Annotated in this window: 50 protein-coding genes, 1 riboswitch and 1 other annotated feature (2 of these 52 only partly in view); of the genes, 30 read left to right on the top strand and 20 right to left on the bottom strand. The window is 46.8% G+C overall.

Annotated features, from left to right (window positions below):
• From htpX to HGP28_RS00945, 9 genes are all read left to right on the top strand, one after another.
• Positions 1–439, top strand: the 3' portion of a protein-coding gene (gene htpX / locus HGP28_RS00985) for a protease HtpX (RefSeq protein WP_168834563.1). Its footprint begins 425 nt before the window's first position; 439 of the gene's 864 nt are visible here — the last part of the coding sequence; its start codon lies beyond the left edge, outside the window; its stop codon occupies positions 437–439.
• A 399-nt stretch (positions 440–838) separates the two neighbouring features.
• Positions 839–1258, top strand: a complete 420-nt coding sequence (locus HGP28_RS00980; RefSeq protein WP_168834562.1) for a nuclear transport factor 2 family protein — start codon at positions 839–841, stop codon at positions 1256–1258.
• Positions 1255–1977 (top strand): SDR family NAD(P)-dependent oxidoreductase, encoded by a 723-nt coding sequence (locus HGP28_RS00975; RefSeq protein WP_168834561.1) that lies wholly within the window; start codon positions 1255–1257, stop codon positions 1975–1977. The genes HGP28_RS00980 and HGP28_RS00975 overlap by 4 nt, the downstream gene beginning before the upstream one ends.
• A gap of 57 nt (positions 1978–2034) precedes the next feature.
• A complete protein-coding gene (locus HGP28_RS00970; RefSeq protein ID WP_168834560.1) occupies positions 2035–3330 on the top strand; it encodes an NAD(P)/FAD-dependent oxidoreductase in 1296 nt (431 codons plus the stop codon).
• The gene (locus HGP28_RS00965) at positions 3327–4196 is read left to right on the top strand and encodes a DUF1365 domain-containing protein (protein WP_168834559.1); all 870 of its coding nucleotides are present in this window, start codon (positions 3327–3329) and stop codon (positions 4194–4196) included. Before HGP28_RS00970 ends, HGP28_RS00965 begins: the two co-directional genes overlap by 4 nt.
• Complete coding sequence (locus HGP28_RS00960) at positions 4190–5434, top strand: SAM-dependent methyltransferase (protein WP_168834558.1); 1245 nt, start codon at positions 4190–4192, stop codon at positions 5432–5434. Before HGP28_RS00965 ends, HGP28_RS00960 begins: the two co-directional genes overlap by 7 nt.
• A gap of 3 nt (positions 5435–5437) precedes the next feature.
• Complete coding sequence (locus HGP28_RS00955) at positions 5438–5950, top strand: DUF2878 domain-containing protein (protein ID WP_168834557.1); 513 nt, start codon at positions 5438–5440, stop codon at positions 5948–5950.
• Complete coding sequence (locus tag HGP28_RS00950; RefSeq protein WP_168834556.1) at positions 5934–6569, top strand: chalcone isomerase family protein; 636 nt, start codon at positions 5934–5936, stop codon at positions 6567–6569. Before HGP28_RS00955 ends, HGP28_RS00950 begins: the two co-directional genes overlap by 17 nt.
• A gap of 1 nt (position 6570) precedes the next feature.
• Entirely contained in the window at positions 6571–7119 is a 549-nt protein-coding gene (locus HGP28_RS00945) for a DUF3833 domain-containing protein (RefSeq protein ID WP_168834555.1), read from the top strand.
• An 84-nt stretch (positions 7120–7203) separates the two neighbouring features.
• Here the strand turns inward: HGP28_RS00945 and purB are convergent, their stop codons facing one another.
• The 3 genes from purB to mnmA form a co-directional block, all read right to left on the bottom strand.
• Positions 7204–8574 carry an adenylosuccinate lyase gene (purB, locus tag HGP28_RS00940; protein ID WP_168834554.1) on the bottom strand — a complete coding sequence of 457 codons (1371 nt, stop codon included), beginning with the start codon at positions 8572–8574 and terminating at the stop codon, positions 7204–7206.
• Positions 8575–8700: 126 nt separating this feature from the next.
• Positions 8701–9318, bottom strand: coding sequence for a high frequency lysogenization protein HflD (gene hflD / locus HGP28_RS00935; RefSeq protein WP_168834553.1), 618 nt, complete (start codon positions 9316–9318; stop codon positions 8701–8703).
• A gap of 12 nt (positions 9319–9330) precedes the next feature.
• Positions 9331–10467 (bottom strand): tRNA 2-thiouridine(34) synthase MnmA, encoded by a 1137-nt coding sequence (gene mnmA, locus HGP28_RS00930; RefSeq protein WP_168834552.1) that lies wholly within the window; start codon positions 10465–10467, stop codon positions 9331–9333.
• A 558-nt stretch (positions 10468–11025) separates the two neighbouring features.
• Between mnmA and HGP28_RS00925 the strand changes: the two genes are divergently transcribed.
• Entirely contained in the window at positions 11026–12330 is a 1305-nt protein-coding gene (locus HGP28_RS00925) for an inosine/guanosine kinase (RefSeq protein WP_168834551.1), read from the top strand.
• 187 nt (positions 12331–12517) lie between these two features.
• Here the strand turns inward: HGP28_RS00925 and HGP28_RS00920 are convergent, their stop codons facing one another.
• The gene (locus HGP28_RS00920; RefSeq protein WP_168834550.1) at positions 12518–12922 is read right to left on the bottom strand and encodes an H-NS family histone-like protein; all 405 of its coding nucleotides are present in this window, start codon (positions 12920–12922) and stop codon (positions 12518–12520) included.
• Between the two features lie 587 nt (positions 12923–13509).
• Positions 13510–13635, bottom strand: a complete 126-nt coding sequence (locus tag HGP28_RS19320) for a hypothetical protein (protein ID WP_281355481.1) — start codon at positions 13633–13635, stop codon at positions 13510–13512.
• Between the two features lie 48 nt (positions 13636–13683).
• Positions 13684–13860: riboswitch (Lysine riboswitch) on the top strand.
• A 101-nt stretch (positions 13861–13961) separates the two neighbouring features.
• Between HGP28_RS19320 and HGP28_RS00915 the strand changes: the two genes are divergently transcribed.
• From HGP28_RS00915 to hisIE, 12 genes are all read left to right on the top strand, one after another.
• On the top strand, positions 13962–15557 hold the full coding sequence (locus HGP28_RS00915; protein ID WP_168834549.1) for a Na+/H+ antiporter NhaC family protein: 1596 nt from the start codon (positions 13962–13964) through the stop codon (positions 15555–15557).
• Between the two features lie 285 nt (positions 15558–15842).
• Positions 15843–20243, top strand: a complete 4401-nt coding sequence (locus tag HGP28_RS00910) for a beta strand repeat-containing protein (RefSeq protein WP_168834548.1) — start codon at positions 15843–15845, stop codon at positions 20241–20243.
• 143 nt (positions 20244–20386) lie between these two features.
• Positions 20387–22132 (top strand): type I secretion system permease/ATPase, encoded by a 1746-nt coding sequence (locus tag HGP28_RS00905; RefSeq protein WP_168834547.1) that lies wholly within the window; start codon positions 20387–20389, stop codon positions 22130–22132.
• The gene (locus HGP28_RS00900; RefSeq protein ID WP_246225495.1) at positions 22129–23451 is read left to right on the top strand and encodes an HlyD family type I secretion periplasmic adaptor subunit; all 1323 of its coding nucleotides are present in this window, start codon (positions 22129–22131) and stop codon (positions 23449–23451) included. The genes HGP28_RS00905 and HGP28_RS00900 overlap by 4 nt, the downstream gene beginning before the upstream one ends.
• Positions 23452–23588: 137 nt before the next feature.
• Positions 23589–23726, top strand: a sequence feature (His leader region).
• Positions 23727–23763: 37 nt separating this feature from the next.
• Positions 23764–24660 (top strand): ATP phosphoribosyltransferase, encoded by an 897-nt coding sequence (gene hisG, locus HGP28_RS00895; RefSeq protein WP_168834546.1) that lies wholly within the window; start codon positions 23764–23766, stop codon positions 24658–24660.
• A gap of 4 nt (positions 24661–24664) precedes the next feature.
• Complete coding sequence (gene hisD / locus HGP28_RS00890; protein ID WP_168834545.1) at positions 24665–25981, top strand: histidinol dehydrogenase; 1317 nt, start codon at positions 24665–24667, stop codon at positions 25979–25981.
• Positions 25982–26009: 28 nt separating this feature from the next.
• Entirely contained in the window at positions 26010–27065 is a 1056-nt protein-coding gene (gene hisC / locus HGP28_RS00885; RefSeq protein ID WP_168834544.1) for a histidinol-phosphate transaminase, read from the top strand.
• A 175-nt stretch (positions 27066–27240) separates the two neighbouring features.
• On the top strand, positions 27241–28314 hold the full coding sequence (hisB, locus tag HGP28_RS00880) for a bifunctional histidinol-phosphatase/imidazoleglycerol-phosphate dehydratase HisB (protein ID WP_168834543.1): 1074 nt from the start codon (positions 27241–27243) through the stop codon (positions 28312–28314).
• Between the two features lie 5 nt (positions 28315–28319).
• Positions 28320–28937 carry an imidazole glycerol phosphate synthase subunit HisH gene (gene hisH, locus HGP28_RS00875; protein WP_168834542.1) on the top strand — a complete coding sequence of 206 codons (618 nt, stop codon included), beginning with the start codon at positions 28320–28322 and terminating at the stop codon, positions 28935–28937.
• Positions 28938–28949: 12 nt separating this feature from the next.
• On the top strand, positions 28950–29687 hold the full coding sequence (gene hisA, locus HGP28_RS00870; RefSeq protein ID WP_168834541.1) for a 1-(5-phosphoribosyl)-5-[(5-phosphoribosylamino)methylideneamino]imidazole-4-carboxamide isomerase: 738 nt from the start codon (positions 28950–28952) through the stop codon (positions 29685–29687).
• The gene (gene hisF, locus HGP28_RS00865; protein ID WP_168834540.1) at positions 29669–30457 is read left to right on the top strand and encodes an imidazole glycerol phosphate synthase subunit HisF; all 789 of its coding nucleotides are present in this window, start codon (positions 29669–29671) and stop codon (positions 30455–30457) included. Before hisA ends, hisF begins: the two co-directional genes overlap by 19 nt.
• Positions 30454–31089 (top strand): bifunctional phosphoribosyl-AMP cyclohydrolase/phosphoribosyl-ATP diphosphatase HisIE, encoded by a 636-nt coding sequence (gene hisIE, locus HGP28_RS00860; RefSeq protein ID WP_168834539.1) that lies wholly within the window; start codon positions 30454–30456, stop codon positions 31087–31089. The genes hisF and hisIE overlap by 4 nt, the downstream gene beginning before the upstream one ends.
• Positions 31090–31178: 89 nt before the next feature.
• On the opposite strand, the gene HGP28_RS00855 is transcribed toward hisIE, so the two are convergent.
• The 4 genes from HGP28_RS00855 to HGP28_RS00840 form a co-directional block, all read right to left on the bottom strand.
• A complete protein-coding gene (locus tag HGP28_RS00855; protein ID WP_168834759.1) occupies positions 31179–31706 on the bottom strand; it encodes a YchJ family metal-binding protein in 528 nt (175 codons plus the stop codon).
• Between the two features lie 127 nt (positions 31707–31833).
• Positions 31834–33057 (bottom strand): EAL and HDOD domain-containing protein, encoded by a 1224-nt coding sequence (locus HGP28_RS00850; RefSeq protein ID WP_168834538.1) that lies wholly within the window; start codon positions 33055–33057, stop codon positions 31834–31836.
• 85 nt (positions 33058–33142) lie between these two features.
• On the bottom strand, positions 33143–33895 hold the full coding sequence (lpxH, locus tag HGP28_RS00845; protein WP_168834537.1) for a UDP-2,3-diacylglucosamine diphosphatase: 753 nt from the start codon (positions 33893–33895) through the stop codon (positions 33143–33145).
• 58 nt (positions 33896–33953) lie between these two features.
• A complete protein-coding gene (locus HGP28_RS00840) occupies positions 33954–34448 on the bottom strand; it encodes a peptidylprolyl isomerase (RefSeq protein WP_168834536.1) in 495 nt (164 codons plus the stop codon).
• A 279-nt stretch (positions 34449–34727) separates the two neighbouring features.
• Here HGP28_RS00840 and cysS point away from each other — a divergent pair, with 279 nt between their 5' ends.
• Positions 34728–36110: a cysteine--tRNA ligase gene (cysS, locus tag HGP28_RS00835; protein WP_168834535.1), complete on the top strand. Its 1383-nt coding sequence runs from the start codon at positions 34728–34730 to the stop codon at positions 36108–36110.
• A gap of 204 nt (positions 36111–36314) precedes the next feature.
• Positions 36315–36893, top strand: a complete 579-nt coding sequence (locus HGP28_RS00830; RefSeq protein ID WP_168834534.1) for a thymidine kinase — start codon at positions 36315–36317, stop codon at positions 36891–36893.
• Positions 36894–37207: 314 nt separating this feature from the next.
• On the opposite strand, the gene HGP28_RS00825 is transcribed toward HGP28_RS00830, so the two are convergent.
• The 4 genes from HGP28_RS00825 to HGP28_RS00810 form a co-directional block, all read right to left on the bottom strand.
• Positions 37208–40375, bottom strand: a complete 3168-nt coding sequence (locus HGP28_RS00825; RefSeq protein WP_168834533.1) for an efflux RND transporter permease subunit — start codon at positions 40373–40375, stop codon at positions 37208–37210.
• 11 nt (positions 40376–40386) lie between these two features.
• Positions 40387–41490 carry an efflux RND transporter periplasmic adaptor subunit gene (locus HGP28_RS00820; protein WP_168834532.1) on the bottom strand — a complete coding sequence of 368 codons (1104 nt, stop codon included), beginning with the start codon at positions 41488–41490 and terminating at the stop codon, positions 40387–40389.
• A gap of 545 nt (positions 41491–42035) precedes the next feature.
• Positions 42036–42899 carry an NAD-dependent epimerase/dehydratase family protein gene (locus HGP28_RS00815; RefSeq protein ID WP_168834531.1) on the bottom strand — a complete coding sequence of 288 codons (864 nt, stop codon included), beginning with the start codon at positions 42897–42899 and terminating at the stop codon, positions 42036–42038.
• Positions 42900–43193: 294 nt separating this feature from the next.
• Positions 43194–43430, bottom strand: a complete 237-nt coding sequence (locus HGP28_RS00810) for a TIGR02647 family protein (RefSeq protein WP_168834530.1) — start codon at positions 43428–43430, stop codon at positions 43194–43196.
• A gap of 377 nt (positions 43431–43807) precedes the next feature.
• Between HGP28_RS00810 and focA the strand changes: the two genes are divergently transcribed.
• Positions 43808–44650, top strand: coding sequence for a formate transporter FocA (gene focA, locus HGP28_RS00805; protein ID WP_168834529.1), 843 nt, complete (start codon positions 43808–43810; stop codon positions 44648–44650).
• A 117-nt stretch (positions 44651–44767) separates the two neighbouring features.
• Here the strand turns inward: focA and HGP28_RS00800 are convergent, their stop codons facing one another.
• Positions 44768–44923 (bottom strand): hypothetical protein, encoded by a 156-nt coding sequence (locus HGP28_RS00800; RefSeq protein ID WP_168834528.1) that lies wholly within the window; start codon positions 44921–44923, stop codon positions 44768–44770.
• A gap of 740 nt (positions 44924–45663) precedes the next feature.
• Between HGP28_RS00800 and torE the strand changes: the two genes are divergently transcribed.
• From torE to HGP28_RS00775, 5 genes are all read left to right on the top strand, one after another.
• Positions 45664–45837 (top strand): trimethylamine N-oxide reductase system protein TorE, encoded by a 174-nt coding sequence (torE, locus tag HGP28_RS00795; RefSeq protein ID WP_168834527.1) that lies wholly within the window; start codon positions 45664–45666, stop codon positions 45835–45837.
• A 53-nt stretch (positions 45838–45890) separates the two neighbouring features.
• Positions 45891–47075: a pentaheme c-type cytochrome TorC gene (gene torC / locus HGP28_RS00790; protein ID WP_168834526.1), complete on the top strand. Its 1185-nt coding sequence runs from the start codon at positions 45891–45893 to the stop codon at positions 47073–47075.
• A 22-nt stretch (positions 47076–47097) separates the two neighbouring features.
• A complete protein-coding gene (gene torA / locus HGP28_RS00785; RefSeq protein ID WP_168834525.1) occupies positions 47098–49563 on the top strand; it encodes a trimethylamine-N-oxide reductase TorA in 2466 nt (821 codons plus the stop codon).
• Between the two features lie 214 nt (positions 49564–49777).
• Positions 49778–50767, top strand: a complete 990-nt coding sequence (locus HGP28_RS00780) for a ChaN family lipoprotein (RefSeq protein WP_246225502.1) — start codon at positions 49778–49780, stop codon at positions 50765–50767.
• A 198-nt stretch (positions 50768–50965) separates the two neighbouring features.
• Entirely contained in the window at positions 50966–51871 is a 906-nt protein-coding gene (locus tag HGP28_RS00775) for a manganese-dependent inorganic pyrophosphatase (RefSeq protein WP_168834523.1), read from the top strand.
• A 61-nt stretch (positions 51872–51932) separates the two neighbouring features.
• Here the strand turns inward: HGP28_RS00775 and HGP28_RS00770 are convergent, their stop codons facing one another.
• The 6 genes from HGP28_RS00770 to pspF form a co-directional block, all read right to left on the bottom strand.
• Entirely contained in the window at positions 51933–52730 is a 798-nt protein-coding gene (locus tag HGP28_RS00770) for a peptide ABC transporter ATP-binding protein (RefSeq protein WP_168834522.1), read from the bottom strand.
• Positions 52727–53722 carry a peptide ABC transporter ATP-binding protein gene (locus HGP28_RS00765; RefSeq protein ID WP_168834521.1) on the bottom strand — a complete coding sequence of 332 codons (996 nt, stop codon included), beginning with the start codon at positions 53720–53722 and terminating at the stop codon, positions 52727–52729. Before HGP28_RS00765 ends, HGP28_RS00770 begins: the two co-directional genes overlap by 4 nt.
• Positions 53722–54609: a putrescine export ABC transporter permease SapC gene (sapC, locus tag HGP28_RS00760; protein WP_168834520.1), complete on the bottom strand. Its 888-nt coding sequence runs from the start codon at positions 54607–54609 to the stop codon at positions 53722–53724. Before sapC ends, HGP28_RS00765 begins: the two co-directional genes overlap by 1 nt.
• A complete protein-coding gene (locus HGP28_RS00755) occupies positions 54596–55558 on the bottom strand; it encodes an ABC transporter permease (RefSeq protein WP_168834519.1) in 963 nt (320 codons plus the stop codon). The genes sapC and HGP28_RS00755 overlap by 14 nt, the downstream gene beginning before the upstream one ends.
• Positions 55558–57177, bottom strand: a complete 1620-nt coding sequence (locus HGP28_RS00750) for an ABC transporter substrate-binding protein (RefSeq protein ID WP_168834518.1) — start codon at positions 57175–57177, stop codon at positions 55558–55560. Before HGP28_RS00750 ends, HGP28_RS00755 begins: the two co-directional genes overlap by 1 nt.
• 303 nt (positions 57178–57480) lie before the next feature.
• Positions 57481–57671 carry the final stretch of a phage shock protein operon transcriptional activator gene (gene pspF / locus HGP28_RS00745; protein WP_439333808.1) on the bottom strand. It continues 808 nt past the right edge of the window, so the window shows 191 of its 999 coding nt (coding positions 809–999); the start codon falls outside the window, past its right edge; the stop codon is at positions 57481–57483.

The raw sequence follows: 57671 nt of genomic DNA, 5'->3' as shown, positions 1-57671 counted from the left end.
GCATGAAGTGAGCCACATTGCCAATGGTGATATGGTCACCATGACCTTAATGCAAGGTGTGGTTAATACTTTCGTGATTTTCCTATCTCGTTTTATCGCAAATATTGTCGCATCAAACGATGATGAAGAAGGCGAGGGCAGCAATATGATGGTCTATTTTGCTGTCTCTATGGTGCTTGAGTTACTGTTTGGTTTCCTAGCAAGCTTCATTACGATGTGGTACAGCCGTCATCGTGAATATTATGCCGATGCGGGTGCTGCGGACTTGGTCGGTAAGCAAAAGATGATTGCAGCTCTCGAACGCCTGAAAATGAGCCAAGAACCTAAGTTGGATGGATCTCTGATGGCATTTGGTATTAATGGTAAGCAAACTCTGACAGAGCTGCTGATGAGCCATCCACCACTTGATAAGCGAATTGACGCATTACGTCATCGATGATTTGAATATGCTCTTAATGAGCCGAGTGTTTGAGCATAGTGTATTGAAAGGCCTGACAATAATGTCAGGCCTTTTTTGATCCTTTTTACGATTTGTTCGTAAATGTTATTGAAGTCTGTTCATTGTGGGCAATGGTTGGGTTTGATTCAAAGTGGCGCGACAGTCGGTGATTTAATTTTTCTGTTTGGTGACCAGCGTATCGAGTCTAATGATTTTTGCCTTTTGATAATTTAGGCGCTTTCAGGATAAAGCGATATTCGAAGGCCAAGGAAGGTCATTTCTTTCAAATAAATACTATGGTGGCGGTGAATGATTTCGTGCGAATGATCAGAATTTTCTTTTCGTCTGCTTGCCTTTTGCAACAACAAGATAAACGCTTATTAATGAAGGAGGTTGCATATGGATGTGGCAGGTGTTGCAACAATTTATAGCCAACTCAACAAGAGCAATTTGCATCTATTAGAGTCTGTGTATCACCCAGACGTAATATTTGAAGATGCCGCGCATCGCCTTGAAGGATGGTCTGCGCTCTCTGATTATTTTTCTACCCTCTATCAAAATGTAATTCGGTGTGATTTTGACATTCGAGAGCAGCAACAAGTCGATGATTCGGGCTTCTTAATTTGGTCGATGACACTTGAACACCCCAAGCTCAAACGTGGCGAGGCCGTCGTCGTCCAAGGGGTGTCCCATCTCCGTTTTGCCGATGGTTTGGTGTGTTATCACCGAGATTATTTTGATTTGGGTGAGATGCTCTACGAGCATCTTCCGGTACTTGGCGTTGTAGTGAGTGCGATTAAACGAAGGCTTGGCCAATGAAGGGTATCTTGATCACCGGAGCGACATCCGGAATCGGTCATCAACTTGCTTTAGATTATGCTAATTCTGGTTGGCGGGTTATCGCCTGTGGGCGTAATCAAACCGCCTTAAAGGAATTGAGTGCAAGTCACGAACACATAGACACTCGCGCATTTGATGTGACAGAACTAACACAAGTTCACCAAGCGTTGGAATCATTACCTTGGGTACCTGACGTTTGGTTACTCAATGCGGGAAATTGCGAATATATCGATGATGGCGTGATGGATGCGGCGTTATTTGAGCGAGTCATGAAAGTCAATGTGATTGGCCTTGTCTATTGCCTTGAAGCAATACAGCGCCATTTTTTACCCGGTCAACAATTGGTGCTAGTGGGCTCGATTGCGTCCGAGATGGCGTTACCTCGCGCAGAGGCTTATGGCGCATCTAAAGCCGCCGTGAGTTATCTGGCACGAACATTAGCGGTTGATTTAGCGCCTAAAGGCATCACGGTTTCGACTGTTTATCCCGGTTTTGTAGACACGCCGCTAACTCAGAAAAACGATTTTTCGATGCCAATGATGATTAGTGTCGAGCAAGCATCAGCCGCCATAAGACAAGGCATTGAGCAGCGTAAACTGGCGATTTATTGTCCGAAGCGTTTTACCGCTTTGCTACGTTTGCTCGCCCTGCTGCCTTATCGCTGGCAAAAAGCCCTAGCGGCAAAGTTATCATCCTAGAGATGAGAGAAAGAGTTGGAGTCATACGTTGGCTCCATGCAGTCAAGAGAGAGCAGTATGAAAATTGCGATTATTGGAACAGGAATTTCCGGTCTCACTTGTGGGTATTATTTGCATCACCAGCATGATATTACCCTGTATGAAGCCAATGATTATATCGGTGGGCACACCGCAACTCGGGATGTTGAGCACCAAGGTAAATCCTATCAAATTGATACCGGTTTTATTGTCTATAACGACCGAACTTATCCTCATTTTAATCAACTCATGGCGCAGATTGGTGTGACTGGCACCCCAACGCAAATGAGCTTTAGTGTGCGCAATGATAGTAGCGGTTTGGAGTACAACGGGCATACGCTATCAACGCTGTTTGCTCAGAAACGTAACCTATTAAATCCCCGTTTTTATCGCTTGCTTTTCGATATTTTGCGCTTTAATCGGTTAGCAAAAGCAGCGGCTCAGCAAGAACTGGAGCAGGAGATCACTCTGGGTGAATTTCTTCGCCAAAATCAATTCAATGACTATTTTTCAGAGCACTATATTTTGCCCATGGGCGCGGCAATTTGGTCTTCAACGTTGGCCGACATGCGCGCCTTTCCGTTGCATTTTTTCAGCCGCTTTTTTCTCAATCATGGGCTGCTTGATATTACTAATCGGCCACAGTGGTCAGTGATTAATGGCGGATCACGCGCCTATATCGCGCCGCTCACACGTGGGTTTGCCGATAAAATACGATTAAACAGTCCGGTAGAGTGTATCGAGCGTACTGATGATGGCGTGCTTATCACCGCGCTTAAACAGACTGAGCGATTTGATGCGGTTATTTTGGCGTGTCATAGCGACCAAGCGCTGAAACTCTTGTATGACCCCAGCGATGATGAAACGCGAGTGATGGGGCAGCTGCGGTATCAACCAAACGATGTGATTTTGCACACCGATACGAGTGTATTACCTAAGCGCTCTCAAGCTTGGGCGGCATGGAATTATTGGTTAGAGGGCGATAAGCAAGACGAGCACCGCTTACCGGCACTGACTTACAATATGAATATCTTGCAGCATATTCAAAGTGATACCACTTTCTGTGTGTCGTTAAATAGCCGTGAGAAGATTGATCCGGCAAAAATTATTGCCCAATTTACCTATGATCACCCTGTGTTTGATGCTGGCGCAATGGGCGCTCAGCAAGAGCGTTCTTTGATTCAAGGTCAACAACAGACTTGGTTTTGCGGCGCGTATTGGTACAACGGTTTTCATGAAGATGGTGTGCGCAGTGCTCTGGATGTCGTGCAGGGGATCAACGATGCAGCGCTTGCGGCGGTGACGAAGCCTGCTCGTCAGGAAACTCTCGCATGAATGAGTCATTAACCTTACGCAGCCGTTTGTATTGTGGACAAGTGCGCCACCGTCGATTTATTCCCGTCACGCATGAGTTAAATTATTCGTTGTTTATGCTTGGCATTGATCTTGATGAGTTGCCCCAATTAGAACAAACCCTCTGGGGCTTTGGTCAGCGCTGGTGGCATTGGGCTCGTTGGCGTCGGCAAGATTATCTTGGCACTGGCGATCTTAAAACCTGTGTTCAGCAAAAGGTCGCAGAGCTGACTGGGGAGCATGTTACTGGCCGTGTTGTGGCCGTGTGTCATTTGCGTTATTTGGGGCTCTATTTTAGCCCAGTCAACTTCTATTATTTGTACGATGAACAAGGCAGTTGGCGTTATTTGCTGGCCGAAGTCAGTAATACACCGTGGAACGAGCGCCATTATTACGCAATTAATGCCAGCGCTGGAGCGAATCATTGCCATTGGCAACACGCGAAAGCGTTTCATGTGTCGCCGTTTAATCCGATAGAGCAGCAATATCACTGGCGCTTAAAGCCGTTAGGTAAACATCTCTCAGTGTCACTGGCCTGCCATCAAGACGAAAAACATTTCGATGCGACGTTGGCGATGAGCGGCACCGAACTGACCAGTCGCCGTTTATTAAAGCAATTGGCAAAAGTTCCGGTTCAAACCCTTAAGGTGATGTTGGGTATTTACTGGCACGCACTCAAATTATGGATAAAAGGCGCACCTTTTTATCCCCACCCAAATACGGCCTCGCTCGCGCCGTCATCGCACGAGGCCGAAATAGAACCTAATCAATTAAAAACGAAGAATAAACAAAATCCGTCGTTGTTAGAAAAGGACGACGATAGCACACGGGGAAACAGCGGATGTTAGAGACCCATTCATTCACAATACCTACGACACAAAGCCCAGCGCAAAAAAGCGCAAGACAGGTGGTATTGCACTTACTTAGCGCGTTAGAAAATGGCCAACTGCGTGTCACGGAGCATTTTGACCCAGCGCAACCACCAGAAACCATCGAGTTTGGTCAAAGTCTGCCTAATCAAAGCAAGGCAGATATTCAGATCTATCACCCTAACTTCTATCAACGAGTGCTGCGAGGAGGCAGCATTGCAGCGGCAGAAGCTTATATTGATGGTTGGTGGGAAAGTCATGATCTAACCCAATTAATGTATTTGTTGGCGAAGAACATTGAAACGCTGGATAAACTTGATGCAAAAACCCGCTGGTTGACACAATGGATTGAAAAGCTCAGTCACTGGCGCAGACGCAATACGCAAAAGCAGGCAGAAGAGAACATTTCAGCGCATTATGATTTGGGGAACGAGTTATATCATGCCTTTTTAGATCAACGAATGCTTTATTCTGCGGCCATTTATCAAGCTGACGACGATTCTTTAGAGCAAGCGCAGATAAATAAAATGACGCGATTGTGTGAACAATTACAGCTGAAACCACAAGATCACGTCATAGAAATTGGCACTGGGTGGGGGGCAATGGCCATTTTTATGGCTCAGCAATTTGGTTGCAAAGTGACAACCACCACCATTTCAACCGAGCAGTATGATTACGCGCACGCCCAAATTGAGCGTTTGGGTTTGAGTGAGCAAATTACTTTGTTGAAAAAAGATTATCGCGAGCTAACAGGACAATTCGACAAATTGGTCTCGATTGAAATGATAGAAGCGGTCGGAAAGCAATATCTCCCTTCCTATATTGAGCAGTGCCACGCCCTGTTAAAACCGGGTGGCTTAATGGCGATTCAAGCGATTACGATTGCTGACCAACGCTATCACAGTTACGCCAATAGTGTTGATTTCATTCAAAAATACATTTTCCCTGGTGGTTTCTTACCTTCTGTTTCGGTGCTAACGCAAATGGCGACCGAGCGCAGTAGCTTAGTCCTTAGAGATTTGCATGATATTGGATTGGATTATGCCCAGACGTTAAGAGAGTGGCGAGCGCGCTTTGAAGCGGCGCAATCTCACGTACTTGAGCTGGGTTATGATGAACGTTTTATTCGTTTGTGGCGTTACTATTTCTGCTACTGCGAAGGCGGCTTTTTAGCGCGCACCATTAGTACGGTGCAACTGACTTTTGAGCGTCGTTGAGTCATGACAACCCGTACTCCGCTACGGTGGACTGCTTTGCTTGTGCTTTCGCTGTGGTTTCAGGCCGGTTGGTTTGTTGCGGTTTTGGGGCGAGATGCATTCGCGCCCCTATTATGGCTCATGGTTGTGATCTCTTTGGTGATTACTCGATGGCGATATCGCGCCCCTTTGCTGCCACAGCTTATTGTCGTGAGTTTTGGTCTGATCATTGACACATTGAATCAATGGCTAGGGGTGTTGGTTTTTTCGACGGAGTGGCTACCCAATTGGCTAGTAGGATTGTGGCTGTTATTTGCGTGGTATGGCTGGCAAATGTGGCCAACACTTGGCCGTTATTCACTTTATGTTTTGCTTCCTATTGGCGCTGTGGGAGGGGCTTTGAGTTATTGGGCCGGTGAAAAATTGGACGCAGTGGAGTTTGGTTTGCCCTTAATCCCCACTTTACTCGTATTAATGTCACAGTGGTTATTGGTGATGGCGTTAATGGTGAGGGTGTACCGTGAGCAAAAGAAATAGTGTTAGTGAGTACTTAATCGCAACGTGTTTGGCTTTGGCGCTCGCCGCGCCGCCTTTTGCTCGAGATGCCAAAGCCAATCAAGTGGCGTCATGGGATACACCTCAAGCCAACGCGCCACTGAATGCGTCATCAAGTGACGTAAAAGCGATCCCAATTATTGATTGGCTGGCATGGCCTACGGTGGGCCGAGCGCAATTGACTTGGTTTGTCTTTGATGTCTATCAGTCACGTCTGAAAACACCAAACGGCCGCTATATTATTAGCCGAGATATCACGCCACACCCGCTGGCACTGGAAATTAACTATCAACGAGAAATTTCGTCAGAGCAGCTGCTTGAGGCGACCGATGATCAGTGGCAAAAGCTTGGCTTGACTGCTCAGCAGCGGCAGCGAGGGTTGGCACGCTTTCGAGCGCTGTTTCCGACTGTTCAGCCGGGCGATCAACTGACGTATGTGACTGATGGCCAATTGGGCGCACTCTATTTTTCACAAGGCACAGACGTGGCGCTACTAGGGTATATCGAACAAGAGTGGCTCAATGATGCCTTCCTAGCGATTTGGTTATCACCGAAAACCGCGTACCCAAAACTGCGCCAACAACTCATTGCGGAGCGATAACATGTACACAGTAAAACGAGTCATTTTTGCCGTTGTGGCGCTAGTCAGTCTCAATTTTAGCCTTCTAGGTTGCAGTAGTGACTTGGACTCGTATCGGGATCAGATACCTGAATTTGATTTGTTTGGCTATTTTCAGGGCACAACGTATGCGTGGGGAATGGTCCAAGATTTTCAAGGCAACCAGACGCGACGCTTCGAGGTTGTTATTGAAGGGCAGGTTAACAATGGGCAACTGGTGCTCGTTGAGGATTTTGTGTTTGCTGATGGTGAAATGTCGCAACGTATTTGGACCATATCGCGAGTCGGCCCTGGAGAGTATCGTGGCCAGGCCGATGATGTGATTGGCGTGGCTGTTGGGCGTGAAGTGGGTAATGCGTTAAATTGGCGCTACGATATGTTTCTTGAGCGTGAGGGTGGCTCGACTGTTGAAGTGCATTTTAACGATTGGATGTATCGCCAAGACGAAAACCATGTGTTTAATCTCGCGGATATCAAAAAGTTTGGTATCACGGTAGGGACTGTCACTTTGTTCTTCCAAAAGCCTCAGTAAACCGGTTTGGGTATAAGAAAGGTCTATTGTAATAAAACAAAGCGCACTGAAAAGTGCGCTTTGTGGTTTATTGCGTTAACGCGATTACAGCTTATCGGTCAATTCGATGGCTTGGCCAATGTAATTGGCGGGCGTCATCTCTTTTAGACGCGCTTTTTCATGTTCAGGAAGCTCTAACCCGTCGATAAACTGACGCATTGCTTCACCATCAACACGCTTGCCACGAGTGAGTTCTTTTAGCTTCTCATATGGCTTTTCGATGCCATAACGACGCATGACAGTTTGTACTGGCTCTGCCAAGACTTCCCAGTTTTGGTCGAGCTCTTTTAGCAGAGCATCACGATTGACTTCGAGCTTACTAATGCCCTTAAGGGTTGAAGTGTATGCGATAATGGCATAACCCACACCCACACCTAAGTTGCGAAGCACAGTCGAGTCGGTTAGGTCACGCTGCCAACGGGAAATCGGTAATTTTTGCGCTAAGTGGCCAAACACAGCGTTTGCAAGACCAAGGTTGCCTTCTGAGTTTTCAAAGTCAATTGGGTTGACTTTGTGCGGCATGGTTGACGAACCGATTTCACCAGCAATGGTTTTTTGTTTAAAGTGACCTAATGCAATATAGCCCCATACATCACGGTCAAAATCAATCAAAATGGTGTTGAAACGCGCCACAGCATCAAACAGCTCTGCGATATAATCGTGTGGCTCGATTTGTGTTGTGTACGGGTTCCAAGTAACGCCTAATGATTGAGTAATGAACTCTTCGCTAAATTGGTGCCAATCCAATTCTGGGTAAGCTGACAGGTGAGCGTTGTAGTTGCCAACCGCGCCATTGATTTTGGCCAGAATTTCAACTTGTTCAATTTGCTTGTATTGGCGTTCCATGCGATACGCCACATTCGCCATCTCTTTACCCATAGTGGATGGTGATGCCGGTTGGCCGTGGGTGCGAGAAAGCAGTGGAATATCACGATATTCGACCGCCAGTGCCTTGATTGCATCAATGAGATTGCGAATTTCTGGCAGGATTACATTGGCGCGCGCGTCTTGAAGCATCAATGCGTGAGATGTGTTGTTAATGTCTTCAGAAGTACAAGCAAAATGGATAAACTCGTTCACCGCATGCAATTCTGGAAAATCAGCTACTTTCTCTTTAAGGAAGTATTCTACCGCTTTAACGTCATGGTTCGTGGTGCGTTCGATTTCTTTGATGCGCATGGCATCACTTTCAGAAAAGTTTGCGGCAATGGCATCAAGGAACTGGGACGCTTCTGCACTAAATGCTGGGACTTCAGCAATTTCAGCGGTCGCGGCTAATTTTTGGAGCCAGCGAATCTCAACGATAGTGCGGTATTTTAATAGGCCGTATTCACTAAAAATTTCGCGCAATGCAATCGTCTTGCTTCCGTAACGACCGTCGACGGGCGACACAGCCGTCAATGCTGACAGTTCCATGATGTTCTCCTGAAGTTGAGTTTCGAAAATTCGCGAGCTTTATACCAATAAAGGCGAGGTTTGTCACCAATTTACGCAAACGTTTGCGTTGTGATAAAACATATCTATTTGGTGAAAAACTGGCGCTTATGCACGCGCCAGTAGAATTTGAGCTTGTTCGACCATTTTTTTGCGGCCAAAGACCAAATGGCGACGTTTGCCACCGACTTGGCGCCAAAGAACGGCAGCGCGAATCCCAGAGAGAAGCAGCGCTCGTACTTTGTGTTGGTTGGCGGTTTGTTGCAATACCGAAGAGACTCCTGGCACTTGAATACGTGGTCCAATTGGGCTAACGACATCGAGATAGATGGCAGCAATATTGCTCAGCATCTGATCGTCAAAAAGTTCAAAGTGCTCCACTTGTCGCTGCACGGTTTGAATGCGATCGCCCAATTGTGCCATCGCGTCAGGACGGGCACTGAGCTTACGCTCTAGTGCCATCAGGCTGATAATGTAGCGTGTGATCTCATTGCCAGATTGACTACTATCGATGCCTTTTACAAGACATTCAAGACCAACCTTTAACGCCGCTTCATCACCAAAGACATCCAATGTATTACTGGGATTGGTTTTTAAAATAGCCTGAATAGACGCTTTGAAAGCAGCGTCATCACAATGGCCATGGCGGGCCACTTGTTGCACCAATGATACGGCTTGGCAGATCCCAGCAAATGCAATAGTGCGGTCATAAAGTGAATTGGCCACGTATCGGCTCCCTTAAGCTTCTTCGAATTTCAGACGTTGTTCGATAATACCGCCACCAAGACAAACATCACCTTGATAGAAGACCGCCGATTGACCCGGTGTTACCGCGATTTGCGGTTCATCAAAACGAACTTCAATGGTTTCATCATCTATCGGAATGATTGTACAAGGAATATCTTCTTGGCGGTAACGGGTTTTTACCGTGCAAGTCACTTCTTGTGAAATTGGTTGGCGATCAACCCAGTGAAGCTGTGATGCAATTAGACCGACCGACTTCAGCATCGGGTGATCTTTCCCCTGAACGGCAATCAATACATTACGTGCAAGATCTTTTTCACCAACAAACCAGGGTTGGCCATTACCTTCATCGCCACGCATTCCGCCAATATGAAGTCCTTTGCGTTGACCAAGGGTGTGATACATCAGCCCTTGGTGCTGACCAATCACTTCACCGTCGGGCGTTTCAATATTGCCTGGCTGCGCTGGTAAATAACGACCTAAGAATTCGGTAAATTTACGCTCACCAATGAAACAGATGCCGGTAGAGTCTTTTTTCTTTGCTGTGATTAGTCCTTGCTCTTCCGCAATGCGACGGACTTCGGGCTTATCAAGCTCTCCTACCGGGAATAGACTGCGAGCAATCTGTTCATGACTCAAGGTATAGAGAAAATAGCTCTGATCTTTATTGCTATCGAGGCCGCGCAGCATCTGTGGTTCTTGCTGTCCATCGGGGAAGGTGCGGCGCACATAATGGCCCATCGCAATGTAATCAGCATCAAGAACTTCGTCAGCAAACTCTAAAAATGCTTTAAACTTGATCTCTTTATTACACAAAATATCTGGGTTGGGTGTGCGGCCAGCTTTGTATTCGGCAAGAAAATACTCAAAAACGTTATCCCAATATTCTGAGGCAAAATTGATGGTGTGCAGCGGAATACCAAGTTTATCACACACCGCTTTTGCATCGGCTAGGTCTTCTGCTGCAGTGCAGTACTCTTCGTTATCATCTTCTTCCCAGTTCTTCATGAACAAGCCTTCGACTTGATAGCCTTGTTGCTGAAGAAGGTAGGCGGAAACGGACGAGTCAACACCGCCAGACATGCCGACGATTACTTTCTTTTGGCTGTTATCAGAACTGTTTAAAGACATGAATCAATACCACTTAATTTAACTGGACGGAGATTCTAGCAGAAACCGCAGCGCCACAACAGATCTGAGATCTGCCGCACGTTTTGTTTTGGATGCCAGTATGCATTATACCCAAGTGACCTCAAGATGCTGGATTCAGAGCCGGCTCACTGAGTTGAGAGCAAGGCAAACAACGAAGCGAAATAGCGAGTCTATTTTCAAGTTGTTTAACACCGCTATCGGTTCAGTGATTGGCTCCCAAAGGGCGAGCTGTCTTGGCTCATCAGCTTTGTTGACGCTTTTCGATTGAGAACCACTCAATCTTCAAATCCTCGCCTCACTGACAAACCAAGTCATTCTCGCTGAACCATGCATCTTGAGGTTACTTGGGTATAGATGAAAACTTTCGTTGGGAAGGGCATTGATTTAGCATGCTTCTATACCGCTAACGCCCTGAGTTTATATGGGCTCAGAAGAAAATTACACTAGCAAACGTTTGCTATACTGAGCTTTATTGCTGCCTTTTATGCCACAGGCTAGAATCGCGTACCGTTTCCAACCCTCAGTCAGATTATTGTTATGAAATTTCCCGGACAGCGCAAATCCAAGCACTATTTTCCCGTTCACGCTCGTGACCCTTTGGTGACACAAGCGCAGCAGAGTAAGAAGATGGCGCGAACGCATATCATAGGTATCGACCAAACTTTGGTGGACATTGAAGCGAAAGTAGCGTCTGAGATAATTGATCGTTATCGATTGAGTAAGGGACACTCTTTGGTTGTTGATGATGCGACGGCGGAATCACTTTACCAATATTTAAAGCAAGAAAACCTCATCACCAATGAGTATGCCGGTGGCACAATTGGTAATACTCTGCATAATTACTCTGTTTTAGCCGATGACCGTTCGACATTACTTGGGGTCATGAGCCAAGATATAAAGATTGGTAGCTATGGCTATCGTTATTTATGTTACACCTCAAGCCGTATGGATCTTAATTACTTACAAGGTGTTGATGGCGCAATTGGACGCTGTTTTACGCTGATCACAGAAGATGGTGAACGCACTTTTGCCATTAGCGAAGGGCAAATGAACCAACTTCGCGCTGAAAGTATACCTGAAAAAATATTCAAAAATGCGTCAGCTTTAGTTCTTACCGCTTATTTAGTTCGTTGTAAAGAAGGCGATCCTATGCCAGAAGCAACAATGAAAGCGATTGAGTATGCCAAAGCTAACGATGTGCCGGTTGTATTAACGCTAGGGACTAAGTTCGTTATTCAAGATGATCCTAAGTTTTGGCAAGATTTTATTCGCGAACATGTCACGGTGGTGGCGATGAATGAAGATGAAGCACAAGCATTAACCGGTGAATCGGATGCACTTGCCGCATCCGACAAAACATTGGAATGGGCGGATTTGGTATTGTGTACGGCAGGTCCCGTTGGATTATTTATGGCCGGCTATACAGAAGATGAAGCGAAACGTGAAACAACGTTACCATTATTGCCTGGAAGTATCGCGGAATTTAACCGTTATGAATTTAGCCGACCGACATCTCGTCTCTCATGTGAGAATCCGATAAAAGTTTATTCTCATATCGCGCCTTATATGGGTGGGCCGGAAAAAATCAAGAATACGAATGGGGCGGGTGATGCTGCGCTATCTGCGCTGCTTCATGATATGGCAGCAAATAAATACCATAAAGAAAACGTACCAAACTCAAGCAAGCATAGCTTTGACTTTTTAACTTACTCGTCATTATCTCAAGTGTGTAAATACGCCAACCGTGCAAGTTATGAGGTGCTCGTGCAGCATTCGCCGAGGCTTTCAAGTGGTTTGCCTGAGCGTGAGGATAGCTTAGAAGAAGCGTACTGGGAACGTTAAGCGGGCTTTCTCAGAGGCGTTGTTCGTTTTTCGTCTAACTGCGACTTCAAGTTGTTTGGGTATATCAGGGTAAAGATAAATAAAAAAGGCTCCTTAAGAGCCTTTTTTATTAAAGGGTGATAAAAATATAACAACGTTATATATGAAATGTTGTTAACTGCTCTCACCGAATATTGACGCGTTTTGATTAGATTTCGAAATCTTCAAGCGGCTTACCAGCGTCAAGTTGCTCTTGAATCGCTGATGGAGTGCGGCCTTGACCGGTCCAAGTCTTTTCTGCACCAGAAGCGTCTACATATTTGTATTTTGCTGGGCGTGGTGCACGTTTTGATTTTTTGGTTTTTGTTTCGCCTGAAAGAGCAGAAATCAGCGCGTCAACATCAATGCCTTGTTGGCTAATTTGCTCAGCAATTGCCGCCAATTTTTCTTCTTGCTCTGCTAGAGCTGCGCGTTCAGCTTCTTCTGATTCACGGCGCTCAGACACAACGGTATTTAGTTTGTCTAATGCTTCTTCTAGTTGCTCTAGAGTCAAATCACGAGCATAAGCACGTAGACTACGAATATTTAATAGAGTTTTCGTCAATTCAGACATGTTTGTTCCTGCTAATGTAATATCGCAAACGATAACCCCAAATCAGTTGAGGTCACGAGAATAGTGTTTAACCTGCCCTTAAATATTAACGCTATATTAGAAAGAGGCAAACTAAAAAAGTATTAATATCGTAAATAAAGTCGAGTTTTTCGCAAAATTCAAAGCGCTTGTCTAAAAATCTGGATAAATATCATCTTATTTTCTCAATTTGAGAAACCGGTTGCCTATTACGGCGATTGTTCAAATTATTTTCAGTTATTACTGATATGAATAGTTACCAGCAACTTAAAGAATCGCCTCTCGTTTTGTTTTGACCATGGTTTATGAACGAGCGGAGCCGTGCCGAGTGTATGTTGTGATAATACGGGGAGGTCGATAAGTTTGCTGGTCAAGTTAGGCGTTGTATGTGTTTTATTTCAATATGTTTCACCCCTTGAGCTGCGTGTAATCTTTATCTTACTTGATTAACGATTTATATATCTATAGACCTAAATCATATCAATATGTCGTAATTAGAACTCAGGTAGGATTACTGAGTAACCTCAAGGTACGGCGTTGAGCATAAAATTGTCAATAAAGCGCGCTTGCTAGGATTCAGTCGCAATGACCAAAGGCGTATTGGATGTTTTCGGTACAATTGCAGTTTCTTTAGAGTGATGTGTTGCATCAACGCTAAGATTGAGTACAATAATCATCACCTGATGCAGTAACATTGAAATAATCTCCTGTCAGCTTTTTGCTAACAGAACACATTCAATGTTTGCTGCCGTAGAGGTGCGATTGTAAAGAGTCGCTATTGTTGGGGTGATGCCAATGAACAATAGTAAAAGGTGCAATCGCCGAAGTGAGTTGAAGATCAAAACAACTTGCTGGGGTTGTTTCAAATAGGAACAACACTGCCATAGTCCTTATGTAAACTATGGAGCGCTACTGTAGGGTGTTGAGTGAAGTGTTCGCTTCCTCGTCGCTATTTTCACTAAATGACGGATATTCGTTATTTCTGCAGTAGATCTCTAGCCAACTTTGGTTTTTGAAGATCATGGAATTACTTAATTTTTCGGCCGATCCATTATCGGTACTCCCCCCCGTCGTCGCACTCACGCTTGCGATTGTCAGTCGTCGCGTTCTGTTATCACTTGGTGTGGGCATCATCTTAGGTGCGCTCCTGTTGACCGACTGGTCTTTAGGTAACACGGCCTCTTATGTTTTTGATCAGTTTACTGCGGTATTTTGGTCTGATGGTGCTCTGAACACTTGGAGCCTTTCTATTATGGCTTTCCTAGTACTTCTGGGAATGATGACGGCCATGCTGACGTTGTCTGGTGGCACGCGAGCATTTGCTGAGTGGGCGCAAGCGCGTGTGAAAAGTAAGCGTGGCTCTAAATTACTTGCGGCATTTTTAGGCGTATTCATTTTTGTTGACGACTATTTTAATAGCCTAGCCGTAGGGGCAATTTCACGCCCAGTCACTGACCGTTTTTACGTTTCTCGCGCAAAACTGGCGTATATTCTGGATTCTACCGCAGCACCAATGTGTGTGATTATGCCAGCGTCAAGCTGGGGTGCCTATATTATCACGATTGTGGGTGGTATTTTGCTTTCGCACGGCGTGACAGAGTATTCGCCACTTGAAGCGTTTGTGCGTTTGATCCCAATGAACTTCTACGCGCTATTTGCACTATTAATGGTGTTTGCTGTCGCTTGGTTTGGTCTGAATGTGGGTAAAATGCGTGAGCATGAAATTGCTGCATCGCAAGGACATGGTTTTGATGCCCAAGACGCATCGACTGAGAAACAAGCGCATGAGCTCGACGAAGAGTTAGATATTAAAGAAAGCGAAAATGGCAAAGTATCGGATTTGATTTTGCCTATTTTGGTTCTCATCGTTGCTACCGTTGCTGCAATGATTTATACCGGAGCGCAAGCGCTCGCTGGCAACGGCGCCGATTTTAGCGTTCTTGGTGCTTTTGAAAATACGGATGTAGGTACGTCATTGGTATGTGGCGCACTGTTCGGTTTGGCGGTTGCTTTGGTGACTGTGCTTAAGCAGGGCATCAGCTTAGCGGAGACATTTGCTACTTTGTGGGTTGGCGCAAAATCCATGTTTGGCGCGATTCTTATTTTGATCTTCGCATGGACCATTGGCTCAGTGATCAGTGATATGAATACGGGCACTTATTTGTCATCACTTGCTCAAGGCAATATTGGTTATCAATGGTTACCTGTCATTCTGTTCTTGCTCTCTGGCATGATGGCTTTTTCGACCGGCACTTCATGGGGCACGTTTGGTATTATGTTACCAATTGCCGGTGACATGGCGGCGGCATCTGATATGGCGTTAATGTTACCTATGCTTAGCGCGGTATTAGCGGGATCTGTCTTTGGCGATCACTGCTCTCCGATTTCAGATACCACAATTTTGTCTTCAACGGGTGCACGCTGTAATCACATTGATCACGTTGCCACTCAGCTACCTTACGCGCTGGCTGTCGCACTTGTCGCGAGCGTCGGCTTTATTGTCCTCGGAATGACGGAGTCAATCGCGATTTCATTTGCCGCAGCAAGCGTGGTTTTTGTACTGGTCTGTTTTGGTTTGTCAATGCTATCAAAAGCCAAGATGGTAAAAGCCTATTAAAGCTTGATAGGTAAGTTCAGTTTGTAAAGAGGCCGATTGGCCTCTTTTTTTATTTTCGACGCACATTCGCATCATTGCTCTTCAGTTTTGTTTCTCTTCGAAATTTTTAACGATTTTTTTTGTACTAACTCGCTCGTAATCGTCGGTTTTATATTGATTTATTAAAAATGAAACAGTTCATGGCCTTGACGAGAGTGAAAGTCCAGTTTGCGCAAAGCCCATAAGCACCTAATCTCATATTGAGATATAGCTTCCAATAACGTTGATGGCAAAAAGGATACGCTCATGGCTAATAACAATGACAATACCACGCAGTACCAAACTGGAACCGAGAGTGACGATTTTATCGTTGGTAATAATGAAAATGAGCATGTTACTGCCGGTGATGGTGATGACATTGTTATCGGCGGAGGGGGAGATGACACCCTATTTGGTGAAGGCGGTAATGACATCTTAGAAGGTGGCGCAGGTAACGATGAACTCGTTGCGGGTAGCGGTGATGACACCCTTTCAGGTGAAGACGGCGACGATACGATTTCTGGTGAAAGTGGTGATGATTTCATCGAGGCAGGCGCGGGTAACGATACCGTATTCGGTGGTAGTGGTGACGACAATATTGATGCTGGTGCCGGTGACGATACAGTCTACGCGGGTGATGGCGATGATGTAATACGCGGTGAGAGTGGCCACAATGAGTTATATGGTGAAGCGGGTGATGATCAAATTAAAGCTGGCAGTGACTCTTCTAAATTATATGGCGGTGATGGGAATGATACGCTGATTGGCTCGGGAGAGGCTGACACCTTAAGCGGCGGACTCGATGAGGACATTTTGGTCGGAGAAGCTGGCGATGACTTTATCGACGGTGGTGAAGGACGAGATCGTCTTTCAGGAGGCGCCGGTGCCGATGTTCTGCTCGGCGGCGCTGGGAGCGATAGTATTGATGGTGGTGATGGTGCTGACATTTTACTTGGTGGAGAAGGTGATGACACACTTTCCGGTGGTGCAGGTGATGATCAAATTTATGCGGAGTCTGGGAATAATACTATCGACGCAGGGGATGGCGATGATATTGCATTTGGTGCGGAAGGTAATGATGTTTTGCTCGGAGGCCAAGGAAATGACGAGCTTAGAGCCGGTTCAGGTAATGACCGTGTAGAAGGAGGCATTGGCGCAGATTTACTGGAAGGGGGCGCAGGCGATGACCAGTTACTGGGTGGTGCTGACGATGACATACTGATCGCCGGTGAAGGTGACGATAGTGTTGATGGCGGCTCTGGTAATGACACGATTTATGCTGATTCGGGGACAAATCAGATTGATGCTGGCGATGGTGATGATTTGGTTTATGGAGGAACGGGCGCTGACACGATTCTGTCCGGTCGTGGTGATGACACAGTGTACGCTGGTGATGGCGATGATGCCGTTGACGGTGGCGATGGCAATGATCTCATTGATGGGGGCGCTGGCGATGATGTTATCAGCGGTGGTGCGGGCGATGACGCCTTATTTGGCGGCGCGGGCAATGACCGTTTGATTGGTGGGCTCGGTAGTGATTTTCTGGCTGGCGGCGCTGGCAACGATCACCTAACAGATAGTGGCGGCGATATTCTGCTCGGCGAAGAAGGTGACGACACTTTGGTTGCCGCTGCGGACGGAAGTCATCAAATCTATGGTGGTGAGGGGAATGACACTTTGCTGGGAAGTGAAAGTGCTGACACGCTCTATGGTGGTGAAGGTGCCGATACTATTGTAGGCGGTGATGGAGCCGATACTCTGTTTGCTGGCAGTGGTGACGACACTATTTCTGCAGGGCTTGGTGATGATGTTGTCTTTGGTGAAGCTGGCTCGAATACGATTGATTTGGGCGAGGGGAATAATACGCTCTACGGTGGTGATGGTAATGATAATGCCGTAGCCGGCGCAGGTTCAGATGTGATGTATGGCGGGGTGGGTGACGATAGTTTAGCTGCGGGTGCCGGTGATGATTATATTGAAGGTGGCATCGGTGATGATCACCTCGAGGGCGGCGCTGGGGCAGATCTATTGCTTGGCGGAGAAGGTAACGACACGTTAAGTGGTGGTGATGGAAACGATAAGATGTTTGGTGGCACCGGTGACGATAGTTTAGACGGTGGTGCTGGTGACGATGAAATTCATGGTGAATCTGGCAGCAACACGATAAAGGCGGGTCTGGGCGATGATGTTGTTTATGGTGGTGTTGATCAAGATACGATAGAAGGCGGTGAAGGTTCAGATCAAATTTACGCTGGCGCAGGTGATGATAGCGTGGCCGGTGGTGAAGGTGATGATCATATTGAAGGCGGACTAGGTGCCGATACTTTAAGTGGTGGGGCCGGGGCTGATATTTTATTTGGCGGTGAAGGTAATGATGCCATTAGTGGCGGAGAAGGGCACGACAAACTCTTTGCAGGTGCTGGCGATGACACTCTCATCGGCGGTGACGGCAATGATGAATTGTATGCTGAGATGGGCACCAATACGCTCGATGCTGGAGCTGGTGATGATGCTGTTTATGGCGGTGTGGATACCGACACAATTGATGCTGGTGAAGGCAACGATGTGATTTACTCAGGATTAGGTGATGATGCGATAATTGCCGGTTCGGGTGATGACTTGGTTGATGCTGGTGAAGGGAACGACACTATTGCCGGCGGTGCGGGCGCTGATGTGCTGTATGGTGGAGCAGGCGATGATACCTTAGTTGGCGGCGAAGGTGCGGATTTCTTAGCTGGGGGGGATGGGAGTGATCACCTGACCGACGATGGTGGCGATATTTTACTTGGGGAAGGCGGTGATGACACGCTCATTGCGGCCGCTAGTGGCAGTCACAATATTTATGGCGGTGAGGGTCGTGATACCTTACTCGGTAGCGAGAGCGCTGATACGCTTTATGGCGGTGAAGATGCGGACTCGATTTTCGGAGGGGCCGGTGCTGATGTGTTATTTTCGGGCAGTGGTGATGACACTGTTGACGCCGGCGCGGGTAATGATGTGGTCTATGGAGAGTCGGGTCGTAACCAAATTGATTTGGGTGAAGGGGATAATACGTTATTTGGTGGCTCAAATGCGGATATCGCTGTGGCCGGATCGGGTGATGATGAGATGCACGGTGGAGAAGGCGATGACGCCCTCAGTGGTGGCGCTGGGCAAGACCATCTCGAAGGTGGCAGTGGTCGAGACACCCTTGAAGGTGGGTTAGGCGCAGATATTTTGCTTGGTGGTGAGGGCGCAGACACTCTTGATGGTGGTGATGGTGCGGATAAACTCTTTGGCGGATTAGGTGATGACTCCCTTGTTGGGGGGGCAGGTAATGATGAAATTCATGGTGAATTTGGCGACAACACAATTGACGCTGGCGCGGGTGATGACACAGTCTATGGTGGGGTCGGTAACGATACTGTGAGTGGGGGTACTGGCAATGACCGCTTATTGGGCGCAGCAGGCGATGATTACCTTTCTGGTGGTGAGGGTGATGACATTCTTGAAGGTGGCGAGGGTAATGACTCATTACTTGGCGGCCTGGGTAATGACTCAATATCGGATGTATTAGGGGATAACACTATTGATGCTGGAGCCGGAAACGATACCGTGGTTACCGGTGATGGCAATGACAGCATTCTTGCCACAGATGGTGACAATATCATTGATGCAGGCCTTGGTGATAATACCATAGTGACGGGCGGCGGCCGTGATAATTTGAGTGCCGGGGCGGGTGATGATCGGATTGATTCTGGTGCTGGTGACGACATCATTGAAGCTGGCGACGGTGATAACCTAATCGTTTCTGGGGCTGGTCGAGATACCGTTTTATCTGGATCGGGCGATGATGTGATAGACACTGGAGAAGAGAGTGACTTCATTCGTTCGGGCTCTGGTGACGATGTTATTAACGCAGGTGGTGCACGTGATACGGTTTACGCCGGCGACGGGCAAGATTCTGTGCTCGGCGGAGAAGGTGATGACCGTTTGTACGGCCAAGGTGGTGATGACGCACTGGATGGTGGCGACGGCGATGATTATCTGATGGGGGGCGCTGGTGATGACGCAATACTAGGCGGTGCTGGCGCGGATACGATAAAAGGTGATCATGGTAACGATGATATTAGTGCCGGCTCAGGCGATGATTTGGTGTTTGGCGGAGAGGGTAACGACACCTTAGATGGTGGCACAGGTATTGATCAGCTTTTTGCTGGCTCGGGTGATGACACGCTGATTTTTGACAGTGAAGATCTCATTGCAGGGAATAATATTCAGTACAGCGGTGGAGATGGCTTTGACGTTTTGGTTGTTGGCAATGACGAAACTGAGGCAACCCTAGATATGACAGGCACGGTGTACGACGGTATTGAAGCTGTCAATATTGCAACGAATGATGCGCAAATTAAAGTGGCTTTGGATAATGTACTGGCCAACGATGGTGGTAGTGCAGGCGGCAATTTTGTTGTACAGGGCGCTGAAACCGTTGCTCTTGAAGGGGGTGGCTGGTCTCTTAGTGGTGTAACGCAGCAAGTTGGGGATGATCTTCTCAACTCACTAGAAGGGCACGATTTAGATGCCGAAGCGCTCAGCGGATATACCTTCACTAATGACTCAGGGCAAGAAGTCACTATTTGGAGTGACAGTGACGCGGACAATATTCGCTTTAATGGCGATGAGTTGTGATTAATAAAGGCTCGGTGCATCGCACCGAGCCTTTATTTTACTACGCACAATATGATGTGACGTGTCGTTAAATTGTTTCACTATACCCAAACAACCTCAAGCAGGGCGGGTATTTCATCACTCCAAGAGTTTAGGAGGGTAACTTGTTCCCAAATACGTTAAAAGATGCGTTTGCATATTGCCGCAGAGATTTGCGTTATGTTGGTTTATTTAGCTTAGCAATCAATTGTCTCGTGCTGACCCTACCAATATATAGCTTACAGCTTTTTGATAGAGTGATGAGTAGTCACAGCATCGATACCTTATTCGCCTTGCTCGTTATCGCGATTGGATTGCTGACACTTCAAGCGGCGATGGAGCATACTCGAACAGTCCTATTACAAAAATCAGGGTTGAAACTGGACCAACGGTTAAGCCCATTGATGCTGTCTGCAAGTATTCGACTCTCATCCAGTAGTAACCGCATTCAAAAGCAAGGATTGCAAGACTTAACTGAGTTGAAAAACTTAATGGTGAATCCATCTCTTTCTTCAATTTTTGATATCCCGTGGGTGCCTCTGTTTCTGGTGATTCTTTTTATGCTCCACCCAGTGATTGGCGTCATAGCGGTAGCTGGCATGACGATTTTTGTTTCATTGGCATTCATTGTGATGTGGACAGCAAATAAGCCCAGTGACGAGGCCCAAGCTTTAACGCGTCGCAGTAGTATGGAGTTAAATGATTACCTACGTCATGCGCCCATGTTGCGTGCTATGGGAATGGCTCAAGATATTGGACGCGTTTGGCAACATAAAAACGATCAGCTGCTAAGCCTGCAATGGCAACTCAACGGAAAAATAGGCCGTGTGCTGACGTTTAGTCGCTACATTCGCACAATGTTGCAAGTGGCTGTTTTGACTGTGGGGGTATATTTAGCCATTCATCAGCAGCTAGGCGCCGGAGCAATTATTGCAAGTTCAATCATTATGTCACGTGTTTTGACTCCGTTTGAGCAAGCGGTGATGGGTTGGAAAAACTGGATAAGTGGTTATCAAGCCTACCAGCGTCTCAAAACATTTGAGACTCAAGCGGTTGATGAAAAAACATGGCTACCAGAACCGATTGGGGAGCTCGATGTACGAAATGTGTCTGTACGTTTAAAAGGCTATAAAAAACCAGTATTACAAAATATCAGCTTTAAACTCGGTGGTGGTCATGCTTTAGCGATTATGGGGAATTCAGGATCAGGAAAATCCACATTGGCTTCGACACTCATGGGGATAATTCAGCCATCATCTGGAAGCATTAAGATTGATGGCGCAGACATTGAATTATGGCCTGAAGAACAATTTGGACAGCAATTTGGTTATTTACCTCAAGACGTTGGTCTGTTAGCCGGAACGGTGGCTGAAAATATTTGTCGTTTTTCTGATGCCAGTGATGAGTCAATTATTCATGCCGCAAAACTGGCGTGTGTCCATGAACTTATTATTTCTCTACCAAAGGGATACAACACTTACCTAGGTGAAGGCGGATTACAGCTTTCTGGCGGTCAACGCCAACGTATTGGGTTAGCGCGAGCTATTTTTTCAAATCCAAGAATTTTGTTACTTGATGAGCCTAACTCCAACTTAGATCCTGAAGGGGAGATCGCGCTTTCAATCGTATTACGTTACTGCAAAGAAAATCGAATCACAGTGATCATGATTAGCCATCGCCCCGGTTTTTTACGTCAGATGGACTGGGTGATCTTTTTAAACGAAGGAAAAATTGAGAAAGCGGGAACCTGCGACAAGTTCTTGGGCGCGATCGGCGGAATTGACGATAAAAACGCTGTCGAAGCCGCAAATCAAGCCACGATCCCACCCGCAGAAAAAACAGTTAAACACGGACAAGGAGGCGCATCATGAAACTCAAAATGAGTGATTTGACCGCAGAGTCATTTGATACTCGCGGGCCAATTATTATTGGGTGTTTGCTGCTTATTTTTGGCGTTATCGGCTTTGCAATCTGGGCCGTTACTGCTCAAATTCATGCATCTTCGATTGCAAGCGGCACAGTAGTTGTCGAATCTCAGCGTAAAAAGGTTCAACATTTACAAGGTGGTTGGGTCAAAGCAATTTATGTTTCTGAAGGACAAAAGGTGAGTAAGGGCGATATTTTGCTTGAGCTCTCCAACAGTAAAGCAGAAGCAGATTTTTCACGTCTTGCGATCAAACACTTTACCTTCAGTGCTCAGCAAGCGGAATTGAATGCCGAAATTGCAGGCGCTAAGAGTGTAAGTTGGCCAAAAGAGGAGATGGCATGGCAGTTAGCCCCTTCGGATGTAAACAGTATTTTGAATGCGCAACAAATCAAACACCAACAATTTCTAATGAAAGAACAACTGCGCACAAGTTATTTTCTTCAGAAAAAGCAGTTATTAGAGGAGCAGTTACAAGGTAATTATCATCAAGTAACCGCAGTCAATACTCAATTACGCTTGATTAATGAAGAAATCACCATGACACAAGGGTTGGCTCAAAAGGGGTACGTATCTAAGACTAAAATGCTGGAACTAAAGCGTTTGCGAGCAACTGTGCAGGCAAAGTTGGCGGAGCTAAATGCAAGTACGGAGCTGGCGGCGCAGAAAATTGCCTCGCTCAAGTATGACCATCAAACAGAAACTGCAGAGCTCAGTTCCCAGCTGGTGGCGGAATTGGACAATGTGAGTCAAGCGTTGCGCGATACCGAGAAGGCATTGATCGCCGCAAGTGAAGTGCGCGATCGTGTCACGATTCGCAGTGAACACAATGGTACTGTAGTTGCCATGAAAATACATAGCATTGGTGGGGTGGTTAACGCAGGAGACGTTATTATGGAAATTGTGCCCGACTCCGATGCGTTAATTATCGAAGCGATATTAAAACCAGAGGATATTGATGTCGTGCGCCAAGGGCTTTCAGCTAAGGTAAGATTAAGTGCTTACAACGCTCGTAAAACGCCTCCCGTCAGTGGAGAAGTCATTTATGTTGCAGCAGATAAAACCGAAGGTAAAACACAAGATGACCCGTTAGGATACTTAATTAAAGTACGACTGGCAGCGGAAGAGTTGGCAGCAATGAAGCAAATTGAGCTCTATCCAGGGATGCCAACGGAAGTTTTTGTGCTCTTAGAAAGCCGTACATTGTGGGATTACCTCACAGCGCCGTTAATGAGTACCTATTATCGAGCATTTAGTGAGAGCTAAAGGTAGATCATGGTTTAAAAAATAATGCAGAATATTTTAAAACATGGGTTGCAAAACGTAACAAGCTTGGATAATGTTGCTAAGAAGAAGTAACCAAAGTAGATTTTAACCATGCGTAATGTGACCAGTAACCTGCATCACCATCATCATCACCCAGCTTAGTCTTTCGGGAGGTGTACGCATACTCGGGAGACGGAATACTCCCGAAGGTTTATATCCAGCAGATATCAGATTCAAACCCTTGGGAGACTCACATCTTCCAAGGGTTTTTTCATATTTTCAGTTTATAAAAATTCGCAAAAGGACACTGCAATGCAAACACAACGACTTAGAATCGCCATTCAGAAAAAAGGCCGCCTGAGTAAAGAAAGTCAGGATTTACTCAAAAAATGTGGCGTTAAATTCAATGTGATGGGCGAACGTCTCGTGGTTCACGCGACTAACATGCCTATCGATTTACTATTAGTTCGAGATGATGACATTCCAGGGCTGGTCATGGATGGTGTGGTTGACTTAGGTTTTATTGGTGAAAACGAACTTGAAGAAGTCCGTCTTGACCGTAAAGCGTCGTTACAACCGTGTGAATATGTTGCGTTGCGCCGCATGGATTTTGGTGGTTGCCGTCTTTCCATTGCGGTAAATAAAGATCAGCAATATAACGGCCCTCAAGATTTGGCTGGCAAACGCATTGCCACCACTTACCCTCATTTGCTTAAAGCGTATATGGACAGCCAAGGCATCCCTTTTTCAACCTGTATGCTGACAGGCTCTGTCGAAGTTGCGCCGCGTGCAGGTCTTGCTGATGCGATTGCCGATCTTGTGTCAACAGGCGCAACACTTGAAGCAAACGGCCTCAAAGAAGCTGAAGTGATATTCAAATCAAAAGCCACCTTGATTCAACGAGTCGGTGATTTTGATGCTGACAAACAAGCTTTGATTGAGCGCCTGCTTACGCGCATGCAAGGGGTTCAACAAGCCAAAGAATCAAAATACATCATGTTGCACGCTCCTGCAGATCGTCTTGAGCAAGTGAAAGCCTTGTTGCCTGGGGCCGAAGATCCCACCGTTTTACCTCTGTCTGAAGATAAATCAAAATTTGCAGTACATCTTGTGAGTTCAGAAAACCTGTTTTGGGAAACGATGGAACAGCTAAAAGAACTTGGTGCCAGCTCAATTTTGGTGCTACCAATTGAAAAAATGATGGAGTAATGCGATGAGAACGGTCGTTTGGCAATCATTGAGTGAAACTCAACAAGAATCGGTATTAGAGCGCCCTGCGATTAGTGAGGGTGCCAATATTACGGCGGCAGTGACTGACGTTATCAACGCGGTACGTTCGCAAGGAGATGATGCGCTATTGGTGCTGACGGAAAAGTTTGACCGCGTCACGCCAGCGTCGCTGCGAGTGAGTCAGGATGAGATTGACGCAGCATCAGAGCGATTGTCTGAGACAATGAAGCAGGCACTGGAGCAAGCGTATAACAACATTTGTAAGTTCCATAAAGCGCAAAAACCACAACCGCTTAAGGTGGAAACTCAACCTGGCGTAGTGTGTGAGCAAGTCACGCGGCCTATCAACAAAGTTGGTCTTTACATTCCGGGAGGCAGCGCACCGTTGCCATCAACGGTATTGATGCTCGGCGTTCCGGCTCAAATTGCAGGTTGTCGCAAAGTCGTGCTTTGCTCACCACCGCCGATTGCTGATGAAATTTTGTATGTCGCCAAGCTGTGTAACATCGACGAAGTGTATAACGTTGGAGGCGCGCAGGCTGTCGCGGCAATGGCTTATGGCACCGAAACCGTGGCTAAAGTAGATAAAATCTTTGGCCCGGGTAACGCTTATGTTACTGAAGCGAAACGTCAGATCAGCAACGATTTTCGTGGTGCGGCGATTGACATGCCTGCTGGACCATCAGAAGTGTTGGTGATTGCCGATGAGACGGCCAATCCAGAATTTGTTGCTGCAGATTTGCTCAGCCAAGCGGAACACGGTCCCGATTCACAAGTGGTGTTGGTGACACCATCACCAATTATTGCCGATAAAGTGGCTGACGCTGTATCGCGTCAGCTAAAACTATTATCGCGCCAAGAGATTGCGGTACAAGCGTTGGCGTCAAGTTTGGTGATTGTGGCAGAGTCGCTCACCCAAGCCATTTCCATTTCCAATTTCTATGGTCCAGAGCACTTGATTGTGCAAACCAAAAACCCGCGTGAATTATTGCCACTGCTTGATAACGCAGGGTCTATTTTCCTTGGGCAATGGTCTCCAGAGTCTGCGGGAGACTACGCTTCTGGAACTAACCACGTGCTCCCCACCTATGGGTATACACGAACCTACTCTAGCTTAGGTTTGGCTGATTTCTCCAAACGGATGACAGTGCAAGAATTGAGTGCAGAGGGCATCTTGAATCTCGCGCCAACGGTAGTCGCAATGGCCGATGCCGAAGGATTAGATGCACACAAACGAGCGGTTACCATTCGTTTGGATGCGTTAGAGCAATGTGGCCGATTAGACAATTTGTCTAATTAAGTAATGCGGTACAAAAGGAAAATGGATAATGGAAAAGCTCGCTCGTAAGCAAGTTCAGCAACTGACTCCCTATTTGTCGGCTCGCCGCATCGGAGGCACAGGCGATGTTTGGTTAAACGCCAATGAATCGCCGTTTAATAATGAATATAAAGCCGACTTCACGCGTTTGAATCGTTACAGTGAATGTCAACCACCACAACTGATTGATGCCTATGCCGCTTATGCTGGCGTGCAACCAGAGCAAGTACTGGCATCACGCGGCGCTGATGAAGGGATTGAACTTTTGGTTCGCGCGTTCTGTGAGCCAGGGCTAGATTCGATTTTATATTGCCCACCCACCTATGGCATGTATTCAATCAGTGCAGAAACCTTTGGTGTTGAACGTAAAACAGTGCCATTGACGGCCGATTGGCAACTGGATTTGCCCGCGATCGAGGCGAATTTAGATAAGGTTAAACTGGTGTTCGTTTGTTCGCCAAATAACCCGACCGGCAATTTAGTCAAACGTGACGATATTATTCAGCTTCTTGAAATGACCAAAGAGCGAGCCATTGTGGTGATGGATGAAGCCTATATCGACTTTTGTCCAGAAGCGTCGTGTGTGGATCTGCTCTCTCGTTATGACAATTTGGCCATTTTACGCACCTTGTCAAAGGCGTTTGCGCTGGCAGGACTTCGTTGTGGCTTTACGCTGGCCAATGCCTCTTTGATTGATGTGCTTCTAAAAGTGATTGCGCCCTATCCGGTACCTGTACCAGTTGCAGATATTGCCTGCCAAGCATTGTCGGAAAGTGGCCTTGCTCGAGCAAAATATCAGGTGCTTGAATTGAATGCCAATCGCGCCTATTTGCAAGTGGGTTTATCCATGGTAGCGGGTGTTCAAGTTTTTGAAGGCTGGGGGAACTATCTACTCGTCAAATTCCCTGATGGCGATGCCCTATTTAAGGCCGCTTGGGATCAAGGCATGATTTTACGCAACTCCCCGATTGAAAATTGCGTGCGCATCAGTGTTGGTAGTCGTGATGAGTGCGAAAAAATCGTTGGTTTTGTTCGCAACTTTTATGCCTATACCCAAACAGCTTGAAGATACAGGTAGGCGGCAAACGAACAAAGCCTCTGAGCATAGATAAGCTATGTGATGAGGTTTGTGAGAGCTAGCCAACACCGCTGTAACTTTAAGGGGGAAGGGTATAATGATAATTGCCGCTTTGCCTATAACATGCCGTGACTGGGCAAAGCGTCTTAATAAGGAAGTTAATGTGAGTAAGCAGCAAAAAATTCTTTTTATCGACCGTGATGGCACCTTAATTGTTGAGCCTCCCGTTGATTTTCAAGTCGACCGCTTAGACAAATTGGCTCTTGAGCCGCTGGTGATCCCAAGTTTGCTAACGCTACAAAACGCAGGTTATCGTCTTGTCATGGTTACCAATCAAGATGGTTTGGGTACAGACAGCTACCCACAAGCTGATTTTGATGCGCCGCACAATATGATGATGGCGATTTTTGAGTCGCAGGGCGTGCAGTTTGACGATGTGTTGATCTGCCCGCATTTCGACAACGAAAATTGCAGTTGTCGTAAACCCAAGTTGGGTTTAGTTCAGCAATATTTACGCGAAGGCAAGGTCGATTTCGAGCGCTCTGTCGTCATTGGCGACCGTCAGACCGATCTGCAATTGGCGGAAAATATGGCGATTCGCGGCATTCAATATCACCCAGAAACTATGGGGTGGGCACAGATTGTTAAAGATCTCACCACGCAACCGCGAATTGCTGAAGTCGTGCGCACAACCAAAGAGACCGATATTCGAGTCAGAGTGAATTTGGATGAGCAAGGTGGCAACCAAATTCACACCGGCCTTGGATTCTTTGACCATATGTTGGATCAGATAGCCACCCACGGCGGCTTCCAATTGGTGTGTCAGGTCTCTGGTGACTTACATATCGATGATCACCACACAATAGAAGATACCGCATTAGCGCTCGGCCAAGCGCTTAAAGATGCCCTTGGTGATAAGCGCGGCATAGGTCGTTTTGGTTTCAGTCTGCCAATGGATGAGTGCTTGGCACAATGCGCCTTGGATTTGTCAGGTCGTCCTTATCTTAAGTTTGACGCACAGTTTCATCGCGAGCAGGTTGGCGACTTGTCGACCGAAATGGTGGTGCATTTCTTCCGCTCATTAACCGATACGCTTGCCTGCACCTTGCACCTGTCATCCACTGGCGATAATGACCACCACATTATTGAGAGTTTGTTTAAGGCATTTGGTCGTACATTGCGCCAAGCGATTAAAGTCGAAGGTAATGAATTACCCAGTAGCAAAGGAGTGCTCTAGTCATTATGAATACGTCACAAAACGTCGTCATTATCGATACGGGTTGCGCCAATGTGTCATCGGTAAAATTTGCGATTGAACGCTTGGGCTATAACGTGAGCGTCTCAAAAGATCCGCAAGTGGTGCTGGCGGCCGATAAATTATTTTTGCCGGGTGTGGGTACTGCAAGTGAGGCAATGAAAAACCTTGCAGAGCGTGACCTTATCGATTTAGTTAAACGCGTTGAGAAACCGTTACTGGGCATCTGTTTAGGCATGCAGCTACTGGCGAAGGTTTCGGAAGAGAAAAGCCTGAATGCTACCGAATCGGTACCCTGTTTGGGCTTGTGTGACGCGCAAGTAAAACGCATGGAAACGGGCGATTTACCGCTACCGCACATGGGGTGGAATACGGTAACAGCAACGCCTGAACACCCCCTGTTTAAAGGTATTGAAGAGGGGGAGTATTTCTACTTCGTTCACAGCTACGCCATCCCGGTTGGAGAGAGCACCATCGCACGCTGCGATTATGGCCAACCCTTTAGCGCCGCAATCCAAAGTGGGCACTATTATGGCGTGCAATTCCACCCAGAGCGTTCAAGCGTAGCGGGCTCAAAGCTGATTCAAAACTTTTTGAACTTGTAAAAGGAATGACTTGTGATTATCCCTGCATTAGATTTAATTGACGGTCAAGTCGTGCGCCTTTATCAAGGTGATTATGGCCAAGTGACCGAATACAAAGTAAACCCTGCCGAACAATTCAAACTGTATCATGACGCGGGGGCTAACTGGCTTCATCTGGTGGATTTAACTGGCGCAAAAGACACAACCGCGCGTCAATTGGATTTGATCTCAACGCTTCTAGCAAGCACCCCAGCTAAGATTCAAATCGGCGGAGGGGTTCGCTCAGAGCAGGATGTGGTTGATCTGCTGGAAGCGGGTGCTCAGCGCGTTGTGGTTGGCTCCACTGCGGTGAAGCATCCAGAAATGGTTAAAGCCTGGATGCGCAGTTACGGCGCGGAAAAAATTGTTTTAGCACTTGATATCAATATTGATGCTGATGGTACGCGTAAAGTGGCCATTTCCGGGTGGCAGGAAGATTCAGGCGTCACGATTGAAGCCTTAATTGAAGATTATCTCACTGTGGGCCTTAAGCATGTGTTATGCACTGATATTTCACGCGATGGCACACTAGCGGGTTCTAATGTTGCACTCTATCAATCGCTGTGCCAGCAATACCCGCAAGTTCAGTTTCAATCGTCGGGTGGTATTGGCGCGCTCTCTGACATTGAAGCTTTAAAGGGCACAGGTGTCGCAGGTGTGATTGTCGGCCGCGCCTTATTGGATGGTAAGTTTACCGCGAAGGAGGCTCTGGCATGTTGGCAAAGCGAATAATTCCCTGTCTTGATGTCCGTGATGGCCAAGTGGTTAAGGGCGTTCAGTTTCGAAATCATGAAATCATTGGTGACATCGTGCCGCTTGCTCAGCGTTACGCCCAAGAAGGGGCTGATGAGCTGGTGTTCTATGACATTACTGCTTCAAGTGATGGCCGCGTAGTCGATAAAAGTTGGGTTAAACGCGTTGCGGAAGTCATCGATATTCCATTTTGTGTAGCCGGTGGCATTAAATCCGCAGAAGATGCTGCGCGTATTTTAGAATTTGGTGCGGATAAAGTATCGATAAACTCGCCCGCCTTGGCGAACCCCAACCTAATTACGGAATTAGCCGATAAGTTTGGTGTGCAATGCATTGTGGTTGGGATTGACTCTTATTTTGACCAAGCAACCGGTCAATATCAGGTCTACCAATTCACTGGTGATGAGGCGCGTACCAAAGCGACTCAGTGGCAAACGGTTGATTGGGTGAAAGAGGTGCAATCACGAGGCGCAGGCGAAATCGTGCTTAATATGATGAACCAAGATGGTGTGCGCAACGGGTACGATCTCGATCAGCTCAATATGGTTCGTCGCGTATGCCGTGTTCCTTTAATTGCATCTGGTGGCGCCGGAGCTATGGCTCACTTTGCGGATGCGTTTATTGAGGCTAATGTGGATGGCGCGTTAGCGGCCTCAGTATTTCACAAGCAAGTGATCAATATTGGTGAACTGAAGCAGTATCTATTAGCTCAAGGCATAACGGCTCGCCCGGTGGAGGTAAGAAAATGACGATGACGACAGAAAATATGGTCCAATTAGGTGAGCGTATTGATTGGGAAAAAGTGAGTGGGCTTATTCCTGCGATTGTGCAAGATAATCAGTCAAGCCAAGTGCTGATGCTTGGTTATATGAACCAAGAAGCGTTGGCTAAAACTTTTGAGACAGGCACGGTCACGTTTTATTCCCGTAGCAAACAGCGTCTGTGGACCAAAGGTGAAACCTCCGGCAATGTGCTGAATTTGGTGAATGCCGCGCTAGATTGCGATAATGACACGCTACTCATCAAGGTCAATCCAGTTGGGCCGACATGCCATTTAGGCACGACGACGTGCTGGGATGGTGATAAACAAGCAGAAACGCAACTGGTTTGGCTTCATCAGCTTGAACAATTGCTTGCTCAGCGTAAACAGGCCAGTCCTGATTCGTCTTATACCGCCAGCTTATACGCGCGTGGCACCAAACGTATTTCGCAGAAAGTGGGTGAAGAAGGGGTTGAAGTCGCGCTTGCGGCGACGTCGGGTGATAAAGCGGAGCTGATCTGCGAATCGGCGGACTTGATTTACCATCTACTGGTGTTACTGCAAGACCAAGGTTTATCACTCAATGATGTCATTAATAAATTGCAAGAGCGCCACAAGTAAGTCGCTCTAATCATCATGCTATGTTTAAAACGCCCAGACCTTATGGAATGGGCGTTTTTGTATTGTTTGGGGTATAGATACGTGAATTTTTAACCGCAGCACTTCTTAAATTTTTTGCCACTGCCACACAAACAAGGGTCATTTCGGCCAATTTTTAGATTGGCGACCGGTGTTTGAAGGCGATTCATGCTTGAATTTTTTCTTTCTGCTGATATTTCAAATGGCGTGTCACTGTACGTACCATCGATGTAATACCACAGGCCATTTTCACGAATAAACCGTGAACGTTCACTCAGGCAGTGTACTGTGCCACTTTCAGCAAAATAGGCATTAAAACTGACGAACCCTTCATCAGCGGTATCACCCGCTTCAGTTTTTACCACATCAAGACCACGCCAGTCGCTGTTGATAGAATCGGCAATGGCTTCACGATTATCATCTGCATGGCAACTGGGGTGATAGGTGGCTACCACATAATCGACTAATCCGAGCACATGGGCACTATAACGCGAGCGCATCAGTTGCTCTGGTGTATGTACTGCCGCATGATCGAGGTGAGCGACTTCACAACAAGCGGAATAAGAGAGGTTGGAACCACAAGAACAAAAAGACACAATAATTTCCTGACAATCGGAGCAAAAACAATGGTGGTACGCGATTCCGATTTGAAGTTGCAGTTGAGCTGCATTAGAGGGCTAAGCTACTGCCGGTCTGCTTCTAGTGGATTGCATACAATTGGCGTCATTATAACGCGACTTGACGTGCCGATAATAGCTCTTGTGTCCAAGAGGAAGCTTGATGGTTGGCCGATGCAAGGGCACTTTCACTGAGTTTTAGTGCTTGGCGGTATTTTTGCACTCGATCCCATTCGGCTTTTTCGTATGAGACAACGGTTGCGAGCACGTAACCCAATATACCTCGGCGTTCTAATAACGCGATTTTAATTTCTTCATCAATTGGTATCTGAGTGATGACGTCAGCGAGTGGTTGATCAAGCAATGAGTCAAGCAAAGAAAACAGACCTGTCAAAAACGCTTGGCCCGGGTCCAGCTTGGTATTCATTTCGCTCAATAGCAGCTCACAGGTGCGCGCGCGTTGAACGGCCAAAGTATAGAGCGAGTGCGGTTTATCTTCTTGCACCGAGGCAAGTGCAATGATAGAGATAAAGCGGCGTAAACGTTCCTCACCAAGATAAATCAGGGCTTGGCGGAAAGACTTAATTTTAGTTTTTAACGTATAGCCTGAATTCACAAATGAAAGCAGTTTATACGATAAGGTTACATCGATAGAAAACAGTCGCTCAACTTCATCAAAATCGATTGGCTCATCGGCAATCACTTTACACAACTGGACTACCGTCAAAAACGATGGGTTCATTTTCCGTTTTTGAATCATTTCTGGCTTACTAAAAAAATAGCCTTGGAAATAATCAAAACCCGCATTAAGTGCAATTTGAAATTCGTCGTAAGTTTCGACTTTTTCAGCTAAAAATTTAATTTTGGTATGTGCCAAAGAACGAATGAACGTTTCTGCTTTTTCTAATGGAAATGTACGAATATCGATTTTTATCATATCGATATAAGGCATAAACCGCATCCATGCTTTACTCGGAATAAAATCGTCCAATGCGATGGAATACCCTTTCATACACAGCGTTTTTATAGCATCAAGCAGATCATCATCGGGCTCACAATCTTCAAGCACTTCTACCACAATGCGATCTTTGGGCAACAAAGTAGGAACTAGGTTGATTAAGCTCTGATAGGGAAAATTCACAAAGCCAAGTTTGTCACCCAAGGTGGAACCATGTGTGGAAAGGAAGTGATCAGAAAGCAAACGGCTGGTTGCAAGCTCTGGGTCGATTTCTGGAAACGTATTTTTCGGCCCATCACGGAACAGCAGTTCAAAACCAATGGTTTTTTTCTTCCGATCTAAAATCGGTTGGCGAGCAACGTACGAATAGTTCAAAACAACACATAATTCTTTTACTAATTGAGCAATATGATAATCATATTTAATAAAATTTCTATGTGATTGCGCAGACAATTTGATTTCAATCTATTTCACATTGTTCATTATTGTGCGTAAGCGCGTGTTGTTTGAGCGAATAGCCGCTTTTATCAACATACAAAATTGAAGCTTGCTCATACCAATCCCCCAAAACAATGCGCGTTTGTCGTGAGCCTTCATAGGTATCTTCGTGAATTGCAGGGCGATGCGTGTGTCCATGAATCATTAAATTGACGTGATGTTGAGCCATAACGGTTGCAACTTCTTGCGCATTTACATCCATGATCGTCATCGACTTAGTCTGTTTGTCGTCACGAATGTCGTGTTGCACTTTGCTGACAATGCGCGTGCGAAGCCTCCAAGGTAGGCGCTTAAAAAGCCATTGAAGCCATGGTTGGTGAACTTTACGTCGAAATGCTTGATAGCGTTCATCATCGGTGCACAGAGTGTCACCGTGAAGGATAACAGCACGCTGTCCATAGAGGTCGATTTCTGTTACATCGGGCAATAAAATGACCCCAGTTTGCTGACAAAATGTCTCACCGAGCAGAAAGTCACGATTACCTTGAATGAAATAAACAGGCACGCCGTGTGTTGTGAGAGCGTGCAATGCCTGACGAATTTGGGAGGCAAAGGGGGTCGGGTCGTCGTCTCCGGTCCAAAACTCAAACAGATCGCCCAGAATATACAGTGCGTCGGCATCGATGGCTTCGCAGTGCAAAAAGTTTAAGAAACAGGTGGTGATGTCAGGACGATTGGCCGCAAGGTGGAGGTCGGAAATGAACAGTGTTGTCATGGTTGTGATATCTGTTTGGGAATAGAGAGCGCATTGCGCTCTCTTGAATAACCGAGGTTTATTCTTCGATAGTCGTGCTAGTGATGACAACATCTTCTAGCGGAACATCTTGGTGCATGCCATAAGAGCCAGTGCTGACCCCTTTGATCTTGTCCACGATGTCCATGCCATCGACGACTTCACCAAATACGCAGTAACCCCAACCGTCGCGACTTTCTGAACGAAAATCTAGGAAAGTGTTGTTGTTCACGTTGATAAAAAATTGCGAACTGGCTGAATGAGGATCCATAGTGCGCGCCATCGCAATGGTGCCTTTTTTGTTGCTCAAACCATTGTTTGCTTCGTTTTTGATTGGTGCACGAGTGCTTTTTTCACGAAGACCAGATTCCATGCCACCGCCTTGGATCATGAATCCATCGATAACGCGGTGAAATAGCGTATTGTCATAGAAACCATCACGGCAATACTGCAAAAAGTTTGCGCTTGTTTCCGGTGCAAGGTCATGGTTGAGTTGGATTTTGATGTCGCCATGATTAGTATGAAGAGTGATCATGCGATGTTCCTTTAGCTCGTTGGGTTTAAAGGGGGATTTTAGCTTAACTTAGCCACGAGACCAACTTTGAAGTTATGCAACTGCTGCGCAGGGACGTTCGCGAGACACATTTCTACCTAAATCATGACAAAGTGCGCAAGTTAGCATCACTGAAATAAGAATGCGTAACAATGAGTAACTTTGATACCTGCGAAGCATCGCGATAGGGATTACCTAATCAAGTCGAAATTGCTATACTCGGTGCCCATTTTGTTCAATTCATTATGACAGATAGCGAAAATGTTAAAGATATATAACACACTTACAAGACAGAAAGAGGAATTCAAACCCATTACCGCAGGTAAAGTGGGGATGTATGTCTGTGGCGTCACCATTTACGATCTCTGTCATATTGGCCATGGTCGTACGTTTGTCTCGTTTGACGTGGTGTCACGTTACCTACGCTTTTTAGGTTATGACCTTACGTTTGTGCGCAATATCACTGACATTGACGACAAAATCATCAAACGTGCGGCTGAAAATGGCGAAAGTTGTGACGCGCTAACGGAACGTTTGATTGGTGAAATGCACGCAGATTTTGACGCACTAAATATGAAGCGTCCTGATGTTGAGCCTCGTGCTACCGAATACATTGCTGAAATTATTGCACTGTGTGAGCGATTGATTGAGCGTGGGTTTGCGTACGTTGCGACCAATGGCGATGTGATGTTTGAAGTGAAGAAATTCGCCGATTACGGCAGGTTGTCAAAGCAAGATTTGGATCAGCTTCAAGCCGGTGCTCGCGTTGATATTGAAGCGGCGAAACGCAGTCCGTTGGATTTCGTATTATGGAAAATGTCAAAACCGGGTGAGCCAACATGGGAATCACCATGGGGCGCCGGTCGTCCTGGTTGGCACATTGAATGTTCGGCAATGAACTCGTCGATTTTGGGTACCTATTTTGATATCCATGGCGGCGGCTCAGACCTTCAGTTCCCACACCATGAAAATGAGATAGCACAATCGTGCTGCGCTTACGATACGCCATACGTAAATACTTGGATGCACAGTGGTATGGTGATGGTTGATAAAGAAAAAATGTCTAAATCACTAGGCAATTTCTTTACCATTCGTGATGTGCTGGGTCACTACGATGCGGAAACCGTACGTTACTTCCTGATGTCAGGTCACTACCGCAGTCAGCTCAATTACAGTGAAGAGAACCTAAATCAAGCGCGAGCGTCACTAGAGCGTTTATACACCGCATTGCGTGGCCTTGATACCAGTATTGCGCCAGCAGGTGGTGAAGAGTACGTAACACGTTTTACCACGGCAATGAACGATGATTTCAATACGCCAGAGGCGTACTCAGTGCTGTTTGATATGGCGCGAGAAATCAACCGACTCAAAACTGAAGATATGGCTGCAGCCAGCGCACTTGGCGCTTTGATGCGTGAGCTTGCCGATGTAATTGGTATTTTACACCAAGATCCGGACGCATTTATGCAGGGCGATAGTGGTGCCGATGAAGAAGTTGCTGAGATTGAAGCATTGATCAAATTGCGCAATGATTCGCGTGCAGCAAAAGATTGGGCGAATGCCGATATGGCGCGAGACAAACTGACTGAAATGGGCATCGTGTTAGAAGATGGCGCAAATGGTACGACTTGGCGTCGTAAGTAAGCTCATTTTGCACTACATGAACCATTAAGTAGTCAATTTATACCCGTCCTACTTGAAGTTGCAGCGGTGTTGACAGGCGTTCACAAACCTCATCACATAGTGTATCTATGTTCACGAAGTGCTCAGAGGCTTTGTTCGTTTGCCGCCTACCTGCAACGCCAAGTTGTTTAGGTATCAGAAGCAGTCAATATAAGGTGTTTGTCTGTGGCACAAATGTATTTTTATTACTCGGCAATGAATGCGGGTAAATCAACAACCTTGTTGCAATCGTCGTTTAATTATCAAGAACGCGGTATGAATCCAGTGATTTTTACCGCCGCATTGGATGACCGTTACGGCGTTGGAAAAGTCAGCTCGCGCATTGGTTTGCAAGCAGAGGCGCAGCTATTTAAAGTTGACACCAATTTATTGGATGAGATCTCGGCGTTGCACCAAGCAAACCCGATTCACTGTGTCCTGATCGATGAATGTCAGTTTTTATCAAAAACGCAGGTGTACCAGCTTACCGAAGTTGTCGATAAGCTGCATATTCCCGTGCTCTGTTATGGATTACGAACCGATTTCTTAGGTGAGCTGTTTGAAGGGAGTCGCTATTTACTCTCGTGGGCCGATAAGTTAGTCGAGTTGAAAACCATTTGTCACTGTGGCCGCAAGGCCAATATGGTGATTCGAACCGATGAACATGGCAATGCGATTCGCGAAGGGGATCAGGTCGATATTGGCGGTAATGATCGTTATGTTTCGGTTTGTCGTGAGCATTATAAAGAGGCCATGGGCAAATAGCTCAGATACCCGTCCCACTTGACGCTGCAGATGCGTTGGCTGCCTCATTCGCCCCAATCACATAGTTTTCTATGCTCATGGGGTCTCATTTGATGGCCGCCTTCCTGCAACGCCAAGTGGTTTGGGTATCTACCCTTCATATTTGACGCTGCAGATGCGTTGGCTGCCTCATTCGCCCCATTCACATAGTTTTCTATGCTCATGGGGTCTCATTCGATGGCCTCTTTCCTGCAACGCCAAGTGGTTGGGTATCTACCTTTCATATTTGAGGCTGCAGATGCGCTGGCTGTCTGCAACGTCGAGTTGCCGAACATTTAAGTTTGTGGTTTAAGATCCTCCGGAGGCGTATTCGACGGCTTGGTCTTTTGCGCCGCATCGGTATCCTCACTTGGAACAGGGCCATCCACCATTGGGCCGTAGTCGTCTTCTAGCCCTTCATGAAGCTTGTGTTGACTTGCGATGTAGGTGTACATCACGGGCAGAACAAAGAGGGTAAATAGAGTACCAACCGCTAAGCCAACCACAATAACCAAACCGATGTTATAGCGCGAAACTGCCCCCGCGCCTGTGGCATAAAGCAGGGGTATTAGGCCTGCGATCATCGCCGATGTCGTCATCAATATTGGTCGTAAACGCACGGTGGCAGCCTCAATAATGGCATCGCGTTTGGTTGCGCCGTTATTGATCTGCTCCTCTTTGGCCACTTCACACATCAAAATACCGTGTTTGGTAATAAGCCCCACTAATGTGATGAGCCCGACTTGCGAATAGATGTTGAGTGAGGTTTCACCCGAAACATGCGTCCACCCAAGGGCAATCAAAGCGCCGCTGATAGCAAGTGGTACGGTACACATGATGACGAGCGGGTCGCGCACACTCTCAAATTGACTTGCTAGGACTAAGAAAATAATGGCGAGCGCTAAGCCAAATGTAACGTAAAGCGCACTGCCTTCGGTGACGAACTGACGTGATTCACCCATGAAGGCGTAAGTATACCCTTGTGGTAAATCCGTTTTTGCCAAGTTTTCAAAGAAGCTGACGGCATCACCCATCGCGACATTGGGCGCAGGAACCGCAGAAATCGTGATTGAGTTCATTTGGTTATAGTGAGGCAGGGTTTTGGCTGAACCATTGACTTTGAAACTGACTAAGCTTGAAAGCGGAACCGCCGCGCCGTTTTGCGCAGTAACATAATAGTTTTCAATGAGATGAGGATTTGCTCTGTCGGCTCGAATCAGTTCTGGGATCACCTCGTAAGAGCGGCCATCAATGTTGACGCGGTTAATGTAACCACCGCTCATCATGGTAGAGAGAGTGGCACCAATTTCTTGCATTGTGACGCCATACGCCCCCGCAGCATCTCGGTCAATGGTTAGTTGGACTAACCCTGAGTCGTATTTGAGATCCACATCAGTGTATACAAATAGTGGGCTCGATTTGGCTTTTTCAAGAATGTTATTCCCCGTGTTGTACAGGGTTTCAAAGTTGGCAGGGCTGGTGATAACAAACTGCACCGGTAAGCCGCCGGAAGCGCCGGGTAATGATGGCAACTGATACGCAGCGGCATTAATGCCCGGAATTTTTTTAGCCGCCGCCGTCACCGTATTGGAAATTTCTAACTGGCTTTGAGTACGGTCACTCCATGGAATTAGCGGACCAAAGGCAATGCCCTGACTGCTGGTTGGCACACCAATGAGCGCAAGCGATGCCGCAGCTTGTGGCTGTTCACCAATGATTTTTGACACCAGCTCCATATTCGCTTGAATGTAATCATTATTGGCATTTGACGGGGCGTTACCAAATACCACAACTACCCCTTGGTCCTCATTAGGGGCAAGTTGCGATGGAATAAAGCTAAACAAAACAGGCAGTGAGGCCAGTACAATTAAAGCAAATACCACAATTACCGGCCGATGGTCGATGACCGAATGTAGCACTCGTTGATAGCGTTTGGTTAGCCCTGATAATGTTCGTTCAACGATTTGCTCGAATTTGCTCGGTTTCTCATGAGCTTTGAGCATTTTTGAGCACATCATAGGAGACAGCGTTAGTGCAACAAAGCCGGAAATAAAGACAGAACCGGCCAAAGTCAGCGCGAATTCTTTAAACAGTGAGCCAGTAATGCCGCCCATCAATGCAATTGGCGCGTAAACCGCTGCAAGTGTGATGGTCATTGAGATCACGGGCACGGCAATTTCTCGCGTTGCGATCACCGCCGCTTTAAAGGGCGGGGTGCCCATTTTTATGTGTCTATCGACATTTTCAACCACCACAATCGCGTCATCGACAACCAGACCAATCGCTAGAACCATCGCAAGTAACGTCAGTAAGTTAAGGGTAAAATCGAGCCCTTGCATAACAAACATTACGCCAATCAGTGACAGTGGAATCGTTACAATCGGGATCACCACGGCTCGAAATGAACCAAGGAAGAGCAAAATTACCACAATAACAATCACAGCCGCTTCGACAATGGTTTTAATCACCTCGTCGATGGAATCGGTGATGGCTAATGTTGAGTCATAGATGAGTTCTGCGCCAATGTTTGGTGGCAGATTCTCATGAATTGATTCAAAGATCACACGAGAGCCTTTGGCAACATCCAGTGGGTTCGCTGTTGGCGTCGCGTTAATACCGATGATCACCGCCTCGCGGCCATTTGCTAATGCGCGTGTGGTGTCGTTACTTTTACTCATGCTCACTTCAGCGACATCACGCAGGTGGACAACTTGGCCACCGTCGCTTTTGATCACTAAGTTTTCAAGCCCTTCGACCGTATCGACTTGACTGTCGATTGTGCCATTAAGAAGCGTGAAATAACTGTTGAATTGACCGACTGCGGATTGATAGTTGTTGCTCTGTAATACCGCAACCAGATCGCTGGTGGATAAATCATACAGGCCAAGTTTTTCAGGATCGGGCCAAACGCGAAGTGCAAAAGGTGCGCCCCCCATCAAGGTGACGTTTGACACACCATTTACGGTTGAAATTTGTGGGTTAACCACGCGATCTAGATAGTCAGCAATCTGACTGGAATTGAGGACATCACTAAAAAATGAGATGTACATAACCGAGGTCGTTGAGCCCGTCGACGAGGTAACGGATGGATTAAGTGCCTCTTTGGGCATCTCATTGGACACAGAGTTTATCTGCGATAAGACATTGGCGAGCGCTTCCTCAGGGTTGGTGTTAAGTATCATGTTAAGCACAATACTTGAGGTGCCAAGTTGACTCGATGAGGTCATAAAATCAAGGTTATCGACCTGAGAAAGTGCCTCCTCTAAAGGCTGCGTAATGAAACCTTCAACCAAAGCCGCATCCGCACCGGGATAGGCAGTGGCGACGGTAATGACCGTATTTGTCATATCGGGATATTGGCGCACCTGCAGGTCATTCATCGCATTAAGCCCGAGGAGGAGCAGTAGCAGACTAAGTGATGCGGCCATCACGGGGCGGAAAATAAAGATATCGGTAAACTTCATCGCCGTCCTCCTTATAACTGTGGCATCTTGTCAGGGACTGAAATGTCATCTGGAACCACGTTAACTTTGACATTGTTCCCCATGTTTAAGATCCCTGTGCTGACCACTTCTTGGCCAAATTCCAACTTGCCAGTGACAAGGGCATTGTTGCCATCACGCTCAATGACAGTGACATTCACTTGACGAACGCGGCTCTCTTTGTCTTTGGTTTCGACAACAAAAACTGAGTCGCCATAGAGCGCAAATACGATAGACGTTTGCGGAACCACAAACTGATTTTCTAATGGTGACAGGCCGACTTTAACATCGGCAAACATGCCACCGCGTAGGGATCTATCGTCGTTCGGAACTTCAGCTTGAATCGTAACAAGGCCAGTATCATCGTTAACGACAGGTTCTATCGCATTGATCTTCCCTTTGTAAGCGCGCTCAGGATACGCTTCGACGGTTAGTGACATCGGCTGGCCAATATAGATTTGGCCCAGTTTGGCTTGTGGCACACTAAAACGCACTCGCATTACCGAAAGATCTTCAAGACGAACGAGGTTAGCGCCAGCGGAAACATACTGCCCGAGGTTGATATTACGAATGCCCAATACGCCGCTAAACGGAGCGCGGATTTCGCGTTGCGCGATCGTTGCCTCAAGGCTTTCAATGTTGGCTTCGAGCGAAAGGTATTTGGACTGAGCCGTTTCTACGCTTTGTTGCGACACCGAGCGCTCTTGGTATAACGCTCGCAACCTTAAATAGTCATCGCGAACGGAGGGCAGTTGTACCTGCTGTGCTTTTAAGTCTGCCCGTTGAACCGAGGCATCAAGGTTTATCAAAACGTCGCCTTGCTTTACCGAAGCGCCGTTAGCAAAGTTTATCGCCGTAACGATGCCTGAAACTTGGTTTGATACTTCAACACCTTGATTGGGTTCGATAAAACCAATTGCAGTGATGTTTCTTGACCAGACGGTGGGCTCAAGTTTTGCTACGGTAACAGGATAGACAGGCTCCGGAAGGTTGGCCAAGGTGTCGGCAATTTTGTTGTTTACGAACATGTTGAAACCAATGACTGTGCCAAACGCGAGTAGCGCAACCACAATCATTCCCAAAACCCATTTTTTCATCGCTTATTCCCCAATGTCGATACGGTGAACGCCTTACAGCCTTTAAATAGCCTGAGTGATATGCCCCCAAAAGTGTGGAGATGCAGATGGGCAGTAAACCGACAAAGCCTCTGATCACAGAACGATTCAGTGATGAGATTTGTGAGAGTTCGCCCTTATTTCATCAATAAAAGTCCATTAACAAACAACGCTGCAACCTCAAGTGGGACGGCTAAAGGCAGTTAAGCGAAGTATAAGCAAGAAAATCGCAAGCGGTGTTGCAATGCAAAGACGTGATGTGATGAGGGGAATTCGATGCCAGTGTTCTCGGCGTTCTCGCAGATATGAGAACGCCCCTATCTTCTTTACGTCAACAAAGAGACCCAGTTACTTCAAGATATACTCTTTACACTTGAAGTGGCAGGGGGTGTTGACTACCTCTCACAAACCTCATCACATAGTTTATCTATGTTCACGAAGTGCTCAGAGGCTTTGTTCGTTTGCTGCCTACCTGCAATTCCAAGTTGTTTGGGTATAAGTCACTTCGAGAGGTGCGGTTCAGCGACTTAACGTGTTTGAGTATCCCGTGACGAGAGGGCCTTGAGTGCATCAAGCGTCGAATTAAAGTGAAATTGGTAGCCAAGCGACAACAGTTTGGTGGCGCTAATGCGTTTACCTGGCTCGTCGTTATGCGCAATTTGTGTGGAGATTTGGGTGTGCTGTTCTGCTGCGGCTCGATAAAACGCCGCCTTACTGACCGTCTCTGGCGTGGTGGCATTGACTAAATGGCTCTCTGGATGGCTCAGTAAAAAGCAGATAATGTCGATAGCGTCATCAAGGTGAAGCATATTGGCAGGCGCTACACGGCTGACTTGTTTAAGCCGATGGATAAAGCGCGCAGGGTGGCGTTGAGGGCCAAATAACCCACTGCAGCGGATCACGCAATATGGAATGCCACTGTTGATTACGGCGTGCTCTGCCGCGAGTAAAATCGCTGATTTGCTGAGATCAGCACCATTCGATGCGGGGTTAGCACAAGACTCATCCATGGTCCCTGTTGGCTGGTCATATACCGATGTTGAACTTATCATGACAAGCTTTTGTATCGCGCTATCTCGTGCGGCTCTCGCAATGCTCAACCAAAACTTGGCATAATCTTGGCCGCCACCCTGACGAAAGCCCGGAGGAAACGAACCAATAATATGGGTGATTTTGTGATGGCGAATTAAGTGAGTGAGCGACTCAAACGCATCCGCTTGTGCCAAATCTAGTGATTCGTAGATGAGTGCGTGTTTCGATGTTTGGAGGATTTCATCGGGCCAATGTCGCCGTGTGACAATCACCTTATCACCGTGTTGTGTTAGCGTGCTTGCAAGTGGTAGACCAAGCCAACCTGCGCCGAGGATGAGTATTCGTCGCTGTATTACCATTTTATATCCCTATGCTCCAAGGCTTTGTTTGCTGATAGTTTTATACCCGTCCTACTTGAAATTGCAGCGGTGTTGACGGGCACTCACAAACTTCATCACATAGTTTAGCTATGTTCACGAAGTGTTCAGAGGCTTTGTTCGCTGGTCGCCTACCTGCATTTTGAAGTTGTTTGGGTATACTGCAACTCCAAAAATGTATCTTGCGATTATCTAGGTCCAAAATGCAAGAAAGGCCGTGAATCGGCCTTTGCTTTGACTTTGAATTGTTCAATATGAACACGGTTTATCGAGGGTTTACGCACTGGCTAAACGGCGTAGCAGACGGTCAGCGTGCTCGGCCATTTCGATGCCTTCGTCGGTTAGATAGCCGCCGTCAGGTTGTGTGCAAAGCTGTTTTTCATAGAGGCGCTGCGCTGCCGCTTTTGCTTCTTCACTTGCATCGCTATGGACTTTAATCCCAGTTGCTGCGCTACTTAAGTCAAATTGGAGCAGCAGATTCATTTCTTCTAATAGTGATTGATCAAACTTCATATGCGATTTCCTTAATGATTCAACCGTTTCAATCTAGCCAGTTTCTCATATAAAGACAATTTTTCTGCGTTTGAATTGCTATGTTCATCCAACTTGTTGTGTTGCGTCGTTGGGGAATGGCTATTTTTACTTTTGTTTTCTCAGCAAGTCACAGAAGGGGCTGCTACGTTAATCTAGATAACGTAGCAGACACTATAACCATGCACCTTGAGGTTACTTAGGTATAGAGTGTTTGTGCCTTGCGAAAGAGATGAGCGCCGAATATGTTAGTGCGTTGGTAAAATAATTTATGGCCTGCACAAAAAATCGCGCTTGAAATGGATCACAAATCGGCGCAACATCCGCGCCCATAATCTTGATGCAGATGGGTGAGCCCCATGAATTTTAACCAATTTGACTCCTTATTACCGCCTCAGGCGGCGGAACGTGCTGCGGAAATTGGTGTGGCCAAAGCCACTAAAGATCCGTTTAAATCTTTTCTTCTAGCGATTTCCGCAGGCTTGCATATTGGTATTGCTTTCATTTTTTATACCACAGTGACAACCGGGGCTGAGGATTTGCCTTGGGGCATGACTCGTCTTGTGGGTGGGTTAGCGTTTAGTTTGGGTCTCATTTTAGTGGTCGTCACTGGCGGAGAATTATTTACCAGTTCGGTGCTAACCTTGGTGGCGCGGGCCAGCGGGAAAATCAACTGGGGAGTCTTGGTTAAAAACTGGGTCATTGTTTACTGCGGTAACCTTGTTGGGGCTTTGCTCCTAGTGGGGTGTATGATGGTGACGAAACAATACATGTTTGACAGTGGCCAAGTCGGTATTAACGCCATGTCGATAGCCCAACATAAGTTGCATCACGGTTTCTGGCAGGCGGTTGCCTTGGGCATCATGTGTAACGTTCTAGTCTGTATTGCTGTTTGGATGACGTTTAGCGGCCGTACTTTAACCGATAAGATTATGGTGATGATTTTACCTGTGGCGATGTTTGTTTCTGCTGGGTTTGAGCATTGTATTGCAAACATGTTTCAAGTGCCTATGGCCATCGGGATCAAGGCGTTTGCCCCTGACGCATTTTGGGCGGCAACAGGCACCAGCATTGCCGATTTCGCTGACTTGACCATTATGAACTTTCTGATTAATAACCTGGTCCCTGTTACCTTAGGCAATATTATCGGTGGTGGCGTGTTTGTCGGCATGTGGTACTGGTTAATTTATCTACGTGAATAGTTCGGCGATACTCGCTCTCGATTTGAAGCGGCAACTTCAATTATTTTGAATATCTATAAAAGGCGCTGGGTAAACTGTGGCGCCTTTTTTGTACCACATTCTCGAATAGTTAATCTTTCAAGACAAATCACATAAAGTGCATACCAATTGCAGCGGTTGAATGGCGACCCATTCGTTATTGCTCTCGTTTGGTTCCGTGATCAGCCAATTCTTTTCGTTCTCTTCTCTCACAGTCTCTTGTTCCCGTTCCAAACCATAACCCTGTGCTTCCATGTGCTGTCTCCTTATGACCCACTCTCTTAGATATAACTTGGCTATATACCCTTTTCACTTGAGGTTGCAGGGCTTTTGTTCGAAAAATTAAGGGGCTGGCTCTTACAAACCTCATCACATAATTAGTCTATGTTCACGAAGTGCTCAGAGGTTATGTTCGTTTGCCGCTTACCTGCAACGCCAAATTGTTTGGGTATAGGTATAAAAGTGCGAAATGACAGTCACATGACGAAAACGTGTAATTGTAGTGTCAGAAAGGTTATCCACATTTTCTGTGGATAAGGTGTGTTCGATCCCGTGGACAAGCTTTCTGGTGCTAACCTTTTGGTTTAAATAGATAAAAACTCTTATTGCACAACGAGTGTCAAGCGTTTTTTTAGGCAGCATTACAGTAAACGCCCGCACACTAAGCTGGCGATTTATTTCGCTGAGTATTGTGACGATGATTTCGTTTAATGAGGCGATGGGTGGATTGTGGTTGTAAGTTATTTGTTAAATATTATTGGTGTGGATTTGTTTTAATTTTTCTTCATATTTTTCCATATATTAAAACATCAAAAAGCAATTGATCACATCTCGGTTTGGCTTCAAAAAAGTACCGAATTACAAGGGATTTGGCGTGTTAATTGATTGAATAAATCGCTAGATTTGATCTAACATTTCGCCCCAGTAAAGTTTCTTAAACCTCGCTCTTTTGAGTGGGGTTTTTTCAATTTTGAATCAAAATCATGGGCAAATGTATGAGTGATGTTAATAAAATTGAAGGTGGCGAAGAACGCTCTTTGGAGTGGAAGTCATTTTTCTTCATTACTGTTGTTCTGTTTCCAATTCTGAGTGTGGCTCTGGTTGGGGGATACGGATTTATCGTCTGGTTTATGCAGATGTTTTTAATCGGACCTCCAGGCGCTCATTAATCGAGATCCAACCTTGAGTTAGGCAATATCAGAAAGAAGTTAGAGTACAGAACATGAAATCATTAATTATTAAGCTTTGGCGCACCTTAACTCGCCCAGCCGTCCACATTAGTCTCGGCGTGCTAACCATGGGTGGCTTTATTGCGGGCATTATTTTTTGGGGTGGGTTTAACACCGCACTGGAAGTGACAAACACAGAAGAATTCTGTGTTGGCTGTCATACCATGAGCGAGAACGTTTATGTCGAACTGCAAGAAACGGTGCACTGGAAAAACAGCTCTGGCGTTCGTGCAACGTGTCCAGATTGTCATGTTCCACATAATTGGACTGACAAAATTGCGCGTAAGATGCAGGCCTCTAAAGAGGTGTTTGCGCAAGTCTTTGGTAATTACGATGAGCCGGGGGCGTTTGAAGAACGTCGTATCGTTCTTGCGCAAAATGAGTGGGCCCGTTTTTCTGCGAACAAATCGTTAGAGTGTAAAAACTGCCACAACTATGACTCAATGGACTTTGACCAAATGTCTGCCACCGCTCGCATTCAAATGAAGCAAGCAGCGGAGAAAGATCAAAGCTGTTTGGATTGTCACAAAGGTATTGCCCACAAACTGCCAGAGAATATGGACAGTGTGGGCGGCATTGTCGGTGAGCTAGAGCAATTGACTTCAGGTACAGATTACGCAGCAGGACAACAAATCGTTACCGTGCGTCATTTGCCTGTCTATTTCTCAGCAGATGCCAAAAAAGAAGCCGGTTTGATTAACCCAGCGTCTACCGTCACCGTTTTGGAAGAGAAGGGCGACATGGTGAAAGTTGAAATTGACGGTTGGCGTAAAGCGAAAGGCTTTGGCCGAGTGATTCAAGAAGACTTCGGTTTGAACATTGCAACCGCCTCTTTGTTAAAAGAAGCCTCGACCGATAGCAATGTTATCACGACGGGTGAAAAGAAAGTCGACGAGCTTACTGGCTTGCCATGGGAAAAAGTGGCTGCAACGGTTTGGATGAAAAAAGAGTCGTCACTTAACGACGTGACACCGATTTGGGAAAAAGCCCGCGAGTCGTATAACACTAACTGTTCAGTGTGCCATACCCAACCAGCAGAGGCGCATTTTGATGCCAATACTTGGCCGGGCATGTTTGATGGCATGTTGGCGTTCGTGAACTTTGATACCGACAGTGAAGCACTGGTACTGAAGTATCTGCAGAAGCATTCATCAGATTTTGTTGAAGCACACCACTAATTCAGCGATTGGAGAAGTCATTATGTCTATTACACGCAGAAGTTTTCTAAAAGGCGTTGCGACAACCAGCGCTGTTTCAGTAATGGGTCCTAGCCTACTGGTTTCAAATTCAGCTAAAGCGGCTGAAACCAGCGGTACTTGGAAAGTATCTGGTTCGCATTGGGGCGCGTTTCGCGCCCACATCTACGGCGGCAAAGTTCAAGCGGTAAAACCACTATCGGAAATCGATAAGCACCCTACCGATATGCTGAATGGTATTCGTGGGATCCTCTACAGCCCATCGCGCGTGCGTTACCCTATGGTGCGTTTGGATTGGCTGAAAAAGCACAAATTTAGCGGTGATACGCGTGGTAACAACCGTTTTGTTCGCGTCACTTGGGATGAAGCGCTGGACTTGTTCTACCGCGAGCTTGAGCTGGTACAAAAAGAGTACGGCCCATCGGGTCTGATGGCAGGCCAAACTGGTTGGAACCAAACGGGTCTATTCCATAACTGTACTGCTCATATGCAGCGCGCGGTTGGTATGCACGGTAACTTCATTAAAAAAGTGGGCGACTACTCAACGGGTGCGGGTCAAACCATCATGCCGTATGTTTTAGGCTCGACGGAAGTTTACGCACAAGGCACCTCTTGGTCAGAAATTATTGCTAATTCTGACAACATTGTCCTTTGGGCAACCGATCCGGTGAAAAACCTGCAAGTGGGTTGGAACTGTGAAACCCATGAGTCTTATGCTTACCTTGAGCAACTGAAAGAAAAAATCGCTAAGGGCGAGATCAATGTGCTTTCCGTTGATCCAGTGAAGAACAAAACTCAGCGTTACTTCCAAAATGATCACATGTACATCAACCCGCAAACTGACGTTGCCTTTATGTTGGCGGTTGCACACGTACTGTATAACGAAGATCTGTACGATAAAGAGTTCATCAAAACCTATTGTATTGGTTTTGAAGAGTTTATCGCTTATGTGCAAGGTCAAACCAAAGACAACGTTGAGAAGACCCCAGAGTGGGCGGCGGCGATTTGTGGTGTATCAGCCGACCAAATTCGCGACTTTGCTCGCATGTTGGTCAGTGGTCGTACTCAGCTGCTGTTTGGTTGGTGTATTCAGCGTCAAGAGCATGGTGAACAGCCATACTGGATGGGCGCGGTTATCGCTGCGATGGTCGGTCAAATTGGCTTGCCTGGTGGGGGGATCTCTTATGGTCACCACTATTCAAGTATCGGCGTACCATCAACTGGTTTTGCAGGCCCTGGCGCGTTCCCACGTAACCTAGATACAGGTTCAAAACCGAAGTGGGATAATAACGACTTTAAAGGCTTTAGCAGTGTGATTCCGGTGGCGCGTTGGGTTGATTCGATCCTCGAACCGGGCAAAAAGATCCGCTATAACGGCGCTGACGTGACTCTGCCAGATTTTAAAATGGTGGTTATTTCCGGTAACAACCCATGGCATCACCACCAAGATCGTAACCGCATGAAGCAGGCGTTCCGTAAGTTACACACTGTGGTGACCATTGAATTTACCTGGACTGCGACTTGTCGTTTCTCTGATATCGTATTGCCAGCGTGTACTCAATGGGAACGTAATGACATTGACGTTTACGGCTCATACTCAAACCGTGGTTTGGTGGCAATGCACCGTTTGGTTGATCCGCTGTTCCAGTCAAAAACCGATTTCCAAATTATGACGGAACTGACGGAGCGTTTTGGCCGTGCTGATGAATACACTCGTGGCATGACTGAAATGGAGTGGCTGCGTTCACTTTACGCTGAATGTAAAAAAACCAACGCGGGCAAGTTTGAGATGCCAGAGTTTGATGAGTTCTGGGAAAAGAGCGTATTGGATTTTGGTACTGGAAAACCTTGGGTTCGCCATGCTGATTTCCGCCGTGATCCTGAAATCAACCCATTGGGTACGCCGTCGGGCTTTATTGAAATCAGCTCACGCAAGATCGGCCGTTACGGTTATGAGCATTGCCAAGAGCACCCAATGTGGTTCGAAAAAACCGAGCGTTCTCATGGCGGCCCAGGTTCTGACAAGTATCCGTACTGGCTGCAATCGTGTCACCCAGACAAGCGTTTGCATTCGCAGATGTGTGACTCGGAAGAGTTCCGTGCCACTTACGCGGTGCAAGGTCGTGAACCTGTGTACATCAACCCACAAGATGCAAAAGCCAAAGGCATCAAAGATGGGGATCTAGTGCGAGTGTACAATGACCGTGGTCAGCTTTTGGCCGGCGCAGTACTGAGTGACAGCTACCCACGTGGCGTGATTCGTATCGAAGAGGGTGCGTGGTATGGCCCTATGAGTGAAAAAGACGGCGCGCTTTGTACTTATGGCGATCCAAACAACCTTACATTGGACGTGGGTTCGTCTGAGCTGGCGCAAGCGACCTCAGCCAATACTTGTATTGTGGAGTTTGAGAAGTTCACTGGCAAGGTGCCACCGGTTCTCTCCTTTGGTGGGCCGATTGAAGTGATGTAATCACCCTTAGAAAATACCAGCCACGTGCTGGTATTTTTTTATTGTTATCCCAAAACCACCGCTTTGGGCGGTGGTGATTGTTTTTAAAATGCTATATTTTTGAAGTGATATCGCGGCGACTAGAGCACAATTCTTTTCAATTTTTGATTGTTGATAATAAAAATAATTCTCATTATAGTGACTGGGTTTTCATATCCCTAATGAGGTTATTTTGATGCTTCGCACCGCGATCATTCCTATTATTCTTGTTACGTTATCGGGTTGCGTAACTGCGCCCAATTACGCTCCGATTGAATCTAAAACCCCCGATCCATTGAATACGCTTTATGATTATCAAGTGTATGGTCAAAATGGTGAGATCGGCACGACAACGCAATTAGCGCAACAACTTGCCCACTACGATATTATTTTGGTTGGTGAATATCATAGTCATCCCGGAATTCACCGTCTTCAGACGGATTTATTTTACCAGATGGTTCAAGTCGCGCCGGTCCAGTTATCCATGGAGCAGTTCTCGCGCGACAAGCAAGCGATAGTCTCAAACTACATTAAGGGGGAGATAGGAGAAGCGCTGTTTCTTGAGCAGGCGAATGCTTGGCCAAATTACAAAAGTGACTACCGTGGCATTGTTGAAATTGCCAAAGCGTACAATCGAGACGTGATTGCCGCTAATGCACCACGAAATATGGTCAAATGCATTGGCCGTCATGGTGACCGTTATATTGAGTCTCTTTCATTAAGCGATAGAGCATTATTGGCAAGTGAAATTAATACCCAGTCGCGCCCGTACAAAACTCAGTTTATGCAGCTGATGGGGCTGGCGTCTGGTGAAAACCCCAGCCCGCGTTACGAGCAGCTGTACCAAGCTCAAATTACTTGGGATGCGACCATGGCTGAGAGCATGTTGCAGGCGAGCTATGTCGATACGCCGATTTATCATATTGCAGGAAATTATCACGTTGACCAAGCTGGTGCGTTAGATCACGCATTACTTGCACGCGATAGTCGCTTAAAAATTGCGAAAGTTGTGCCATTTTTTTCCGAGAAACCACCAATCCCAGCAAGCTCTCGTTTAGATAGCTACTTTGTGCGTGTGCAGCCGTTGCCGTTAGAACATTTAAACGAAGATGAGCGAAAATTGGCGTACAAACGGGGGCATAGTGCTGGTGCAAAAGAGCCGGTGATCTGCTTTGTCAAAGAATAAGTGGCGCGTGTATTTTGCTTGTTTGCTGCCGACCAGCATCTTGAAGTCACTTGGGTATATAAAGCGCAGCTTTGCTGCTGCGCCAATGATCTTGTGTATAAATTCAATGACAATTGTGATTTTTTAGGTAAAATTTTCGCCTTCGTGAGCAACCTAGCTTGGTGCGCCAAGCTTGAAACCAATGAATAGGAAAAATCGATGATTCTAGTTGTAGGTCATAAGAACCCAGACAGTGATAGCATCTGTAGCGCTATCGTGGCTACTGAACTACTCAAAGCCCGTGGTGAAGCGGCAATGCCAATTCGTCAAGGCGAGATCAACCGTGAAACTCAGCACATTCTTGATGTTGCAGGCGCAACTGCACCAGAGCTACGCACACAGGTTGCGGGCGAAAAAGTATGGTTGGTTGACTATTCAGATTTGGCTCAGGCTCCGGATGACATCACCGAGGCTGAAATTTTGGGTATCGTTGACCATCACCGCCTTGGTGATGTAATGACAGTCAACCCGATGGAAGCATGGATTTGGCCTGTTGGCTGTACCAACACCGTCCTGTTCAATATGTTTAAGATTGAAGGCCATGAAATCACGCCAATGATTGCCAAATTGATGATGTCTGCGATTTTGTCAGACACTGTGGGTTTTGCGTCGCCAACGTGCACTCAAAAAGACAAAGACGCGGTTGCGGAATTGGCTGTGATCGCCGACGTTGCTGATATTGATGCCTTCATTAAAGATTTGTTGATTGCCAAAACGAACATCGAAGGGCTAAGCGCCGCTGAGCTTGTTGAAAAAGATCTTAAAGGTTACCCATTTAATGGTCGTGACGTTGTCGTTGGTCAAGTTGAGTTGGCGACACTTGAGCAAGTCGATGCAATGATTGACGCACTAGAAGCGGATCTTGAGCGTCGTTGTAACGAAGAAGGTTTGGCTTTTGCCGCACTGATGCTAACAGACATCACTACGGCAAAAACTCGTCTGCTGCACAAAGGTGAATGGTCAGAGAAACTGAACAAGCACGAGCAAGACGGCATGCTGATGATGGAAAACACCCTAAGCCGTAAGAAGCAGGGTTGGCCTTGGCTACAAACCGAATTGGTTTAAGTCTAAGCGCATTTGTGCTTTTGGTAATAAAAAACGCTCGAGTGATACTCGAGCGTTTTTTTTATTTTGTACCGTAGCTGTGGTTTGGCGCGCGATAAAAGTGACTTTCAATCAAGCGCTGTGTGACGGGGTGCTCCGGCGATGTCAGTACTTTTTGTGTTTCACCAGCCTCAACCACTTCACCTTCATGCATCACCATCACTTGATCTGTAATGTGCTTGATGACGCCGATATGCTGTGAAACGTAAATAAATGCAACGCCCATCTCTTCTTGCAGCTCAAGAAAAAGGTTGATGATCTGCGAGCGCATCGCCATATCAAGGCCGTTTAATGCTTCGTCGGCAATGATGATTGAGGGCTGTAGAATTAACGCACGAGCAAGGCAGACACGCTGTTTTTGTCCGGTCGCCAACATTTGTGGGTAAAAATACGCATGTTCCGGCAAAAGCCCGACACGAATTAAGACACTTTTAATTCGTTGCATACGCGCTTCTGCCGTCATATTAGTATTTCGCTTAAGCGGACCCTCTAAAATACGCCCTATCGGAATGCGCGGGTTGAGCGAAGTGTTTGGATCTTGAAAGATCATTCGAATCAGCTTGCAGCGAGTGGAGTAATCTCGATGAGCTAATGGTTCACCATTAACACGGATTTCTCCTGATGATGGCTCAACCATGCCTGCGAGCATTCGCGCGAGAGTGGATTTGCCAGACCCGTTTTGTCCCATAAACCCAATCGTTTGTCCCGCTTCTAGCGTGAAGCTGACAGGTTTCACTGCGTGCTGCACTTTGCGGCGGAATAGCCCAGAGCGAGTAATAAAACTCTTCGATAAATTATCGACTTCAAGTAACGCGCTCATCCATTCTTCTCCATATTAAGCGGGAAATGACAGCTAAATTTATGGTTTTTGATGCGTCGCGCATAGGGTATTTCGACACATTGGCGCTGAGCATATGGGCAGCGAGGACCGAGCCGACAACCAATAGGAAGGTGTTGCAGTAATGGAATCGCGCCGGGCAGAGAAGGTAATTTCTGCTTGTGGGGGATCCAGTTAGTAAAATCGGGCATCGCCTGAAGCAGCGCAACCGTGTAAGGGTGCTTGGGCTCACTTAAGATTTTGTTGGTATCAGCGGACTCCACCGATTGACCACAATACATCACTGTAATGCGGTCAGCCCATTGCGTGATGGTGGTTAAATCATGGCCAATAAGCATGATGGTGGTGTTGTTGAGCTGATTCATTCGACTCAGCAAGCGCAAAATTTGCGATTGAGTGATGGCGTCCAAATCGTTGGTAGGCTCATCGGCGATTAACAATTTCGGATTGTTGGCGATGGCCATCGCAATCATCACTTTTTGACATTCACCATCGGTCAGTTCATAGGCATAACTGCTCATGAGTCTTTTGTGATCTTTGATGCCGACTTTATGCAAAAGCGCGATCGCGCGCTTTTTGCGCCAGCGCAATCTCTGCCACCAGCGTCCTTCAAAGGCACTTGAAGGAATCGCTTCAATCAGCTGGTGGCCCACCTGCTCTGAAGGGTCTAAACAGGTTGAAGGTTCTTGAAATATCATCGCGATCTCGCGTGCGATCACTTTACGCCGCTCTTTCGGTGATAACTGGAGTAAATCAATGCTTCCCAATCGCATGCGGTCTGCGGTGATTTTCCAGTTGTCTTTGCAGACCCCGACAATGGCTTTTGCCACTAAGCTTTTACCAGAGCCAGACTCACCAACCAAACCGCGAATTTCGCCTTCATTTAGCGTGAGGCTCATGCGGTCGACTGCGCGAACCATGCCTTGAGGTGTCTCAATTTCAATCGTCAGATGACGAATATCTAACAGCGGCATTATTCTGTCCCCATATTGAGCGCGCGGCGAACGCCTTCACCCACCAAGTTGATAATAATCACCGTAAACATAATCGTCAGACCAGGTAGAGTCACGGTCCATGGCGCCAAATAAATGAGTTCTACAGAGTCGCCCAGCATCGCACCCCATTCGGTGCTTGGTGGCTGGGCGCCTAAGCCCAAAAAGCCGAGCGCGGTGATATCGAGAATGGCAACAGAGAAGGCTAGCGTCAGTTCAGTGGCAATGATAGGTAGCACATTGGGGAAAATTGCGTGCGACAAGAGGTAAACATCATCGGCGCCATCGAGTCGAGCGGCCATTACATAATCTTTTTCGACTTCGTTGTGCACGGCCAAATAAATGGAGCGAATAAAACGGGGGATCAGTGCTAAGCAGATCGCCAGCATGACGGTGTATTCACCTACGCCCATAAAAGCGACGAAGATGATCGCCAATAGCAGCGAAGGTATCGACATCACAGTATCAAGCAGGTGATTTAGAGTGCTCGAGAGCAGCCCTTTGGTCATGCCAGCAAGCACACCAACACCACAGCCAATGATTGCTGCCACCAATGTAATTAGCACCGCGCTGCCAAAAGTGATACGAGAACCATCGATAAGACGCGATAAAATATCGCGGCCCAGATCGTCGGTACCCAAGAAATACTCAATGGTACCATCAGGACTCCATGATGGTGGGCGCAGTAAATGGCTGGAATGGGCAAAGGGATCATGCGGCATGATCCAAGGCGACAGTAGGGTAATTATGATGAGTAAAATTAAGCACCATAACCCGAACATCGCTAAATTATTCGCGCGAAAGTTACGCCAAAAACGCTCGCGTTGAGTCGGTATTCGCTCTTCTTGATAGACGTTATCGGTTAGCATACCACTCCTTACGCACCAGCGGATTCACCATAGCGCCAATCAAATCAGAAAAGATATTGGCGACCAGCACGAGTGTGGCCACAACCATGACACCGGCTTGGATCGCGACGTAATCTTGCGCTGCGAGCGCATCGAGTAACCAGCGGCCGATACCGGGCCAGTTGAAAATAGACTCAGTCACAATAGCCAATGTGAGCATACTTGAAAGTTGCACTCCCACTTTAGGGATGATGGGTGGAATTGCGTTACGCAAGACATGCTCCATCACAATGCTCCAAGTGGAAAGCCCTTTTATGCGCGCGGCGCGAATGTAGTTTTGTCGCATCACGTCCGCAACAGAGGCACGCATTAAGCCAATCACCTGTGTGGTTGGCGTAAGAGCGAGCACTAGGCTGGGTAACATAATATGATCAAGCGTACTGCTTATTGCCGCAGCGCGAGTCGCGCCTTTTACCATAAATGCATCGACCAAGGCAAAGCCTGTAACGTAAGGGACTTCAAGCAGTAAATCATAACGACCCGAAACAGGAAACCAACCCAGTTGCAAAGAAAAGAACATGATAGCAAGTAGCGCAACCCAAAAAATAGGCGCTGAATAGCCCGACATCGAGATGAACGAAATGGTGGTATCAATCCACTTGCCCTGACGCATTCCTGCAATAGTGCCAGTTGGGATCCCAACGAAAAGCGCAATCACAAAAGCCACAAAACAGAGCTCTAACGTTGCAGGAAATACCACTTTCAGTTGCTGATAAATCGGTTCGCCGTTTTTACTGACACCAAAATCGAGTTGCAGCAGCGAGCTGAGGTAATGTTGCCAACCTTGCCAAAAGCTCAGCTCCGCCCAGGTAGAATTGGGTTCGAGCCTCAGCAGGGAAAAACCCACTAAAGTGAGGATAAGTAACGTAATAATAAACAGGTTAAAACGTCGGACTGCGTAAAACAGCATTAGTAAAGTCTCTCAACGTTGTGAAAAGGAAGCGCATGAAAGGGGCTTGATTTAATGCCAATCAAAGATCGGTGATGGACTTGCTGCTGCATGCCGTGGGCAAGTGGGATCACAGGAAATTCCTGATTGAGTAAATTCTGCACTTGGTAGTAAAGATTAACGCGATAGCGCTGTTCCTTAGTCTCCAAAGCCAAATCGAGCAAGAAATCAAAATCATCATTACACCACATCGAGACATTCAACCCAGCATGTTGCGAGCTACAAGAGAGTAACGGACGTAAAATACTGTCTGGCTCACCAGTATCGGCTATCCAGCCGGTCAAGAAGAGATCGGCCTCTTGAGTGTGCTGAAGATCTTTTCGCTCGGCGCGATCGTCAGTGAATAGCGTTAAACGGATGCCAATATCGGCCAAATTCGCTTGAATAAGCTCGGCGGCTTTATGGGGGCTTGGGTTATACGCTCGTGGTGTCAGTGGCACCCACATCGATAGCGCAAGGCCATCGCCATACCCCGCTTCATCAAGGAGTGCGATGGCGTGTTCTCTATCATAATGCACTTGGCGCTGATCTTTTTGATAAGCCCAAGAATTTGGCGGCAGCAAAGTCGTTGCCGCGATCCCAGCGCCATAATAGACCGATTCCAATAAGCGCTGACGGTTAATGGCGAAACTCAGGGCTTGGCGCACGCGAACATCCGCTAGTGCAGGGTGACGAGTGTTAATCGCGACAAAGGCGACATTCATCGCAGGAACCGCGCTGAGTAGTAAATTAGGGTGGCGCTGAATTGCGTGTAATTGACTGGCAAGCGGTGTGCTAAGCACATCGCACTCTTCGCGCATGAGTTTGGCAAGCGTGCCAGTACCACGTTGAGACACATCAAGCACCATTTGCTTCATCACGGCTTTACCGCGCCAGTGATCGACATGGCGTTTGAGGCGAATGTAATCATTGGCTTTGTGCTCGACGAGTAAAAACGGGCCAGAACCAACAGGGAGCTTATCGAGTTGCGCCATTTGGTCATTTTGGCGTAAATACTGCGCGTATTCTGACGATAAAATGGCGCTGTGCGGTGTTGCTAACGTTGAGAGAAAAGCAAAGTTAGGCCGCGTGAGAGTAAATTTAACTTGGCGATCATTGATTGCCTCAACATTCTGCACAAAAGTGGCAAAATTGATGCGGCTAAACCACGGATAAAGCCCACCACCGATGTTGTGGTAGGGGGCTGCTTTATTGATGATCCGCTCAAAGCTGAACACCACATCGCTCGCATTTAAGGGGCGCGTTGGTGTAAACCAAGGGGTGGTTTGAAATTTGACGTCATCACGCAGGGTCAGTAGGTATTCAGTACCTGCATGATTGCTCTGCCATTCGGTTGCGATACTCGCTCGCGGCTGAAATGAAATTGGGTCAATGGTTAGCAACGTATCATAGAGTTGCGAGCCCAAGGTTTCGGCAGTGACGCCGCTATCGACGAGTTGTGGATTAAACGTCTCAGGATCACTTTGACCGCAAAACACGAAGCCACTTTGATGGACATTACGGTGTTCTCGCTCGTCACTGCAGGCGGTGAGGAAAGCAAGACCAAGGAGTCCTAGGCACAGCTTATTGAAAAGGTTCATAGACGAATACGTGTGTGATGATAAGTTCGCTGATGGCCAGATCGCAAACACGATCCAGCTAATTTATCATTTTCACTGCGCTTGACCAAATAGAAAATTATCTATGTGGCTTATTACGCGGGTGAAAACTAAGTTACCGTTGTATATATGGGTATACATTGTTTAGGTATATACCCTTTCCACTTGAAGTTGCAGCGTTGTTGGCTGGCTCTCACAAACCTCATCACATAGCTCGTCTATGCTCAGAGGCTTTGCTCGCTTGCCGCCTACCTGCAACTTCAAGTTGTTTGGGTATAGGGTGCTTTATCTTCCGACCAGCTGGTGTTTGCGAACCAGCCCACGTAGTTGATTGTAGTTAAGGCCAAGCAGCTCTGCGGCAACTTTTTGATTAAACTGACAGGCCTTGAGTGCCTCGCTAACCAATTTGTGTTCTTGCTGCGCTTGCCACTGTTTGAAATCGATGGGAAAAGTCGTTGTTTGAATGGGTTGCTTGG

Source organism: Vibrio agarilyticus (assembly GCF_012641465.1).
Lineage (GTDB): Bacteria > Pseudomonadota > Gammaproteobacteria > Enterobacterales > Vibrionaceae > Vibrio > Vibrio agarilyticus.
The sequence above is the reverse complement of the archived record's forward strand: the minus strand, read 5'-3'. Positions and strand labels throughout refer to the sequence as shown.

Coding starts and splice junctions, on each gene's coding strand:
- HGP28_RS00980 (WP_168834562.1), top strand. CDS start 839: ATGGATGTGGCAGGTGTTGCAACAATTTATAGCCAACTCAACAAGAGC.
- HGP28_RS00975 (WP_168834561.1), top strand. CDS start 1,255: ATGAAGGGTATCTTGATCACCGGAGCGACATCCGGAATCGGTCATCAA.
- HGP28_RS00970 (WP_168834560.1), top strand. CDS start 2,035: ATGAAAATTGCGATTATTGGAACAGGAATTTCCGGTCTCACTTGTGGG.
- HGP28_RS00965 (WP_168834559.1), top strand. CDS start 3,327: ATGAATGAGTCATTAACCTTACGCAGCCGTTTGTATTGTGGACAAGTG.
- HGP28_RS00960 (WP_168834558.1), top strand. CDS start 4,190: ATGTTAGAGACCCATTCATTCACAATACCTACGACACAAAGCCCAGCG.
- HGP28_RS00955 (WP_168834557.1), top strand. CDS start 5,438: ATGACAACCCGTACTCCGCTACGGTGGACTGCTTTGCTTGTGCTTTCG.
- HGP28_RS00945 (WP_168834555.1), top strand. CDS start 6,571: ATGTACACAGTAAAACGAGTCATTTTTGCCGTTGTGGCGCTAGTCAGT.
- purB (WP_168834554.1), bottom strand. CDS start 8,574: ATGGAACTGTCAGCATTGACGGCTGTGTCGCCCGTCGACGGTCGTTAC.
- mnmA (WP_168834552.1), bottom strand. CDS start 10,467: ATGTCTTTAAACAGTTCTGATAACAGCCAAAAGAAAGTAATCGTCGGC.
- HGP28_RS00925 (WP_168834551.1), top strand. CDS start 11,026: ATGAAATTTCCCGGACAGCGCAAATCCAAGCACTATTTTCCCGTTCAC.
- HGP28_RS00920 (WP_168834550.1), bottom strand. CDS start 12,922: ATGTCTGAATTGACGAAAACTCTATTAAATATTCGTAGTCTACGTGCT.
- HGP28_RS19320 (WP_281355481.1), bottom strand. CDS start 13,635: ATGTTACTGCATCAGGTGATGATTATTGTACTCAATCTTAGCGTTGAT.
- HGP28_RS00915 (WP_168834549.1), top strand. CDS start 13,962: ATGGAATTACTTAATTTTTCGGCCGATCCATTATCGGTACTCCCCCCC.
- HGP28_RS00910 (WP_168834548.1), top strand. CDS start 15,843: ATGGCTAATAACAATGACAATACCACGCAGTACCAAACTGGAACCGAG.
- HGP28_RS00900 (WP_246225495.1), top strand. CDS start 22,129: ATGAAACTCAAAATGAGTGATTTGACCGCAGAGTCATTTGATACTCGC.
- hisG (WP_168834546.1), top strand. CDS start 23,764: ATGCAAACACAACGACTTAGAATCGCCATTCAGAAAAAAGGCCGCCTG.
- hisD (WP_168834545.1), top strand. CDS start 24,665: ATGAGAACGGTCGTTTGGCAATCATTGAGTGAAACTCAACAAGAATCG.
- hisC (WP_168834544.1), top strand. CDS start 26,010: ATGGAAAAGCTCGCTCGTAAGCAAGTTCAGCAACTGACTCCCTATTTG.
- hisH (WP_168834542.1), top strand. CDS start 28,320: ATGAATACGTCACAAAACGTCGTCATTATCGATACGGGTTGCGCCAAT.
- hisF (WP_168834540.1), top strand. CDS start 29,669: ATGTTGGCAAAGCGAATAATTCCCTGTCTTGATGTCCGTGATGGCCAA.
- hisIE (WP_168834539.1), top strand. CDS start 30,454: ATGACGATGACGACAGAAAATATGGTCCAATTAGGTGAGCGTATTGAT.
- lpxH (WP_168834537.1), bottom strand. CDS start 33,895: ATGACAACACTGTTCATTTCCGACCTCCACCTTGCGGCCAATCGTCCT.
- HGP28_RS00840 (WP_168834536.1), bottom strand. CDS start 34,448: ATGATCACTCTTCATACTAATCATGGCGACATCAAAATCCAACTCAAC.
- cysS (WP_168834535.1), top strand. CDS start 34,728: ATGTTAAAGATATATAACACACTTACAAGACAGAAAGAGGAATTCAAA.
- HGP28_RS00825 (WP_168834533.1), bottom strand. CDS start 40,375: ATGAAGTTTACCGATATCTTTATTTTCCGCCCCGTGATGGCCGCATCA.
- HGP28_RS00820 (WP_168834532.1), bottom strand. CDS start 41,490: ATGAAAAAATGGGTTTTGGGAATGATTGTGGTTGCGCTACTCGCGTTT.
- HGP28_RS00815 (WP_168834531.1), bottom strand. CDS start 42,899: ATGGTAATACAGCGACGAATACTCATCCTCGGCGCAGGTTGGCTTGGT.
- HGP28_RS00810 (WP_168834530.1), bottom strand. CDS start 43,430: ATGAAGTTTGATCAATCACTATTAGAAGAAATGAATCTGCTGCTCCAA.
- focA (WP_168834529.1), top strand. CDS start 43,808: ATGAATTTTAACCAATTTGACTCCTTATTACCGCCTCAGGCGGCGGAA.
- HGP28_RS00800 (WP_168834528.1), bottom strand. CDS start 44,923: ATGGAAGCACAGGGTTATGGTTTGGAACGGGAACAAGAGACTGTGAGA.
- torE (WP_168834527.1), top strand. CDS start 45,664: ATGAGTGATGTTAATAAAATTGAAGGTGGCGAAGAACGCTCTTTGGAG.
- torC (WP_168834526.1), top strand. CDS start 45,891: ATGAAATCATTAATTATTAAGCTTTGGCGCACCTTAACTCGCCCAGCC.
- torA (WP_168834525.1), top strand. CDS start 47,098: ATGTCTATTACACGCAGAAGTTTTCTAAAAGGCGTTGCGACAACCAGC.
- HGP28_RS00780 (WP_246225502.1), top strand. CDS start 49,778: ATGCTTCGCACCGCGATCATTCCTATTATTCTTGTTACGTTATCGGGT.
- HGP28_RS00775 (WP_168834523.1), top strand. CDS start 50,966: ATGATTCTAGTTGTAGGTCATAAGAACCCAGACAGTGATAGCATCTGT.
- HGP28_RS00770 (WP_168834522.1), bottom strand. CDS start 52,730: ATGAGCGCGTTACTTGAAGTCGATAATTTATCGAAGAGTTTTATTACT.
- HGP28_RS00765 (WP_168834521.1), bottom strand. CDS start 53,722: ATGCCGCTGTTAGATATTCGTCATCTGACGATTGAAATTGAGACACCT.
- sapC (WP_168834520.1), bottom strand. CDS start 54,609: ATGCTAACCGATAACGTCTATCAAGAAGAGCGAATACCGACTCAACGC.
- HGP28_RS00755 (WP_168834519.1), bottom strand. CDS start 55,558: ATGCTGTTTTACGCAGTCCGACGTTTTAACCTGTTTATTATTACGTTA.
- HGP28_RS00750 (WP_168834518.1), bottom strand. CDS start 57,177: ATGAACCTTTTCAATAAGCTGTGCCTAGGACTCCTTGGTCTTGCTTTC.